Raw genomic sequence first — 57671 nt, forward strand, 5'->3', positions numbered from 1 at the left:
CCTCGTTATAATCTCCATTCCAAACGATGCCTTCACCTCTTGCATTCCAACGCCGTTGTCAGAAATATGAAGTGAAATTGAAGAAGCATCTTTTTCAAATTGGATATCGATTGTTCCCTCTTCACGACCAATAAAAGCATATTTCAGTGCATTTTGCAGTAGCTCACAAATGATTAATGCGAGCGAAACAGCTTTTTTAGAATGACAAAATAACTGTATATTATCGTGATGAAAGGTTAATTGAATAGATGATGTGTTGAATGTGCCAACCATTTTATGACCAATCTTTTTAGATAACGCGATAACATCTACTTTCTCTTCAGCGTTATCCTCATTTTCTAAAATAAGTTCATAAACAGATGAAATACTATATATACGATTTAATGCCTCTTGAAAAGCACTCGCACTGGAAGCTGACAAGTCATTTCGCATTTGCAAGCGCAATAGACTCGTAACTGTTTGTAAATTATTTTTCACTCTGTGGTGGATCTCTCTTATAGCGAATGTTTTCATCATTAATTCATTTTCTTTCAGCTTAAGCTCTGTAAGATCATGAATTATGAGAAGTGTCACTTTATTATGTTGATCACGAATAGGAATTTTCTTTACAATAAAGGATTTACGATCAATCGTAATTTCTAAGAAAAAGACATCATCGCCTTTATCATAGATTTCCTGTAAAAAAGGTAAAATTTCATCCAAAGCAACGTTGTCAAAACGCTCAAGTCCGGATAGCTCCAATATAAATCGGTAGCCTGCAGGATTGCTATAGATGACCTTGTTTTCATGATTTGTAAGAATAATCGATTCCACTAGCAAATCAGAAACAACTGGAATCGGTTGAGAGTTCGGCTCAACAATATGCTCAATTAATGCAAAAGGCATTTGCCTGAAATCATCTTTAGGTGTTGTTTTCATTTCCACCTTTTTTTCCTGGATTAACACAGCAATAACTTGTTGTTGGTCATTAAAGAGAGGGACAACGTTTTGTTCAACCGTTATGCCTTCCTGAGTGATTGCTCTAGTCATTGACGATTTTTCTTTATTTTTAAAAGCAGCAAATACTGCTGGCTCAAAGCTTTCAAAGACAAATTTGCCAATTACAGATTTTTCGTATAAGCCTCTTTCTGTTTTTGGGAATGCCTCTGCCACAACAATTGCATATGGCAAGTTTTCCAGCATACAATCTATGAACATATAACAATCTGTCAACTCAGCGTAATACGATAATGTAATTTCAAGTTCTATTAACTTCTCTACATCTGTTGCAGATAAGCTCGTATATTTTCGACACAATGATTGAATGTTCGACAGGTTCATGCCCCCTATCACAGAATAATTAAATATTAAATTTGATTATTCTAAAATTTCTTGTCATCATTATAAACCTTTTGCAAAATTATTTTCAATAAAAAAAATAATTTATTTTATTAAATTTCATTGCATTACAAAGAACTATATAGCTTAAAAGAGAAATATTCAACACTTTTTTCAAACCCAACATTATCCCACGATAAAAAAGTTATTTTAATATATAAAAAAAGCGAGAATGCAACAGGTGCAAACTCGCTTTTTTCTACTTTATTTCTGGGGTAACAGCTAATATATCTTCAAATGTTTCACGCTGCTTTGCCTCTTCTTCATTCATTAAAATATGGATATCTCCGCGGTCGTTTGAAGTACGAATTAAACGCCCCATTCCTTGCTGCAAACGAAGTTGCATAAATGGTAATTCCACTTCTTCATATGGATTTTCTGCAAATGTACGTTTCGCATCAAATAATGGATCGTGTGGAGGGAACGGTAAATCAAAAATAATAACCCGTGTTAATGCCTCCTCCGGCAAATCTAGACCTTCCCATAAATGATAGGAGCATAATGTTTTAATCGTGCCTTCTTGGAAATCACGAACAATTCCTGACAGTTCACGATCCCCTTCAAACGCTACATACATTCGTTCCATAAGAGGTAGTTCCGCTTTAAAATCTAACATTGCTTGTTTGGATTTAAATAAAATTAAAGTTTTTTCACCGTCACGTAATAGTTGTTGAACCCGCGACGTTTTCTCCTTTTGAGAAAGTTCATGTAAATAAATTCGCATAACTTCTTCATAATCAAATGGAGAAGGAACAGAAAACGATTGATAATCACGAATTCCTAAACTATAGGCAATATATGAAAAATCTTTTTTCACTGATAAAGTTGCTGAAGAAAATATGATTGGAAGTTTTTTAGAGAATAGTTTTTCTGCTAAAACTTCTGTGATAAGACGCGGCATAATGACAAGCGTTTCTTCCCCATCAGTTTCCTCTAACCAATCTACTGCATCTCCCTGTGCTATAAAAATACGTAAAGAAGCCTCGTATTGTTCTAAATACTCCTCTGCCATATTTAATTCATACTCCGGAATCATATACATTTCAGATTCAAAAACAAATTCCTCAAGTAATGTTTCGACATCTTGAATAAGCTGTTTCCCGTATTTCAATAGATTTGGCGATTTGTTAATACGTTTACGCTCTTCTTCAGAAGCGACTAGATCGTCTCGCAGTTGGTCAAAAAATAGCTCATGGTCATCTTGTAATTTTTCCATCGCATATAATGTACGTTCTCGCACACCATCTACCATTAAACGCTCTAACAATTGAACAATAGTTGTCGCCTGTACTTTATACGTCATTGCTTTTTGTGCAGCATATTCTAATAAATGACCTTCGTCTAGCACGATCATTGATACATCCGGCAATAAAGCTAATTGCCCTTCACGTTCACGTGACTCCTTTGTAGCTAAATGTTCCATCAAAAAGTCTTGTGAACAAATAATGAGATCCGCTGATTTACGATAATGTGCACGATGTAATGTTTGACCACATCGATTACGTAGGTCACATACTGAACACTGCATAATCGAGTTGTAATTTACTTTTTGCCAATCTTCATCACTGACTGTTGGATAATCGCTTCGTTCACCATAGGGTTGTATTGCAATCATCGAGCCCTGTGCATACACTCCATCAGGTATAGAAAACGAAATATCATCAATCCATTCATCAGTTTCGACTTTCTCAGCTTCCTCAAAACGCTTTAAGCATAAATATTGGTCACGTGACTTTGCTAGGCGGACATCGATTTCAAGACCTAACGTTTTTTGTAGCTTATAAATATCGCCGCCCTCTTTTACTAACTGGTCAATTAAAGTTTCATCAGCACATGCGATAAGGGCTGGTTTACCAGTATAGCGTGCATAAGATACAGCCGGTAGTAAATAGGCAATTGTTTTACCAGTCCCTACCCCTGCCTCTGCAAAAAGCACGTTTTTCTCTTTTAAAGCCTGCTCGATTTGATAAGCCATAAAGATTTGCTCATCACGGCATTCAAAGCCCTTTCCAGGTAATTCATCGTAAAGGACGTCCCCCATCCAGTCACCTAATGACTCAAAAAATGAGCGGTCCTTCGTTAATACAAATGGTAAAGATTTACGCAATTGACGCTCCCCCTCTAACTATCTGGTCCTATTATACGCGACGAAACGGAAGATAAGAAAAAATCTTATCTTCCGTTATCATTCGTTAATCTCTTTTAGACTTTTGTCCCCAGAACTGGTAATAATTCGTTTCAATAAAGCCATTGAATAATTTACGTTTCTTTGTCGATTGATGACCGTACAGTTCCTCAAAGTTTTTCATTGAGGATAACATGTACACAGACCAAGTCGGATAGTTTTTCATGACTTTTCCTAAATCACGAATTACCTGCTCCACGATCTCAATGTCCCCAATTCGCTCCCCATATGGTGGATTACCAATCATAACACCATCTGTTAGCTGTGTTGTAAAATCACGTGCTTGCATTTGCTTGAACGTAATCATATCACCAAAGCCCGCTTCTAGTGCATTTTCTTGTGCAATACTCACCATGCGATGATCGATATCTGACCCAAAAATTTCTAATGGTTGATCATAGTTCGCTAAGCTATCAGCTTCATCTCGCACTGCATCCCAAATTTTTGCCTTCATCCATGGCCATTCCTCTGAAATAAATTCACGATTATAGCCTGGTGCAATATTTTGTCCAAGCATTGCTGCTTCTAAAGCAATTGTGCCTGAACCACAAAATGGATCAACGAATGGTCGATTTGGATTCCACTTTGAAATTTGTACGAGTGCCGCTGCTAATGTTTCTTTTAATGGTGCTTCACCCTGTGCTTGACGATACCCACGCTTATGCAAGCCAACACCCGATGTATCAATAGTAAGTGTAGCCACATCTTTTAAGATTGAAACTTCAATTTTATAAGTTGCACCAGATTCATCTAAAAATCCTAAACGCTTATAATGCTGTTTCATGCGCTCTACTATTGCTTTTTTAGTAATAGCCTGACAATCTGGTACACTAAATAATTTTGATTTTACAGACTTCCCCGATACTGGGAAAGCTGCATCAACGGGTAAATATTTTTCCCAAGGTAACGCTTTTACACTTTCAAACAATTGTTCAAAAGATTTAGCAGGAAACTGACCTACAACAATTTTTACTCGGTCTGCTACACGTAGCCATAAGTTTGTTCGTGCAATGGCCGTCTCGTCACCTTCAAAATACACTTTACCGTTATCGACTGTTGTTTCATAGCCTAGAGCCTTTACCTCTTGTGCCACAATCGACTCTAATCCCATTGCAGCAGTTGCTACTAATTTATAGTTTGCCATACACTAATTCCTTCCTTGATGTTCAATTTCCCAATACTCCAGAAACTCCATAAGTTCATGAAGTGGTAAAGGTTTACTGTAATAATAGCCTTGGATTATATCACAGTTCATTTTACGTAGTATATCCACTTGTTGTGCTTGTTCTACACCTTCAGCAACAACTTTCATTTTTAAACGATGCGACATTTGAATAATCGCATCCACTACTGCTTGTTTTTCATCGAGTGAGCCAATATGCTGAATGAAACTTCGATCGATTTTTAAATAATCGAGGGGAAAACGAACTAAATAACTAAGAGACGAATAGCCTGTCCCAAAATCGTCAATAGAAATTTTAAAGCCCATTTTCTTGAGTCGCACAAGCTTGCTAACCGTTTCATTTGCGCTGTTCATCACTGTTCGTTCTGTAACTTCGATTTCAAAATTGTTAGCAGGTGTGTTGTAACGCTCTAATATCGCTTGAACAGAGTCTAAAAAGTTTTGTTGCTTAAAGTGAATGCTGGAAATATTGATGGCAACTGGAGTCTTATAGCCAGATTGACGCATCTCTATAACTGCTTCACAAGCTTTTTCTAAAATTACTTCGCTTAAAGGTATGATTAATCCTGTTTCCTCCGCATAAGGAATAAATTCTGCTGGAGAGACAAATCCTAGACTTTCACTTTTCCAGCGAATAAGTGCCTCTACCCCTTGTATCTTTTCATTTTCCATAGATATTTTAGGTTGGAAGTGCAGCTCAAATTCTCGGCTTTCAATGGCTCTCCGTAGTTCCGAATCTAATAATAAAACACGCTGAGAGTCCGTCTTCAATTCATCAAAATAAAATGCATAGTCGTTAAGACCATTCTTTTTGGAATACGTCATCGCCTTGTCAGCACAATGAATCAATTGCTCTGTTGTTTCACCATCAATTGGATACATACTGATGCCAATACTTGTAGAAATAAAAATATCTTGGCCATTAATATCTAAAGGCTGTTCAATAATACCTATAATTTGTTCAGCAAAATTTGCAGCTTCTTTAGCACTTTTTACGTTTGTCAACGTTATAATAAACTCATCACCGCCATATCTAGCGATGATATCTTTATTTTTCAACAATGTTTTTAAGCGTTTTGCTACTTCTACTAGCATCGTATCTCCAACAGCATGACCTAACGTATCATTAATTTGTTTAAATCGATCTAAGTCTAAAAAATAGACTGCATGCTGTACTGAATGAGAGATAGTAGAAGTTGATTCTAATAAATTATCCATTCTTTCAATATACGCAAATCGATTTGATACTTCCGTTAATGAGTCCGTTAACAAACGCTTTTCTAGTTCATTTTCTACGATCTTTCTTTCAGACAAATCCGAGAAAATGCCACAGTAATTTGTAATCTCACCCTCATCGTCAGCTACACCGACAATTGTTAACCATTCTGGATATACATCTCCGGTTTTACGACGATTCCATATTTCCCCCTGCCAAGTGCCTTCTTGTCGTATCATTTGCCACATATCTAAATAAAATTGTAATTCATGTACACCTGACTGAAGAACGGCTGGTGTTTTACCCATCACTTCATCACGTTTATAGCCAGTTACAAATTCAAATGCAGGATTAACCAATTCTATTCTTTTATGTTTATCCGTGATCATAATCCCTTCAGATACATTTTCGAAGATTTTTGTCAATAAGGCAGTAGGATATTTGGAAATCGAATTTAGCTTCTCCAGACTATCGTTCACTCCGCTCATGATTCCGCTCCATCCTATCTCTCTATACTACCCTCATTTTTTAGAAAAGCGCTTTTGCGCCAGTCTACTCGTATGTAGACAATATGTACATCGTTGCGATAACAGTTTAACTTCTTTCAGCAAATGTGTTCGTAGCGAAAGTGAAACGTCAGCTACAAATATTTTCTGTAGCGAAACGTCCGTTACAGAAGTCTCCCACCTCTATAGGTGATGAGATGTATGCCAATTTAAGCTACTTTTCAGCGTGTGTCCAAACAACCGCTGAAATAGAGGAACTCAGTCTAATAACGCCACGTCCTGTGGCAACGACTGAGTGACCAACTTCATGTTGGCCTAAAGCCTCCGGCGGATGTCACAGAATCGGTAAGGAGTTCTTAGGGGATGTTAGCCTAAAATCATCGCATCCATGCGATAACGGCTAACTGACCTGCATCGGTAAAAACGCCACATCCTGTGGCATTATCGAAATGACCGACATCGTGTCGGCCCTAGTACAGGCCTAAGCACAAAGCCGATTCCGGACACAATTATGCCAAGACATAATTGATCTAGATGTTTTTGTTTCGAATCGTAGCGACAGAGGCATGACCAACAGTGTACAGCCTTATTCTCAAACGTATATCGCGCATGTTTAGACATGCTTCACAAGTAATTATTTCTTACTATAGTCAAAAGAAAAGCTCTCCACCAAATTGGAGAGCGCTTGTCATTTCATAATAAGCATCAAAAAAATTCCATAAGCCATGTTTTGTTCCCGAGTACTCAAACAGCTATCGCCTCGTACGACCGGGTAGTAATCATCTATCTACAGAGCGAACTCTGTCCCTCTATCCGTTCAATTCCTTTTAGAGAGTGCCCCTACCATAATTTGGGTTTCTCACTCGTGGGGTTTACCTCGTTCCACCTTGCATGTTTCCAAACAAGCTACGTCACTGTGGCACTTTCAGGAAGTTTCAACCATATCATAAAGACTTAGGTTTTCCTTCCGCCGTCAGCTTTTACAGCTGCCTTACCTTATTTTTTCAGTAAGCACGAACACTACGGTCATCTCAGAACCGTGCGAGCATGGACTTTCCTCTACGACGTCTAGCGCCGCAGCGATTACCAGAATTTCATGATGATAAAAAGATTATACTAGAGTTTTATGATAAATACAACATTATTGATAAAAATTTATTCGTACAACTTACTACCAAAGACGTGTTTCTCTAAATTAGAAAGACGTTTTAAAATATCAAAGTTAGTCGTACCAGCTGTCGATGCGACAGGTTGTCTCTTAGGTGTATTATCAATTTCTTCTTTTAACTGTTTATTTTCTTCACGAAGTTGGGCCACCACTTTTTCGAACGTTTCATAGTCTTGTATTATCTCATCAAGAAATGAATCGACTTCTTCTACATTGTAGCCTTTAAAGTTTTTCTTAAATTCCTTTTCAAGGATCATTTTTGACGTTAATTTAATATCCATTCACATCGCCCTTCCTCACACTACGTCGTTTAATTATAGCATACTTCATCACATTATATCGTCTGAAAACATCAAATGTAAGGCAAAACTTGTCGTTTCTTGCGCTTACCCAGGAAATTATTTCTTATTTCCTAACCTGAGCAACCTCTTCTCCCAAGAAATTCCCCATTTTTGCTTTTGATCTACTCTCCATTGCTCATTCTTCTTTATTAAATTTATACCCTCTTGCGTATAATAAAGGGCTTGGTCATAATCTTTCATTTGATGCTCATATATCATAGCTAGCTGTTCTAATACGTGCAACTTTTTTCGTTGATCAACAAAATGTAGAGAAGCCACAAATGCATCGATTGCTTCACTAAACTTTTTATTTCTTTTATGCTGTATGGCCAAATAATATTGTGCATTTCCCGCTTCAAGTGCATCAAATTGGGTCGTAACTTTCTCTAAAACCTTTACACTCTGCGAACTCTCTTTTAAATCGGCATACCACTTACCGATATTTGTAAACGTTTTGGCCGATTCTTCGCTTGTCCCTTCAAATAGCAAATTTGTAGAATGGACATAAAGCGTAATCAGTGAAAGTAAATCCCATTCATTATGAAGAAGGACTTTCATCAGTGCATCTGGAACACCGCTTTTAATGGCATCTAAATATATTATAGGTGCAAGATATCCAGGTATATCTCCAATGCGGGAAAAACCAAGCTTCTCTTCTTCCACAGATTTTAATTTCATTCGTTCCATATCATTTTTCCATAAACGCTTCGAACTATGCAATAAATCGATTTGACGTTGTGTACGTAGCTTAGGTAATTCTTTTTGGTGGAGCGTCCAACGTGTTTCAAGTTGTGGCCAGTCAAAGCTTTTTCCATTGTAAGTAATAACCGTCGCAGTTTTTTGCCAAAGCTTTGATTCAAAAAGTAACGCTGCTTCATGAGCAGGATCCGCTAAAAGATATTGAGTTAAAATAAAACTTTCATCTTCCTCTGACACTTCTAAAAAACCTAGTAGAAAAATTTGTGTGCCTACACCCTTTAAGCCAGTCGTTTCCGTATCAAAAAACAATACTTTTTCATTTATTTCTAACGCATATGGATGTTCGAACTTTGCCTCTTTCCATTTTACTAACGCATCAAAAAATGACTGCAATTTATAATGACCGTGCTGATAACTAAATGGATAACGCACTTGCCGTTTAAATACAATACCGAATTCATTTTCTACAACTGTCAGTCCCGCTTTTTCCCACTGCTCTGTATAGCTTGGAGATACAGGTTTTTGAAAAGCAGGTTTAGCCTCTTTTTTTATAGTTGTTGTCGTTTTTTTACCGAGCATTTTTTTCATTTGTAAAATTTTATTTTCGTAAGACATTACATTCACTCATTTTCTGCATTTTATATTGCTTTAACTTATAGTATTTTTTCTTCACTTATTGCAATCATAACTCATCTTTTAGCTTCTGCACAAAAAGAAGGTAAAAGTAGTAAGGCTAGACGAGTGTTCTTATCACTTTTCTTTCGTTTCATAGCAGCTTTCCGCGTGTAGATTTAAATGGCTATACATATGAAACCAAGTGGATGATGTGATTATACGGTACAGTTAGGATGTTTTAGAATACAATGAATAATTGAAAATAGTGAAATTGTCACTAATACTCACGAAATTGACACTTAATTAGCACAACCGGATTAAGGAACATAAAAACAAGATATTCAAATTATCTGCACACATGCATAGGAAAAGAAAAAATAAATAAGAAATGGGGAAATTAAAGAGGTTTTCAGATTTATACCATACTGTGCCGTCATTTTTAAATGATACATATACGCCAAAATGTTCTGTAGAGAAATGATATTCACCCCATTCAACCAAATAGATAAATATTACATATTATTGTTGTCTATTTTCTTTTATCAAATACGAGAACGTTAACTTTGATTACATCATCGCTTAATAAATTTCTTCCATATGAAAACTAATATTTGTAGTAAAATATTGTAAATATAACCCATTTAACAGTATAATAATTACATATTTTATTAATAGGAGGATCTTTATGAAGAAATTAGTTTTATTTATTACAATGTTGTCTTTGTTTATGGCGACATCCTTAACGGCTGATGCACACCCAGGTCGTCTTGATAGTAATGGTGGTCATAACTGTTCTGAAAAGTCTAAAGCAAAAGGTCTTTGCTCAGGTTATCACTATCATAATAAAGGCAACGAGGTAAAGGCTTCTACCAATATAAATCAAACAACACCAACACCTCAAAGCAAACCAGAACCTGTGCTTACAACTGTAGATGTATATATCAATAACGTTAAGCAATATTACAACCCAAGTGCTTATATTAAAAACGGAACAACTTTAGTTCCTATGAAAGCAATTTTTGTATCACTTGGGGCAACTGTTACTTATGACAACGCAACAAAAAAAGTGACGGCACACAAAGATAATAAAAAAATTGTCATTGGCATCGGAAATAAAAAAGCATACGTTAATTCAAACGGCGTTACAACTGCAATTAATTTAAATCATGCAGCTGAAATTTATAAAGGTACAACTATGGTGCCTTTACGTTTTGTAAGCGAAACACTAGGTGCAGGTATTACGTTTGATGGCGCTGTATATATTACAACAAAATAATTAGTATGAATAGCATAGGGCAGGCAGCATATTATTTCGTGCTGATTTTTATACCTTTCTAGTAAGTCTTATTCAACATCGTAATCTCGTAACCGTAAGATGATCTTAAAACTGATAAATAAAGAGGGCTTGAGGAAATAACTAAGTTATTCCTTAAGCCCTCTTTTTAATTTTGATTAATTTGATTTAAGATCCGAAGAAGTTCTATTATCCTCTTCTTCCCTTCCTGCAAACTGTCTTGTGCTCCAATGCATGATGGACACCCAGAATCACAAGGACAATTCGAAACATGCTCTAAAGTTTTGACTAAAAGACTTTCCCATAAGTCATAAACCTTTTCACTTAAGCCGATTCCACCAGGATACTTATCATAAACAAAGAATGTTGGCATTTCATTGTGAGATGCCTTTACCTGAGGTACGACAGCTACATCGCTGCTGTCACATTGGATAAATATCGGAATAAAGGCGTTCATTGCATAAGCTGCTCCAGTCATCGCATCTGTTAATTCAGCTTCGGACCACTGGTCTACTCTGTTGAATGATAGCCACGATGAATTCGTATGCATTTCATCTGGTGGTAAGTGAATAGGACCAGAACCGATATTATCGTGTGTACCGAAGCGTATTTTTTTAAATATCGTTGCCTGTGCGACTAAGCCAACATCACCGAAGCTAATAATGCCACCTTTATATTCTCGGCTCCGATCTTCTTCTAGCACCTTCATCTCAACTGCTAGATTAGCGTCAGTATAATAATCGACATCTACTTCTCGTACAAAGGCTTTCTTTTCGTCCCAATCAAGCTTTTCTACTTGAAATTGAATGCCCTGATGCAAATAAATAGCCTCTTCATGTAGTAATGTCATCGCACTATGACGATCCATTTCACCAATAACCTTTGTTTGTGCAGGGACAGTCATATCAATGATCACAACATTTTCTTGTGAAGCAGATCGAAGACTAATATCATGTGCTGGAAAACGGTCACTCATCCAATGCCACTTCTCACTCGTTTTAAAAACAACGCCTTCCTCCGCTAAATAGTCAAGTAACTCCTGAATCTCATATTCACCATACGTATCATCCGTGGAAAATGGTAGCTCAAACGCTGCACATTTCAAATGATCCATTAAAATTAACATATTTTCAGGATAAATACGCGCTTCCTCAGGTGCACTACCAAGTAAAAAGAGTGGATGGTTCACAACATATTGATCAAGTGCGGCTGATTGTGCTACATAAATAATTAGCGCCTCGTCCTGACGACGGCCAGCACGACCCGCTTGCTGCCACGCACTTGCGATATTTCCCGGATACCCTGTCATAATACATGCTTGTAATTGGCCAATATCGACGCCTAATTCTAGCGCATTTGTACTCACTACGGTTTGAATAGTACCGTCGCGAAGCCCTCGTTCAATAACACGTCGCTCAGAGGGTAAATAACCACCACGATAACCTCGCACTGATTCATCTAAAAGCTTATTGCGTGTAAGCTCCTTTAAATACGTCACAATCATTTCTACTCGCACACGACTTTTCGCAAAAATAATGGTTTGAATACCTGCTGTATATAATCTTTTAGCGAGGTCACTCACCTCCAAAACAGCACTTCGACGTACGCCAAATGTTTTATGGACGATCGGTGGGTTATAAAAAAGAAAAGTCTTTTTCTCAACAGGCGCTCCAGAATCACTAATTAAGGCATGACTCTCATTTGTTAAAGCTTCCGCCAGCTCCTTTGGATTTTTAATGGTAGCTGATGTACAAATGAAAATCGGCTTACTACCATAAAACTCACAAATACGCTTCAGCCTTCGAATAACATGCGCAACATGTGAGCCAAACACACCTTTATATGTATGCAACTCATCAATGACGATATACTGTAAATTTTCAAATAGTGAAACCCATTTCGTATGATGTGGCAATATCCCCGAATGAAGCATATCCGGGTTTGTCATCACAATATGCCCTGCCTTACGTACTTTTTGACGAATGCCTGGCGCAGTATCCCCATCATACGTATAGCTTAATATTTCTTCACCGCTTTGTTCGATTAATTCATTTAAATCATTTTTTTGATCCTGCGCTAGAGCTTTCGTTGGAAATAAATAAATAGCACGTGAATTTTTATCTTCTAATATTTTTTGAAGTACCGGTAAATGATAGCAGTATGATTTTCCAGACGCAGTTGGTGTTACAGCAGTAAATGAAACATCTTCCATTGCGTAATCAAATGCCTGACGTTGATGAGTATACAGTTGTTCAATTCCTCTTGATTGAAGAGCCTTTACAAGTGAAGGATGTAAGTTTGCAGGGAAAGGTGCATACTTAGCCTCTCGCCCTTCAAGCGTTTGCCAGTGTACTATGCGTTCCTTCAATTCCTCATCATATCTCCACTCGCTTAACAGTTCACTAATGGTCCTTTTTTTCGATAACATCTGATTGTGTCTCCTTCACTACCCGTTCTAAAATTTCCAACGTATATGAGGTTGAATGAATCGCATCTAAAAAACGCTTTTTACTTGTTTCCTTATAAAAGGATTGCACAACAAATTGCTCCATCGATTCTGCCGCTGAAGTAATTTGTTGTGTATGGATATATTTTGGTCGATTTTTTTGAATCCACTCATTCGCCTCTTGTTGCCATTCTTTTAAAAGTTGGTGAATGATATCTGCGTGTGGCTTAACCTCCTCAAAAAAGTCGGGAGTACGATCCTCCTCACGCATTTGCCAGAAGCGTGAAACACATTTTTCACTTTCATCTATTAATTTGGAAGTTTGCTGTAATAATAACAAATTTCGCACCTCTTCTTATTCAATTAAGGCTCATCACCAAAATGGGTGGATTTCCGTTCCAACTGGGCACTTGCTAAGGACATTGATAAGCCGTTTGGGCATTAGTCACACTTTGTTCCTCTATAAGTGTTCCAAGCCTTATAACTCGGCATACATTAAAAAAATGTCTCCCAAAATTTTGGGCGATGAGCGTTAAAATATATTTTTATTATTAGGTTGGTACTACTTAAAATACAGATTGAACTACATTAATATAAACGCATAATCTCATTATAAGCTAGTTTCGAACCTGCTATTTTAAAATTCATCTACAAAATAATTTATGCTATATGAGTAATTTCTCCCAACAATAGATAGAAGTCTTTATTTCTGGCTCATCACCATAACGCGGGATTGATTTTCGTTCCACAATCCCGAAGCCTTTATCACAAAACGTATGCTTTTTAGCCCTCGTCCCACTCACATCTTTGACCAAGGAGTCCCCTGTTTCAGTAAATGTCTAATCAAACATATCACTCTAGGTGACAAATACTGTATGAAAAATGCTCATATTGAGTTACTTACACTGCATATGAGATAAGTGTACCAAAGTCTATCATTTTTCACTACTAATAGGCGAACAAGCATTCTTTACTTGCCAGTTCTTTTCTGCTAAGCTTACTTTCTGGCTAACAGATTTGAGCTGTTCAAAAAAATGCATACTCTGTGCATTGTTTTCCAAAGACACTCTTGTTAACAGTAATTGATTGACCAGATCCAACTGCGCAACTAATTGTTTTAACTTGTTCAAAATAACGCCTCCTTTGCTTTAATTATGTATTCCTCGTATGTATAAAATTACCTTCATGCGTGACAAAATAAGCGTAAGTTAGCTGAAAGAAGAAGTATTTCGATAAAAATTAGTTGACCTAGTCTAGTAAATTCTCTTGTCTTGAAACTTGGAATCAAGTAGAGAAGTTAGCGCGGCATACCGTATTTTCTATAAAATCCACTTGAAAATTTCATCAGTTATTTTGGCGATTCGCGTGAAAGAGCTAATTAAATTACTTGCTATTTTTCGACTTTAAGAGGCGAAAATTGCCCAAAGATTGATCATCTGCGGGTAAATTTAACTATAAAAAATCTAGCGTCAATCAGACTATTAATGGAAGTAGAGAACTGCTACTTAATCGTGGTAAACTATTGTATAATAGCAGTATTATAGAGGGTGAACTAAATGACAATTCGTTATCCGAATGGGAAATTGTATTCCCCCAATCCTACTGTTCAAAAAACGGTAAAAAAGGGGAAAGAAAAAGATTTTTCTTTTAGTAATCGAGGTAAAACACTAGAAGATGAAATTGATGAAGCAAACGATTATTATGTAAAAAGACGACTTGCTATCATTCATAAGAAACCTGTTCCCGTGCAAATCGTCAAAGTAGAGTACCCATCACGAAGTGCTGCAGTTATTCGTGAGGCTTATTTTCGAACACCGTCAACAACAGATTACAACGGTGTTTGGAACGGGCGTTATATTGATTTTGATGCAAAGGAAACAGCTTCAAAGACCAGTTTTCCCCTAAAGAATATTCACTTACATCAAATGACACATATGCAGCAAGTGACGGAACAAAATGGTGTGGCCTTTATTATCGTTCGTTTCTCGGCTTTTGAACGATATTTTATCGTGCCATACGATGTTTTACAAAAGGCCTGGCTAGCGATGGAAAACGGTGAACGTAAATCGATTCCCTTTTCAACTATAGAAAAGGAAGCTTTTGAAGTTCCTACAAGCTATTATCCACGTATCGATTATTTACCGATTATCCAACAGCTCATTGAAGTACAAAGTCATGGTTCTGAAAGTGAGGAGATAGTAGAATGACTGAACGTCGTCCAACACGCGGTGAGCATCAAAAAGCTCTCGCTCAAAAAAATAAAAAAAGCGATCCGAAACCATCGAAGAAAAAATGGTTTAAGCGCATTACGCTAACACTTGTAGCAATTATGGCTGCATGTTTGATTGGTGGTGCTGGGTTATTCGCCTATTACGCAAGTACCGCACCTGAATTAGATGAAAACTTACTGAAGGACCCCGTTTCTTCTGAGTTCTATGATAAAAACGGTGAATTATTTGCCACAATTGGTGCAGAAAACCGTAAATATGTAAAATATGAAGATATACCAAAGGATATGGTTAATGCAATCCTTGCAACGGAAGATGTACGCTTTTTCGAGCACGGTGGTATGGATTTTTATCGCCTTGGAGGAGCAATACTCGCTAACTTCCGTGATGGCTTCGGGGCACAAGGGGCCTCTACATTAACACAGCAAGTTGTTAAAAACTCATTTTTACAAAATGAGAAAAAATTAAAACGTAAAGCGCAGGAAGCTTGGTTAGCCTTCCAATTAGAACGTAAATATTCAAAAGAAGAAATTTTTGAAATGTACTTTAACAAAATGCTGATGTCAGGTCGTGTTTATGGCTTCGGAACAGCAGCCCAATATTTCTATGGGAAAGAACTAAAAGATTTAGATTTAGCTGAAGAAGCATTACTTGCAGGTTTAGTACAGCGCCCAAATGCTTACAATCCATTAAAAAATCCTGAACTTGCGGAAAAACGCCGTAATACCGTTCTAGGATTAATGTATCAACATAAAAAAATTACAAAAGCCGAGATGGAAGAAGCAAAGAAAGTAAACGTTCAGGCTGGTCTAGCTGACGATGCGACACGCCAAAAATTTGCTGGCTCTAAATTCGATGCCTTCCTTGATGTCGTTATTAATGAACTAGAGGATAACGGTGATGGTAGTGCAATGGCAGAAGGTATTAAAGTTTACACAACACTTGATCCTAATGCTCAGCAAATTGTTGAAAATACTATGAATGATGAAAGTAACTTCCCAACAGAAGAAATCCAATCGGGTGTAGCTGTCATTGATACGAAAACTGGTCAAATTCAAGCAATCGGTGGCGGACGCAATTACGGGGCTGAACGTGGTTGGAACTATGCATATGACTTACATCATCAACCAGGTTCAACTATGAAACCATTAATAGATTATGGTCCAGCAATCGAAAATTTAAAATGGTCAACAGGTCAAACACTTGTGGACGAACCAATGAACTACACTGGTACGCGTCAAACGATTACAAACTGGGATAATAAATATATGGGTGCTATAACAGCACGTAAAGCTTTATATGCTTCACGTAACGTTCCAGCTGTTAAAACATTACAAGAAGTTGGTATTGATAAAGCTAAAGAATTTATTGGTCGTTTAGGTATTAATGCTAAAAATATTTATGAATCTGATGCGATCGGTGGTGGGGATATTACAATGTCTCCTACTCAAATGGCTGCTTCCTTTGCAGCATTTGGAAATAATGGTGTTTACACTGATCCTTATTCAATTACAAAAATCGTTTACCGTGACGGTAAAACAACAAAAGACTACACACCAGAGTCTAATGTAGCAATGAGCGATTATACAGCTTATATGGTGACAGATATGTTACGTGATGTTGTCGGCAATAAGCCGGATGCATCAGGTACTTACGCAAATGTACCTGGATTAGATATCGCAGGTAAAACAGGTACAACAAACTACGCAGCTGCAGATTTTAGCAAGCATAATTTACCGGATACAAGTGTACCGGATTCATGGTTTGCTGGGTACACTACAAACTATTCAATCGCTATTTGGAGTGGTTATGAAGAACACTTTGATCCAATTACAACTTGGGATGAGCGTCGTTTACCGCAAACTTTATTTAAACAAATTATGCAAGATATTTCGGAGAACGTTGAAACACCACGTTTCAAAAAGCCAAATTCAGTTGTTGAAGCTACAATTGAAGTAGGATCAAAGCCACTTAAATTAGCAAGTAGTTTTACTCCGAATGAGTTACGTCGAACAGAGCTATTTGTACGTGGTTCAGAGCCTAATGAAGTTTCAAATGAATATGCTGCACCAGAGCTTTCTACACCTTACAATGTAAGTGCAAGCCTAGATTTAGAAGGTCAATCTATCAATATTTCTTGGGAGCATGATGCAATGCTTAATCCGGATTCAAATGAACCGCTACCAACAACCTTCGAAGTATCCGCTAAAAAAGAAGGTGGAGAGACTATTTCTCTTGGTACAGCGGATAGCAAAGGTTTAACAGTTAGCAACAAATTGGAAGATGGCAACTACACGATTTCTGTCGTAGCAGTTGTAGATGGTACACGCAGTAAACCAGGTACAACTACTTTCCAAGTAACAGGTACGGCTGAAGAAGATAAAGAGCCAGATACTCCTGAGGAACCTGATATTGAGGAACCAACGGAACCGGACGAAAATGGCAATACCGAGGACAACGGTAACCACAATGGTAACGGAAATGATAACAATGGTAACAACGGCAACGGTAATGGAAATGGGAATGGCAACGGCAATGCAGGTGAGAATGGTAACAACGGCAATGCAGGAAATGGCGGTACCCCGCCAGGTAACAATGGCAACAATAATGGTAGCCAGCCACCAACAACGCCAACTGACCCAACCGCTCCGGATGATGGTACCGGTAGTACTGAATAAAATAAAGCAGAGTAGCTTAACGCTACTCTGCTTTATTGTTGTTAGAGATTAAATAAAGTATGATTATTCGGCAAAACTTTTATTACTCATGCTGATGAGCTCATTTTTATAGGAATACTTTGAAGATTTATCGAAACATAATATGATTTTATCGGAACAATTTTAGTTTCTATCAATTTTGGTAGCCTGCAAACGTAGTCGCGCTGTTCGTTTTTTTGTTTCCTTATATAATTCATCAAGCTGACGATAACAAGCATATTGGCTAGGCTTTGCTTTTATAAAGTTTAGTCGTTCGACACCGTTAATGGGTAATACTTCATCCCCTGCTTCCTGCACTAAACGCTCAAACAATACAATGGCCTCTTCCATCAATCCTTTTGCTTCACCATTCCTTGCATCATGTGCTGCATGAATTTTGGCTTCAAGTTCCGTCCAATCTGCAAACCAAGCATCTATTTTTTCTTTTGCGATTGCCTCTATATTCACGATTCCTTCACCAGCCCTTTTTTCAAACGCTTTTGCCCTTCTCTACAATCATCAAATAAAGGGCATGTGTGACAGCCAGGATTTTGAGCCTTACAATGGTAACGACCGAAGAAAATTAGCTGATGATGTGTTTTCGACCACTTGTCCATCGGTGTTTTTTTCATAATTGTTTCTTCGACTTCTAATACTGAATCCTTCCAGCGACAAAGGCCTAATCGTTTAGACACGCGCTCCACATGTGTATCCACTGCAAGTGCAGGAATATCAAAAGCTACAGACAACACGACATTAGCCGTCTTTCGACCAACACCCGGCAACGTAACTAGTCCTTCACGATTTGCTGGTATTTCTCCCCCGTATTCCTCTAATAGTCGTTGACATAATGCTTGAATGTTCTTCGCCTTATTTCGATACAAGCCGATGGAGCGAATATCCTGTTGCAGCTCCTCTAAAGGTACAGCTAAATAATCTTCAGGCTTTTTATATTTTTGAAACAATGTTTTCGTTACTTTGTTTACAAGTACATCCGTACACTGTGCAGATAATAGCGTAGCAATAGTAAGTTCAAACGGATTGTCATGCACCAGCTCACAATGTGCATCAGGGAACATACGATCCATTTCTGCTAGACAATGTTCCCATTGTTTTTTTGTTAACATGTCGGAAGCCCCCCTATTCTCTTTCTTCTAACCAATTATAAAATGGTACCTTATTTGTCGACTGCGATTCTTGCTGCATTGTACGAACTGACGGTCTTTTAAATGTTTGCTTTTCACGGAACTGCTCGCTTTGTTTCTGCGCAGCCTGTGGTGTCGTAATATTTTTCTTTTTCCACTCCAGTAGTATTCGATCAATATAACGAATACTTAACTTGCCAGCAAATACAGCCTCCTTCAACGCCTCTTTAATAAGCGCAGGACTATGCTTATCGTCATCTAACCAAGACCCTATTTTTTCTAGTTCTAAAGGAGATAAAAGACGTCCCATTTCCTCTTCAAATAATCGAAAAATCTCACCCTCTTCTTGTCGGAGTGATGCTGCTGATTTTTGCTGTTCCTTCATTTCAATAATCTGCATAATACGCTCCCAAAGTGGGTATACCGAGTATTTTTCATATAGTTTGCCATTTGCGTCGACGTCACTTGTTATTTCAAGGAAACCCTTTTGCATTAATCGCTGTAGATGTGAAGTAATATCACTGCTAGGCATTGTTAGACGATTCATTAGATCATTAGGCGTTGGAAAATCATTACCCTCCGTGTAGAATGCAAGTAAATGCATAACAATCAATGCCTCATCATCCTCAATTTTTAACTCCTTATAAAACTGAAAAAAAAGCTGAGGAATTTGAATCATTCTCTGCTCAGTCCATGTACGGAGTCTATTATTATTTGCGCTCATATGATACTTGACTCCTTTTCCATCTTAAGTAGAAAAGCCGCGTAGACATATCACTACGCGACTTTTTTTAATTTTACACTTTCAAAACCTAAAACAAACTAGTTATAGCTTATGGATATAAGCGGTTTAGTAAACGTGGGAATGGGATTGTTTCACGAATGTGCTCCGTGCCAGAAATCCATGCTACTGTACGTTCTAACCCTAGACCGAAGCCTGAATGTGGTACAGAACCTTGTTTACGTAACTCTAAATACCATGCATAAGCGTCTAAAGATAAATGATGTTCTTCAAGACGAGATTGTAATAAATCAAAGTCATGGATACGCTCAGAACCACCAATGATTTCACCATAACCTTCAGGTGCAATTAAATCTGCACATAATACTACATCATCTCTGTCAGGATGTGGTTGCATGTAGAATGGTTTAATGCCTACTGGGTAGCAAGTGATGAATACAGGTTTGTCAAATGAATTAGCAATTGCCGTTTCATGTGGTGCACCGAAATCATCGCCCCATTTAATATCATCAAATCCTTGTTCGTGCAATAATTTTACAGCATCGTCATAAGAAATACGCGGGAATGGCGCTTTAATATTTTCAAGTTTAGACGTATCACGACCAAGTCGCTCTAAATCTAATTTGCAATTTGCCAGAACAGATTGCACAATATGCTCCACGTATTGTTCTTGTACTTCTAAGTTTTCTTCAAATTCAGCAAATGCCATTTCCAACTCAATCATCCAAAACTCGATTAAGTGACGACGTGTTTTAGATTTTTCAGCACGGAATGTTGGACCGAATGAGAATACTTTACCTAAAGCCATCGCAGCCGCTTCCAGGTAAAGCTGACCAGATTGAGAAAGGAATGCATCTTCATCAAAATATTTTGTATGGAATAGCTCAGATGTACCTTCAGGTGCTGAACCCGTTAAAATTGGTGGATCCATTTTTGTAAAGCCTTTGTTGTTAAGGAACTCATAAGTTGCGCGAATAATTTCATTACGAATTTTCATGATCGCATGTTGCTTACGAGAACGTAACCATAAGTGACGGTTATCCATTAAAAACTCAGGACCGTGCTCTTTTGGCGTAATCGGAAAATCAGTTGCAGCATGTAGTACTTCAATACCCGTTACAACAAGCTCACAACCAAAGCTTGAACGCTCATCTGCTTTAACCTCACCTGTAATGTACATGGAAGTTTCTTGAGACATACCTTTTGCAATTGCAAAAATTTCTTCGCCTACTTCTTCTTTTACAACAACGCCCTGTACAAAGCCAGAACCATCACGAAGTTGTAAAAAGGCAATTTTACCACTTGAACGTTTGTTAGATAACCAAGCACCTAGCTTGATTGTTTCGCCGATATGCTTTGGCATATCTTGAATCATAATTTTTTTCATAGAAATCCTCCAAAATTGGTTAAAAGGATTAGTCTTGCCATTTTGATTTTACAAATGTATCAATTCGACGGACTGCCTCTTCTAATAAGTCTAAAGATGTAGCATAAGATAATCGCATTGTAGTTGGTGCACCAAAGCCAGAACCTGGGATCACTGCTACGTTTGCTTCTGTTAAAATATCCGCAGCGAATGCATCTACAGAATCATAGCCAGTATGAGCCATAGCTTCTGCTACATCTGGTAATAAGTAGAATGCACCTTGTGGTTTTAATACGTTGAAGCCAGGAATTGCACTTAACTGTGGATAAATTTTTTCAAGACGTGCTTCGAATGCTTGACGCATTTCTTCTACAGCGTCTTGTGATCCATTATAGGCTTCCACTGTTGCATATTGTGCAGTTGTTGTTGCGTTCGAAGTAGAGTGTGATGCAAGGTCAGTCATTGGTTTAATAATGTCCGCATCCCCTGCAGCATACCCGATACGCCAGCCTGTCATAGAGTGAGATTTGGCAACACCGTTTACAACGATTGTACGTGCTTTCACTGCATCAGATAGCTGTGCAATTGAAAAATGCTCAATACCATTGTATACAAGCTTTTCATAAATTTCATCTGACACGATTAAAATATCTTTTTCTTCTGCAACTGCAGCAATTTCAGCTAGCTCTTCGCGGGAATAAATCATACCTGTTGGATTGCTAGGAGAGTTTATAATTACTGCTTTTGTTTTATCTGTCACAGCAGCTCTTAATTGATCAGCAGTAATTTTATAGCCTTGCTCACGTGTGCCTTCCACATAAACTGGTACACCGCCTGCTAATTTAACTTGCTCTGGATAAGATACCCAATAAGGAATCGGAATAATAACTTCATCGCCCTCGTTTAAAATAACTTGGAATAAAGTGTAAAGAATATGTTTTGCCCCAACACCTACAATTACTTCATTCGGCTTGTATGTAAGATTGTTGTCGCGTTGAAGTTTATCGATAATAGCTTTCTTGAGTACCGGAAGACCGCCAGCAGGTGTATATTTTGTTAAGCCTTTTTCCATTGAGTCAATGGCAGCATTTAAAATATTTTGTGGCGTGTTGAAGTCTGGTTCACCAGCGCCTAGGCCAATAACATCAATACCTTGCTCTTTTAACTCCTTCGCTTTTGCAGTAATGGCTAAAGTTGAAGATGGTGTTAAAGTTTTTACACGGTTTGCTAATAAATTTTTCATTCGGGATCTACTCCTCTTATAAATTCGTAATGCGCTTCCACCAGTCGCCGTCCTTAAACATAATATAGACATAGTTGAGCTTATCGTGATCGTTTAGATATGAAATTTCCCAAACAGCACCTGGCTCCTCATAGCCTAATTTCACATTGAGGACTTTTTGTACATTTCCTTCCTTTTTTAAAACCGATAATGCTTCCTTTTCCGTAATACCATCTTTTAAAGATACATCCTTAATCGAATCAGCTTTTAGATTCGTCGGAACAAAGACAGCTTTTTTATCACCATATTCATCTACCCCGAACACAGTGACATACGAATGTTTGCCATTATATGTGTAGGACTCCGAGACAATTGCGAGGGCTTTGGCATCAAGTGCCAACTGTTCAGCCTGTTCTTCAATTGAATCGAATGGAGCCTCGGCTTTCCAGAGTACTAAAATACTAATGACAAGTGACAACGAAACCATAAAGACAGCAATGAAAATCAACCAGTTTTTCATATATTCTCCTTATGTTTCACATCTAGCTTATTCTTTAACACGAATGCCTGATGCTTTTGCATGTTTATAACTGCGTATACATTCATTTTGCTTTCCATTTTTGTCAACCTGCTTTCTTTCCTCATACCACAACATTATACAACAATTTTGTGCTGTCGTGTTTCTTAATTTCATATATTGTACGTTGATAACATACCGTTTTCAAATGATTCGGGTAGCAATTTTTCTCTTTTTCGTTCAGCCTTAATAAAAGGTAATCTTTTTAATGTAAAAATTCCTATTCACCATTGCAAATAGAAAGTAAAATTATAGCTTTGAACCATCGCTAATTCATATATAATACAGTTCGCACTGCGTCCTGATTTAGCGCATACCACTTACAATCTACTTGCTCAACTGGATTTTGAAATTTTTTTTTAGTTGCTCAAACACCCTTTCTTTGCTTGGAATATCGAACTCCTGCTGATGCTTAAGTATCAGTATTTTTTTATTCGCAAAATTATCTCCATTATTGTCCTTGTCGCCCATTATTTTTACCCATATTATGAGGTAATTAGCAATTTTAAGAATTAATAAAGGGACGTGATGTTTTGACTAAAGAAGTTAATCCTACCGATCCAACAACAATACCAAAATTTGTGAATGAACTACCAAAACCGGTGACCGCTAAACCAAAATACTATAAAGGGCAACAAAGAAAAGATTATTATGAACTTAAAATGATGCAAGCAGAGCATTGTTTCCACAACGATTTCCCAAAATCAATTATTTGGGGCTATAACGGGCTTTATCCCGGACCAACTATTGAAGCTAAAAAAGACAAGAGCATTTATGTTAGATATAAAAATCAATTGCCCTTAAAGCACTTTTTACCAATCGATTTTACACTTCATGCGGCAAACGATTCCCAGGAAGTAAGAACTGTTACTCATTTACATGGCGCAAATGTCGATTGGGAAAGTGACGGACATCCCGAGGCATGGTATACAAGAGATTATGCGCAAACAGGCCCAAAGTTCAATAAAGAAATACACGAATACACTAATCATCAACCTGGCACAACACTGTGGTATCATGATCATGCAATGGCGCTTACTCGTTTAAATGTGTATGCGGGATTAGCGGGCTTTTATTTACTTCGGGATTCACTAGAAGAACGTTCTAACTTACCTTGTGGTGACTATGAGTATCCCATCTTAATTCAAGATAAATCGTTTAATGAGGATGGCTCTCTATTCTATCCTGATGAACCACCATTCCCAGTCCCAGTACATCCATCTATTACACCTGGATTTGTTGGTAATACCATCGTCGTAAATGGGAAGGTTTGGCCTTATTTAAATGTCGAACCTCGTAAATATAGATTTCGTTTTCTCAATGGCTCCAATAGAAGAGGTTATCTCATTAGCCTTTCAAATGGAGATCATATGATACAAATCGGAACAGATGGAGGTTTTTTATCAGCCCCTCATGAAATTCAATCTGTTGAGTTATTGCCGGCAGAACGAACAGATGTCATTGTTGATTTTTCAAAATGCGAAGGTCAAGAAATAACGTTAGTTAACTCTGATGAGGATTTTATTGATGAACATACAAGCGTCATCATGCAGTTTAAAGTGTGTCTTCCTCTACTGTGTGAGGATACTAGTGAAATTCCAGAAAGACTTGCTACATCAATGGATTTACATGCACACGATGCACATATCGAAAGACATTTACCCTTAACAGCTACAACAGATAATTTTGGTCGACCAATGTTATTATTAAATAATCGTATGTATCATGACCCTGCTACTGAAAAGCCTGCACTTGATAGTATAGAAATATGGAATTTTATTAACGCTACACCGTTTGATCACCCTATTCATCTACATTTAATTCAATTTAAAATACTAGAACGACGCCCTTTCGATAGGGAGCTATATCAAAATGAAGGCAAACTTACATTTATAGGTCCACCTGAAGAACCCCATGACTATGAGCAAGGTTGGAAGGATACTGTAAAAGCGGAAGCTGGGAAGATGACAAAAATTATTATGCATTGGAAAGATCATGTGGGCCACTATATGTGGCATTGCCATTTCCTAGAGCATGAAGATCATGATATGATGAGACCAATACTCGTTATGAAGGACGTTCACCCTGTGCAACAGCCACATGCTGAAATCCCACATGAAATAGAGCATTCATCAGTACAAAGTCAAAACGACTCTCCTATTGTTACAGGTAATAATGAACACACCGTACCGCTCCTTAATACCATTCAAAACAATACTCCGACAGAAGAAATAGTAGAAAACTCTTCCTCTTCTTTACAAACAACATATTTAGAAGACGATATCGAATTTAATCCGCAAACTATTCCTTTCTTAACTAGTACTCAAAATATTACTCACTCTACTGAATCAGCTTATATAGAAGACAATGTGGAATATAATCAGCTATCTACACCATTTTTGAACAATACTAAAAATATCATTTTTTCAAAAGAAGAACACTCAGAACATCATAAAGTTTCTAATATTGAACGTATCCCTCAGCCACCCCACTCGTCTGCTGAGTTCCAAACACGACAAAGAATATCACCTAGGCATCGGAGAAGATGGTTTTAATGCTGCAAATCTAAAGCCGAGGCATAAGTCGAAAACTATTTTTTAGTAAGAATTGTACAAAATAAAACCGCAGTAAATCAAGATTTATAAATTTGATTTTACTGCGATTTTTTTATTCATGAATGCCCTTTATTTGCTCCCCTATATCATTCATCGCTTGTTCAAGTGAAGCTCCTTAATAAGGAATACATATTAAAAATCTCAAAGAAAAGGTGGATAGCGAGAATCAATTTGCTGCCTCGCTCTTTTCAAATCGCAAAATCCTTTTTGTGGCAATTGCCATCACTACCATGGCAATACATATCATTAAAATAGGAACATAGACTTTAACACTAAATGCTTCGAATAATAAGCCATACACTATTTGTCCAATTGGTGCCATACATTGTGAAATGGCAATGATAATAGCCATGACCTTCCCTAAGTTTTCATTTGGGGTTTCTTTTTGTACAAGCGTAATAACATAAATGGAGATGATTGTCATAATCATAGCGATTAAAAGTGCGCTCAAAACAAATAAAATATAAGATGGATAATAGCCCATATTCAGCAGCAGAGGCGTAACGGCTACAGCCATCGGGACAATCAATAAAGCAGTAATGAAAATCCAACTATACAAATTAGTGATACCCATTTTTTTTGCAAAATACCCCATAGATAAAGCTCCTAAGATCGTAGCAAAATCGATTAACCCCATCCCTACTCCGTACAATGTATCACTACTTTGCATTGTAACACGGAGAATAATCGGTACACCTACGACAAACAGCGGTGTTAATAATAAATTTAATAATGCCGCTAAAATCATACATTTGAAGATAAAAGATTGCTTCACAACATAACTAAAGCCCTCTTTTAAATCATTTACCAGCGTCGGAATAATATGACCGTTCTGCTCTCGTTGCAGAAATGGAATATGAATAAACATCTCTAATATGGCCGAAAGGAAAAAGAACACACCACTCACCACAACTAGCACTTCTAAGCCAATCAAACCGTATAGTATTCCACCTAATACAGGAGCAGCTACATTAGACAATGCTTGAATACCATTAACAATTCCATTAGCTTGCTCAAGCTTTTCCTCTTCTACAAGAACCGGAATACTGGCCATCACTGCAGGTGCATACATAGCACTAACAAGGGAAAGCAGTACCATCACAACACCAATAAGCAAAACAGAACTATTACCAATCGCTAGCATTGCAAAGAAAACAAACACAATTATGCTACTCGCAAAATCGAAAATCACCATTAAATTGCGTCGATTGAACCTGTCAGCAATGGCTCCTCCAAGCGGTGCTAATAATATTGGAACGCTTGATATCGCAAACAGTACTGCAAAAAGATCTGCACGTCCTGTAATATCCAATACATAAAGTGATAAGGCAAACCTTAAAAGTGCAGAACCTAAAATAGAAATAATTTGCCCAATCACCATCAGGTTAAAATCTTTTGAAAAGCTTTTTCTTTTTATCTGTGATTCCATTCATTAGACCCCTTTCTTTAACATTCATGACCTTTTTGAAAGTGTAGAATAGTTTTATATTGTAAGAAGAAAGACATTACTAACAATACTTATCGAACTTAACCAAATGAGCCACTCAATTTGCGAACTCCAAGACATTATTAGTAATAAGATCTCCGTAATAATGGAGACATAATTTCCAGTACGACTAATTTTTGAATTCCGACGAAGTTTTTCCTTAATGTCATACGCAGATTTCTTTATTTTCCGTTTCATAAGTGGGATTTTTTCTTTTAACTTTTGCTCAGCATCTTTTGTTTTTTGAGTATAAAAAAATGATGTGTCTCCTTTAATCATGGCGTTCTTCATCTCCATATCGTCGTTTGAATAACTCCGCTAATACTCTCTCTTGGAAGTCCGAAATCTGTTCTGGTTCCTCTACCTCCATATTTACTGTTTTTTCATATCCATCAAGTTCCTCACCATCAAAACGATATAGCTTTTGCAATAGCTTCCACAATGTTTCAATTTCCTCAGTTGTAAAGTCTTTAAAGATATCTGCTAAAAAGTAAGTAGATTTTTCCGAACAAGCAATTAATGCTATTTTTCCCTCTGAAGTAATCTCGACATTGATGGCTCTTTTATCTAATTTACTTGGTATCGTTTGGACATATCCTTTTTTCGCAAGACTCGTTATTAACTTATTCGCAGTCTGCTTAGTTGTACCAAGCTTTTTAGCGATATTTACAAGTGTTGTATTTTCTACTGGTAAATGGGCAATGGCAATAAGAGCCATATGCTGTCTCGAAGTTAATATATCTAAATATTCATCTCCTTTTATTTGAACTTTATTGACTACTGAAAACAATGTCGCATAACTTTGCTGCATGAAATGTAATTCTTTTAATAATTGATTTAAATCCATATGGAACACCTCTCTATTTAGTCACCATGTTTACTAAATAATACGTAACGACTTTTAAAATGTCAACATGGTGACTATTTTATGAAAAGCAAGAGATGTTTATATTAATAGACCGACTGTCGGTTTATATTATAATATGGTACCTATCCAAAAAAAGGAACACATTTTTTATTTATTTTTCATTTTCCTAGAGCATTCACTATTCAAAACAATAGAAAAAGCTAGCCCACTTTCGGACTAGCCTTGGAAATAAACTTCAATTTGTTCAATTAAAGCTTTTGTTGCTTGACTTACATAACGATCTACTCGATAAATAATCGATAAACTACGGCTTGGTGCGTCGTCCTGAATGTGTATGATATGCAAGGTAGGATCATTCATCTCTATTATTAACGGATAGGGCTGTACAGTTGCACCTATATTCGCTTTAACAAGATTAATAATCGACGTAACTGAAGATGTCTCTAGCACAGAATTTAATTGAAAACCATGTTTTTTTACAGTGTCCTCCACAATTTCACGCCCAAAAAAACCTTCTGGATACATTATCACTGGTAGATTTTTCAACTCTGCTATATCTATGCTTTCTCGATTTGCTATTGGATGCTCTTTCGATACAGTTAGCACGTACTGCTCCCTACATAAAGGAATCGTAACGAGTCGGTCATTTGGTAGGACGTTAATACCAATGCCAATATCAACTTCATTTTCAAGAACTTGTCGCACAATTTCGATGGACGACATAATCTTTAATTTAACTTTAGGAAACTTTTGGTGAAAATCGATGACAAGCTGTGTAATTCGATAGTCTAGATCAGATGGCATAATTCCTATTCGTATATGACCACTTTTCATATCCTGTAAATCTTTAATGGCGTCTTTGACATTTTGCAACGTATCTAATATTTCTGTTCCATAAATTAATAGCATTGAGCCTGCCTCAGTGAGTACAATTTTTTTGCCAATCCGATCAAACAGCGGCATACCAACCTCGTCTTCAAGTACGCGAATTTGTTGACTTAGAGTCGGCTGGGAAATACCAAGTTTTTCAGCTGCTTTTGTAAAATGTAACTCCTCACAAACAGCCATAAAATAATGAAGATGACGAATTTCCACTATATCACTACCTATCATAGTTTGTAGCTATCATCATAATAGTAATAATAGTATTGTTCAATCATTTGTATTGTTATAGACTTCAATTTGTAATTATTATTAGCTATAGATGGAGTTGAAAGAGAATGAATGTAAAACGAACGATTATACCAATTATCGCTATTATTTTAGCTTCCTTTAATCTAAGACCCGTGATAACTTCCGTTTCGCCTTTGTTAGGAACCATACGAGAGTCATTACAAATGAGCGCCGCTACTGCAAGTTTATTAACATCACTAGCAGTACTATGTATGGGCTTATTTGCACCATTTGCAATAAAACTTGCCAATCGCTTTAGCATCGAACGAGCCATTGCTTACTCACTTATTCTTATTGGGCTGGCAACAGCTGCAAGATTTTTTGCCTACTCTGCATGGGTGATGCTACTAACAGCCTTTCTTGCTGGTATTGGTATCGCTATTGCAGGACCTTTACTATCAGGCTTTATTAAACAAAATTTCACGAATCCTTCTCGTATTGTTGGTATTTATTCGTTAGCATTAGTTGTAGGAGCTTCACTTGGCTCAGGGCTTTCCTTACCTTTAAGCGCCCTTTTTCATACATGGCAAGCATCTGCTGCATCATGGGCTATTCTTGCTATCATCGCTGTTTTCTTTTGGTGGAAACCAATTGAGAAAGAGCCATTCACTAACACTGGCTCAGACGCTTCAGGTTCTGATAATAATTTAAAGAAACTTTTTACAGATCAAAAAGCTTGGTTATTAACTGCTTTTTTTGGCTTAATGGCTTTCATGTTTTATACAATCATGGCCTGGTTGCCACCTATAGTAGAAGATATGGGTTATAGTAAACAACAGGCTGGCATGATGTTGACACTATTAACGGTTGCCCAAATGCCTGCAACTTTTTTTGTACCGATTTTAAATAATCGTTTTCAACATAGAGCTGTATGGTTAGTTGGTTGTTCATTGTTAGAATTAATCGGTCTATCCATGCTTCTATTTTCCGTAAACCCTTGGCTCAGTAGTCTTTTCATTGGCATAGGTGCAGGTGGCTTATTCTCATTAGGATTAACATTACCAATTGATGAAGCTAAAAACATTAAGGAAGCAAGTATTTTAGCAGCTATGACTCAATCGGTCGGCTTCATTTTTGCCGCACTTGGCCCATTTTTTGTTGGTCTTGTCCGAGATTATACAGGCAGTTTTACAGCCGCAATTATTGGTATGTTGGTCATCGTCATTGCCATGATCCTCATTCAAATTAAAATTGGTAATCAGAAGCACCAGCAAATAAAGTGAAACTTAATCAGTGGGGTTTCTTTCCCCCCACTGATTATTAGTCATCACCAATCGGGCTTTTACGGGCAGTTTATCTTATACCTTACTTCTTATCGTTGCGCTGAACTTTAATAGGGGAGTCCTACTGCCCGTTAATGCGGGATAAAGTGAAACTTAATCAGTGGGGTTTCTTTCCCCCCACTGATTATTAGTCTTCACCAATCGGGCTTTTACGGGCAGTTTATCTTATACCTTACTTCTTATCGTTGCGCTGAACTTTAATAGGGGAGTCCTACTGCCCGTTAATGCGGGGTAAAGTGACACTTAATCAGTGGGGTTTCTTTCACCCACTGATTATTAGTCTTCACCAATCGGGCTTTTACGGGCAGTTTATCTTATATCTTACTTCTTATCTTGCGCTGAACTTTAATAGGGGAGTCCTACTGCCCGTTAATGCGGGATAAAGTGACACTTAATCATTTAAGGGGAGTTAGTGCGGGGTGAATACTGCTATTATTTCTTAGTAACTATAAGGAGGATTTTACTGGTTAATAGTTTAATAAAATGAGTGTTTTAAAATGCTCTTATAAGTACATCATGAACACACAAAAGGTTACTCAGAATTTCGAGTAACCTTTTTCCTTATTATCCCACCTCATTTCATATTCAGTTCATAAAGTCATGTTATAGTAAGAAACATAAAGGATTCATATTTTAGTTGAAGAAATTGAAGGGAGATTTTAACGTTGCAAGAGACATTAAAAGATACTACTAAAACGAAGGATTGGCGACGCTTTGTTCGCTTAGTCAGACAGGCTGAGCCACCGATGTGGCTTTTAATTATTTCATTAATTATGAGCTTAGCGACTACAGGCGTTGGCTTTATCGTTCCGTTATTCACAAAAAAATTAGTCGATGGCTTTTCATTAGAATCACTTGATTATTGGCAAATTATTATATTAGGCATTGCTTTTATCGCGCAAGCTATCGCGAGTGGACTTTCAATCTATTATTTAAATCGTGTCGGACATCATGTTGTCGCGAAATTACGCGATCAACTTTGGAGAAAGCTTCTTCATTTACCTATCCCTTATTATGATGAGAACGATACAGGTGAAACATTAAGTCGTGTTACGAATGACACAGCTGTCGTTAAGGAGCTTATTACAGAACACCTTGCAAACTGTTTATCTGGTGTTATTTCCATTATTGGCTCCATCATCATTCTATTAATCTTAGATTGGAAAATGACATTAGTGATGCTAATTGCTGTTCCGCTTGCTATGGTTATTTTAATGCTTCTAGGAAGACGTATGTTTGTCATTTCAAAAGGAATGCAAGATGAGACAGCAAAATTTACGTCCGTGCTCAATCAAGTTTTACCTGAAACACGATTAGTAAAAGCTTCAAATGCCGAAAATATTGAATATGAGCGTGGCAAAAAGGGCATTACAAACCTCTTTACGTTTGGCTTAAAAGAAGCAAAAATCCATGCACTTATTTCACCATTAATTTCGTTTGTATTAATGTCAGTCCTTGTAGCCATTATTGGTTATGGTGGTGTACGAGTTTCTTCAGGAGAACTTACAGCTGGCGACATGGTAGCATTTATTTTATATTTAATCCAAATTATTATGCCGATGACTCAATTAACGATGTTCTTTACACAGCTTCAAAAAGCAATGGGTGCTACAGAGCGAATCAGTGCTTTACTTGAGCATGAAGAAGAGAATATTTTCGAAGGAAAAACATTAGAAAAAGTAAATCAGCCGATTTATGTAAAAAACGTTGACTTTGCTTATGGAGAAGAACTGATTTTATCGAATATTAATTTTACAATTGAACCTGGTAAAGTTACGGCTATCGTCGGGCCTAGTGGTGGAGGAAAAACAACAACATTTTCTCTGTTAGAAAGATATTATCAACCTACTAACGGAAGTATTACACTCGGAGAAACCCCTATCAACACGTACTCCCTACATTCTTGGAGAAGCCAAATCGGTTATGTTGCTCAGGAGAGTGCACTGCTGTCAGGTACGATTCGCGAAAATATTTGCTACGGTATTGACAGAGAGGTGCAGGATGAAGAGCTTGAAAAAGTTGCCAAAATGGCCTATGCTGATCAATTTATTAATGAACTACCAGAACAATTCGATACAGAAGTTGGAGAACGCGGCATTAAGCTTTCTGGCGGTCAACGACAACGAATTTCGATCGCCAGAGCACTTTTACGCGACCCTCAAATATTAATGCTAGATGAAGCAACATCTAGTCTAGATAGTAATTCGGAAATCTATGTTCAAAAAGCATTGGATAATTTAATGCAAGGTAGAACAACGCTTGTCATTGCACACCGCCTTTCAACAGTAGTAGATGCAGACCAAATCCTTTTTGTAGAGAAAGGACATATTACAGGCAGTGGCACACATGAGACTTTATTTGAGACGCATGATATGTACCGAGAGTTTGCCAAACAACAATTACGTATTAAAGAGGATTAATGAAGGGATTTGTTAGCATGACAAAATTATTAGTTGTAGATGATGACGCCCATATTCGAGAATTGATAAAGATATTTTTACAAAATGAAGGTTTAGAAGTAATTGAAGCTACGGACGGTGTGGATGCACTGTCCAAATTGGATTCTGATAAGGTGGATATGATTATTATGGATATTATGATGCCAAATATGGATGGCTGGGAATTATGCGAAGAAATACGTTCATTTAATGATAATCTACCGATTTTGATGTTAACTGCAAAGGGAGAAACTTCACAAAAGGTAAAAGGTTTTAATCTTGGAACAGATGATTATCTTGTTAAACCATTTGAGCCAGCAGAGCTGATTGTTCGTGTGAAATCAATACTTAAAAGATACCAAATCTCCCTTTCTCAACTTGTGGAGGCCGGCAATATTAAGTTAAATCGTAATACACATGAAGTCTTGTATAACGGTAAATCTTTAACACTTCGTTTAAAGGAATTTGAACTATTATTTACATTAGCAAGCTATGCTGGAAAAACTTTTTCCCGTGAACAGTTAATCGAAGAAATTTGGGGTTATGACTATGAAGGTGATGAACGTACTGTTGATGTTCACATTAAAAGACTTCGTCAACGTTTCCCACAAGATACAAGTGGATTTGTTATTCGTACAATTAGAGGCCTAGGCTATCGATTGGAACTTGTTTCATGAAAAGATTAAAAAATAGTTTAAAGCTTTTTTTAATTTTAATGCTTCTTCTTACCATTAGCATCGTATTTGCTTTTATTTCCTACCACATAACGTCCTGGATTTATGATTGGTTAGGCAAGCATCCACAAGGTTTCTTGCTCCAATTATGGACCGTAATCGGTGTTTTTGTTCTTTTTGCTTGCACTGTTATCATCACCTTTTTAATTGGGCTAAAAAAACAACGGAACTATTGGAATACGATTGTAGATGCATTAAGTCGGATTGCTAAAGGCGATTTTACTGTCAAATTAGATCTTAAAGCAGATGACGAAGATCAATTTGGTCAATTAATACATGGCATCAACCATATGGCGGTTGAGTTAGGTGAAATGGAAAGAATGCGCCAAGAATTTATCTCGAATGTATCGCATGAAATTCAGTCACCTCTAACTTCAATTAATGGCTTTGCTAAAGCATTGAAAAACATTGACCTACCAGAGGATAAGCGACAGCATTATTTAGCAATCATTGAGATGGAAAGTAATCGACTATCAAAAATAAGTGACAATTTACTAAAGCTTACTTCATTAGAATCACAACATCACCCCTTCGAGCCAAGTCATTACCGGCTCGATAAGCAACTGCGCAACGTCGTATTAACGCTAGAGCCAAATTGGCTAGCTAAAAATATCGACATGGATCTTCAACTTGAAAACATTTCGATAATGGCGGATGAGGACTTAATGAATCAAGTATGGATGAATTTATTAAGCAACAGCATTAAATTCACGCCAGCTGCTGGCATTATTACAATATCTATGACGAAGCAAATAGATACGATTACTATTGCCATTCATGATAATGGAATTGGTTTAACAGAAGAACAACAAAATCATATATTCGAACGATTTTATAAGGCGGATCAATCGAGGACAGCTGAGAATGGTGGAAGTGGCTTAGGACTATCTATTGTCAAGAAAATCGTCGATATGCATAACGGTACAATTACTGTTGAAAGCAAGCTTGCTGAATTTACAACATTTTTTGTAACACTGCCACTAGAAATTAATATGACTCGTGCAAACGAATAGGAGATTCCTACTTCGTTTGCACGAGTCTATTAGGCAGATGCACTAGTAAGCTACTTTTCTAAAATATTGATAAACTTTTTCGAGTTTTTTTCTTTGTCTCCCCTTCTTACTTTCCATATTGCCAAACTCAAAAAACTTCACTTGTTTAATGCCAACAAAATTAAATAACGCTCTTTTCATTAATATTTTATGCGCATTATTCAGCCATAAGAGTGGATATTTTGTTGGCCCCTTCATTGTTGAAATACACACTACTGATTTTCCCTTTAAAAGCCCCTCAGGAAATAGCCCTTTTTTATCTTTATAAGCAAAATTGGCCGCAAACAATTGATCAATATAACCTAACAGCATTGCAGGTGGTCTTCCCCACCATATCGGATAAACAAAAATGATTTTATCAGCCCACTTAATTTGTTCACGATATTTCTCAAGCTTTGGATCACGAAACATATCACGACGACGTTTATGTTCATGAAATTCTAAAATCGGGTTAAATTGTTCCTCGTATAAATCTAAAACTTGAGTCTCCTTTATGGAAGGATTGTCATGACAACCCTTAATAACCTCCTGCAAAAAAGCATAATTCAAACTTTTATGATTGGGATATGTATAAATAATTAATGTATTCATTAAGCGCCCCCCCATTAGTTATCATTTGATAACAAAATAGTAAACTATCTAATTTTAGTTGTCAAATGATAATTGTTTTAAGATAAGTTTTTTGTTATCTTGTCAGTAAGAGGTGAACCCATTTGGACAAAAAACAATTATTTCATCAGTTCGTGGCATTTACAGCAGCGGTACACCAAGTAACGCACGAACTAACTCAAAACGTTAAAATCGATAATATTACACCTGTACAATATAAAATTTTAGAATATATAAAAGTAAGCCAGCCAGTTACACCTACTGAAATTAGTGATTGTCTGCATATGTCCTTACCTAATACAAGTCGTGAATTACGAAAACTACAGGAAAGAAAGTTTATTGAAAAAATTAGCGATACTGAGGATCGAAGAAAGCACTATGTTTGCCTTTCAGAGGATGGAGAAACAATAATGGAGGAAGCATTTGCCTGTATAGAAGATCGCTTTCAACAGCTTATCAAACATGTATCTACAAATGATTTAGAGGACATTCATCAAGCATTAAACATTCTTGACGAAAAGGTCTTTAATCCAAAATTATAAAAAGAACCTGCATTGCTTTTCATTATAAGACAAGCATTGCAGGTTTTTTCATTATTTATTATATTGACATAGAAAGCGTTCCACACCAGGGTATTTCTCCCCAAGGCTAGTTATGAAAAAACCATAGCGACGATAAAAATCTACAGCCTCATAATCCGTTTCAGCAACAATTGATGAGTACTTACTTGCCATAAAATTTATCATTTTACTGCCAATACCTTTTCCTCTTTGACCAACTAAAACGGCGATATGTTTAATCTCACACTCTGATAAACTAATATGTTCTATCCCAATACAACCGACTATTTCACCCTCAACTACGAAGCTATATAAAGTCCTATTCGATAAAAGTATATATTTTTCATACTCTTGTTGAACTTTTTTATCCGAAGTTGCAAATGAAAGTAGTTTTCTAATAGCTGGAGAAATAGTGCTTGCTTGAACTATATTCATCTCTTATCTCCTTAAAAATTGGTAGCAGGAATGACAACAGCATGACAAGCGTTTTCATAAAACTCGATTGGCCCCGCTCCTCCGATAATTGCATATTCATATCCCATCTCATTCATATCTTTTAAACAATAATGGAGGAGGGAATATCCTATCCCCTTCACTCGATTAGTTTTTGCTACACCCATTGGGCCAAAATAACATTTTTTATTTTGATAAATGTCAAATCCAGCAAATCCGACAAGATCTCCCTTATTATCAAAAGCTACATATATGGAAGGTGTAGTATTTAAAAATGCATGCTTAATCGTTTCTGACCACTCTTGAGAAAAATGACTTTCTACAAAATGAATGAGCTTGTTCTTATCATCTCGATTGACTCTACGAATATTAGTAGAAATCGCATCAGGGAAATTGTAATGGCGAAGATGAGTAACCATATCCCGCGAAGTCGTAGCAAGCTTTAAAATCAGTTTCGTATCCTCTTCTGAAACGAATTCCTCAAGCATTTTCGTCTTTATAAGTGCTTTAAGAAAGTGACCTTCATTTAAATAAACTTGGTTATAGTTTTGCATATAGCAAATTGCTTGTTCCAATACTGTTAAAACATCATTTGATATTGGAACAGAAAATAAGCTATGGCTTGTAGCTTTCATTTCTGGTTTTTGATCAAATTCATTCACCAATTTTCTTAAAGACGCTTCATCCACAGTGCATTTTAATACTAATTCACCAAGTGCACCCTCTTTTTCTTTGAAACAAGCAAGCAGGAAATAAATAGGTCGTAACAATTTTTGTTGTGAGGAGGAAGCTTCTTCTTCTGCATTTTTTATAATCCTTAACATACGATTTGTTAATTTTATATTAGTTGAAATCAAATGCCTGACCACCCTTTCTTGGATTCTTTTCAACTTCTTAATTTATAACACTTAGTAAATAATCTTCACGTTAAACAATTGAAATATTAGGACTATATCATATCATTAATCATGTTTTCTATGATAAATAAAACTGAGACCGTTTATTTACTTTTTACCAAAAATCAGGAATGACCTTTGTTAAAAAACGAAGGTTGATTGGAGTGGCAGGGCGCTCATCGGACGCCCTCAGGAAGCTTTGCTCTGTGCGAAAGCGAAGCGGCAGCGGAAAAGCGCACAGTCGGAACAGAAATCAACCACACATTATGGTAATGAGCCTATTTAGTATGCAAATACATCGTCACTCATCTGCACTTTATTTAATAATATAAAAATGTATAGAAGGAGGAGACTCAAGTGGAAGTAGCAGTGTTAGACAAGAAGTGGATAGAAGAACATTTTGAAACACTTCCATTATGGCAACAGACAGCATATACCGACTTCGCTGCCATGGTTGCAGATGAAGCAAATTCGTTTCCCTGTATTCCAGCTAGAAAAGGTTTCTTATCGAACCATCTTCGCTACAGTTTTATCGGAGATCCACGAGAGGAACAATCGATAAGGACATTAGCACTTTGCTTAAAGGAATACAATAAGTACTGTCAAACATTCGGCAACTATACAACACATACCATTTTTTTCAAAACGTCCAATGATATGCATAAATACGACGTTGCGGATTATAATAATTTATTTTGGTCAGTTTTAAACAATTTAACTAAATTCGATGAAATCGATTGGCCAAAGGAAATCCCAACCGATCCATCACATAATGAATGGGAATTTTGTTTTAACGGCGATCCTTATTTTGTGTCTTGTGCAACACCCGCACACAAACTAAGAAAGAGTCGTCATTTCTCTACTTTATTAATGGCATTCCAGCCACGCTGGATATTTGAAGAAATAAATGACTCTACTGCATTTGGTCGAAAATTAAAGAAACTTATTCGGAAACGCATTAACGAGTACGATGATATTCCTGCTCATTCTGATTTAAAATGGTATGGGCAAGAAGGAAGTAATGAATGGAAGCAGTATTTTTTAAGTGATGATAATAATAGTCCATCGAAATGTCCTTTTTTACGTATGCAAAATTCTCTGATTTTTCCACAAAACAAAGAACATTAAGCTTTCTTACTTTGTTTTTGCCTTTTCATTACAATCCAAGTCGCAATCCCTATTAAAATGATAAAAAGCAGGCTCACGAAAAAACCGAGTCTGCTTGTTTTTTCCCCTAACGTTCCAGACACTGTCACCGCAATGAGTAACATCCCTATTCCATTCTTCACATGCTCCCACTTTGACAGCTTCATTAGCTTCATATAGGTCACTAATATAAAGAGCCAGTTATAAATTAGCATTAAGCCTGCAGCTGTCACCAAATATTCAAAAATCTTTTCTGGCATGAGGAAGCCGATAACAATCGTTACGATTAAACCACTAGTTAAAAAAAGAAATGCAGGAAATGGAATTTTCATTTTCCCCTTCTTCGCCAGAGAAGCTGGAGCATCGTGATCCTCTGCGAGTGTAATGAGAATCGTTATGACCGCGTATAAAGAGGCTACCATTGTAGAAAAACCTGCAATAATTAACACACCATTAAAAATATCTGCAAAAAAAGGTATGCGATAATTTGTAAGTGCTGTAATAAATGGGCTTTCCTCGATAGTAAAGTCCTTCCAAAAAACAAGTGCCAATGCAAGCATTATAGCTATTATAAAAATGACAGTAATAGCAATAATCATCACTTTCCCAGCTTTCGGCGCTTCCTTAGGGTTTTTTAAGTCAATGACCATTAAACCCATAACCTCAATACCTCCAAATGCATAAAAGGCGTATAGCAGTCCGAGCCAAATTCCTTTCACACCTTGAGAGAAAAATTCTTCGTAATTTGCATACAGCGCATCGAGTGTTGTAGTTTCCGTATTAACTCCTTTTATTATTACTACAACCGCTACTATTATAAACATGACAACCGCTGCAGCCTTTAACGCCCCAAAAATATTTTGAAATTTTTCAAAGCCCTTCATGCCCATAAGAATAACGACTAATCCAAGTGCTGCATAAATGGATGCAGCAATCCATAATGGAAGCATTGGAAACCAAAGCTTTGTGAAAATACCAAGCGCCATCAATTGACTGCCCATAATAAGCATCTCAGAAATCAAGTAAATCCAGCCATTACTAAATCCTGCCCAATTTCCAAAAGCTTGTTTTGCATAAGTACGAAATGATCCCTTATCTGGATTATCAACTGACATCTTAACAAGAGCATCATAGACAATGTACGTAGCAATCGCCGCTAACAAAAAAGGAATTAAAACAGCAGGACCACTTTTATGAATGGCCATACTTGTCCCAAGAAAAAATCCTGTTCCAAGTGTACAACCTATACCGAGAAGCGAAAGCTGCCACCAAGACAACCTCCCTTTAGATGTCATTTTGATCAACCCTCCTTTACTTTCTTAACAATGGCAATGTCATACAACGAATGCCACCACCGCCTTTTTCAAGCTCTGTGACTTCAATTTCTATTAAGTTCTTTTTTTGCAACAATGGATGCTTCGTCCATTGCTGCTTCGTTGCTTGTTTACTAATCAACAGTGTTTCAGGATTAAGATTGATAAAATTGATATCTGGGATTGTATTATATTTTTCAAGCCAGTAAATATCAAAGCCATGATGATTTAAAAATTGCTCGGTCATTTCGAAACGACTTGTTTGAGGCGTGAACACTTGTACAGGAAAATAACGCATAAAGTTTTTAGCTATTAGCAGATTAGCGTTTGTTACATTACAATTCATATCTAAATGAAGTGTATCGGCGCGTCTTGGCAAATCAATGATTGCAATTTCCGAAAATCCTTCTTGGAAGATACGATTCTTGATACTTTCAACAGCCTCTAACGTTGTTCTCATTCCAATATTAATAAGTACAGCATCCTTATTTAAAATGAGCACGTCTCCACATTCTAATGCAGTAGAAGGTTGTTTAACTTTTAAATTTTTTTCTGGAAACCACTTTTCTAATAATGAGTGCGCATGTGGATACTCTGGACGTCTTAGTGAACTACCTGCCTCACCAAGGAAAATACTATTTCCTATAACACAAGCAAGATCGCGTACAAAGTACCTATTAATAAGCTGCTCACTAACTGTTTTCATATCATTTGGTAGCTCTTTCGAATAATCTATAACCTCGACACTCGCATTTTCTAGCGTTGTCTTAAATTCCATGAAATTCTCCATTGCTTTCACATGATTGACAGTAGCGTCCCATCCTACATTTTCAGCTATTGTTAAATCTGTTACATCTAATTTTGAAGGTGCACAAAGCATAACAACCTTAAGTTCATCATGCTCCGACCAACAATTCGGTTGAAATGAGTACAAATAGATTCTCCCCTTTTTGAATGACTATCTCGGCTTAGCGTTACCATCAAAACTGGGATTATACAGACAATGTGTAAATGAAGATCAGCATGATTACTATTTAAAGGAGGAAATCCCTTGTATTTGTGTAATTAAAACAAGGACAGATAAATTTATTCAATTAGAAATGAGTGAAACGATGGAATACTATAAATTTTTACGTCAATATGTTGGTCACCAACCTATTATCTTGCCAGGTGCTGTTGTATTAATCTTAAATAATGAGAATGAGCTATTGTTACAAAAGAGATATGATGGCGGTTGGGGGCTTCCAGGTGGTTTGATGGAATTAGGAGAAAGCTTAGAAGATACCGCAAAAAGAGAGGTGTTAGAGGAAACAGGTTTGATAATAGAGGACATGAAGTTATTAGATATCTTTTCTGGTCCAGAATATTACCTTAAAGTTTCTAATGGAGATGAATTCTACTCCGTTACAGCCGTCTATTATACGAGAAATGTTAAAGGTGATTTAGTAATTGATTATAAAGAATCAGAGACAATGCAATATTTCTCACTATTAAATTTACCAAATGGAATCGATAGTAGATATATTGAACCTTATGTATCACAGCTAGTGATAAAATAGGCTTTAGAGAGAAAACTTATTTAACAAGTATAATTTGTTTTCTCTCATTAGCGTGTTGAAAACATTTGAATATAAGCTTTATCAATGAAAATACTGATGATAAGCTTGCTCAGCGGCCATTTCGCTTGTAAATATTAACATATCATTTGTTAGCGGATAATATGACTCAAATAGAAATAGCGCCAGTTCATTTGGATGATTCGGATTATTCACAACTGCCGCTTCCTGTATGTTCGCAACTTCTTGAAAATATGGATGACGATAAAAAATATAAACAATATCCCCTATATTATATTGCTGCATCATTCCATCACCTTCCTCTGATTTTCCATTAGTTTGGTGATAGAAGCAGTAAATTATAATTAATTTTTGATTATCGTATAGATGTTCATTAAAAATCTTCCCTACCTACCAACGCCCCTATCATAAAACGTCTTCATTAGAATATATATTAATTTACATGTTAATGACCTTAGTCTCTGAAGGAGTACTTAGTACCGAATTATCTGGCCTTCACTCTGGTACGAATACGGTTTCTGGAGATTTTTCAGTCGCAGCAAAAGGTTTCCATATTCAAGATGGCAAAATTGCATCACCCGTGAAGCAATTGACAATAGCCGGAAACCTCTTTGATTTCTTAAATGCTATCGAAGAAATTAGCTCAGAGCTTTTCTTCCTACCGAATGGGTATGGCTCCCCTACCCTCCTTGTGAAGGAGCTATCAGTGACAGTGGAATAAAACAGAGAAATTTAACAAAGGTACTCCTCGGCAATGCTTGTCGCTAATCTTTGCGACAAGCTTTTTGTTTGCAGTCGAATTGCTATTGTTCTGGTCTACCTGCTTTACCGGGATAATAGCCAGCGCTTCACTATGTCGGTAGTCTGTCCTCGTATACCTGTGCCCCGTTTAATGAAGAAAGTCATCATACCTACATAACGATTCGTTTTATTATCACAAAAATGACTTCCTCTCCATTCGTACTATGAATAATACGTCGAAAAAGACACAACGAAGGTACATTTATTATTTCTTATAGGAAAATGCCCAATAAGACTGATGTGATATCACTATCATGGTTAAATTTTCTTGTTTAGGTAAAAATACGAAACTTTTTCATCTGTTGTGCGTACTAATTATACAATGATATTTATCATTGCCAGATTAATATAAGGGCATCGGAAGGGGTGGAATTTATGAAGAAAATATGGACTTTATTTCTTGCAGCGATACTTATTGTACCGTTATTGCTGCAACCAGCAACCGCTCAAGCGGCAAAGGCCATCACGATTTTTGTAGACGGGGTTCAATTAAAGACCGATCAACCGCCAGTGATGGTTCAAGGGCGCGTTATGCTACCGCTTAGAGCAATTTTTGAGGCATTGGATGCAAGAGTGTATTGGGATCAAAAAAATCAAACCGTTACAGGAATTAAAGGAGATTCAACGGTAGTTCTCAAGATTAAATCGAAGGTAGCTACTATTAATGCCAAGAGCGTTACGCTTGATGTACCTGCACAGATCATAAATGGCAGAACAATGGTACCAATACGCTTTGTGAGTGAAGCGCTTGATCAGGAAGTTGACTGGAACTCGTATAATCAGATCGTATCTATTAAATCTGATACTCCGAGCAATATCAGTATTTCTCCAGTCAGCCATGTGTCGCTTAGAGATATTGGTAATCAAGGAGATGGGCGTGACCTCGAGGTTACCTACTCCCATTCGTCTACTGAATCACTTGTGGATCATTACCGGGTTCTCGTTGTGAAGGCTTCAAAAGGCTTGAATCAGGCGTCGGCCCTGAAGGTCTCCGCTTCAAATTATACGAAAGTATCACCTGCCGGCTCGGATCGTTCTATCGTATTAAATCAAAGTTCGCGGGATGTGGACGGTGACTATATTAGAAATGACCAGCCTTATGTAGCGTATGTACTTGCAGTTGGAAAAGGTTCTTATTCCAGCGCATTATCGAAATCTTCTCAGAAGATTACCCTATCGAGCATGTCACCGATTGTAGAAATAACAAATCTGAAAATTAGCGATATTAGCGATTTCGGCGACGGACGCGATCTCTCGATTAGCTTCACTCGTCCGCAGAATGACAACAATGTTTCGAGTTACCGTGTAATTATCGTAAAAAGTAAAGACGCTGACAATTTCGGTCTTACTACTGCGAATAATTTATCCAGTAGCTACTATACGACAATGAATAAATCGGGAAGCAACGGCGGTACGGTGACAGGAACTCTGTCTTCCTCAGCACGTGATTCTGCCGGTGATTTCATTAAGAACGGCGTACCTTATACAGCATTCGTCTTGTTAGTTAGCAGCACTGATTCAGCTGTTAATATGCTGTCATTCCCTTCTTTATCCGTAACACTTCGTCCAAATACAGCGGCTACTCCTGTTATTACTCAAGTTGATGATGTCAACGACTATGGAGATGGACGCGATCTGAGAGTGAGCTTCAACAAAATATCCGATGAGTCTAACATTAGCGCATACCGGATCTTTGTTGTAAGAGCAAACAACTATTCGAACTTTACATTGACCAAGGCGAACAGTCTGTCCAGCTCTAATTACACACAAGTGAACAAGACGGGCTACAATATTTCTCAAGTACTCTCTTCGGGGACTCGAGATACAGACGGTTATACCATTCAGAATGGGGTCAGCTATCGTGTATTCGTTATGGCCGTAGCTAAAAACTCAGGGAAAAACGTATTATCAACGGCTTCCAATGCGATTACGCTATATAGTAGCAATGTAGGTGCAGTATCGAATCTCAACGCCAGCGATGATTATGATTATGGCGACGGTCGTGATCTCAATGTATCTTTCACTAAAGCGGCAGATGAGTCTAATATTAGTCACTATCGCATCATGGTTGTGCCAACGACTTATTACAGTAGCTTTAGTCTGTCGGATGCTAATAATGTATCCAGCAGTAATTATACAACTGTGAACAAGTCAGGAAATAACAAGTACGGGATGACGCTCTCAGGAAATGCTCGGGATGTGCGCGGCAATTATATTACGGATAGAACTAGCTACCGTGTCTATGTTCTCTCGGTAGGCTATGGCAATTATTCCAGCAGCAATGCGCTGTCCTCGCCAACGTCTACGATTACGCTCGGTAAGAACATCAATGTGCAGGCTGTAACCAATCTAAATGTTGCTGATGTAAATGATTATGGGGATGGTAGTGATTTGCAGGTAACGTTCACGAAGCCTTCCGATGATACAAATATCAATCATTATCGGATTTTTGTCGTACCGACAGCTTATTACAGCAGCTTCAACTTATCACAAGCCAATAGCAGCTCTTATTACATCACAGAGAGCAAAGGCGGAAACAAGTCGTTAACTAGAACATTAGATAGGGCTCGAGATGTTCGCGGTAATTACATTACGGAGGGCACAAGCTACCGTGTTTATGTACTGACTGTAGCGAATGGAAATTCTTCAAGCGTCAATGCTTTATCTTCTAATTCGTCGGTGATTACGCTTACTAAGAACAAAGCCGTTCAAGCGGTCAGCAATGTTAATGCCAGCGATGTAAGTGATTTTGGAGATGGCCGTGATTTACGGGTATCGTTCAATCATGCATCTGATGCATCGAATATAAGTGAATATCGAATTATGGTTGTACCTAAAAATAAACCATTCAATGCTTCAATAGCAAGCAACATTCAGACTCCAAATTATACAGCCGTAAGAACTTCTGGCAGCAGTACTAACCGGGTTCTTGACATTAAGGCAACGGATATAGATGGGAATTCTATCACTAATGGTACGTGGTATAACGTCTACGTATTGTCAGTTGGAAACAGTGCAACCGGCACATTTGCATTGTCTGGTGTTTCGAATGAAATTACGTTAACCAATTCTGCCTCAGTAGAAGCAGTAACTAAAGTAAGACTCTCAAACGTAGGGAATACTGGCACATATAAAGATATCCGGATTAGCTTTAATAAAGGAAGCAATGAAAATAACGTAACAGGATATCGAGTATTCTTGGTTCCTACAGATAAAGTAGAAGACTTCAAGGTTTCTTTTGCGAATAAAGTCTCTTTAGAGAATTACACTTCAATCTCGTTGGGCATAAATGCAATCAGTGAATATTCATTGGATTTAATGAATGATGTATACGGTAAAGAAATCAATACGTCTACTTATTATCATGCGGTAGTAATGACCTTATCCAAAATGGGAGATAGTTATAATATATTATCTGAACCGTCTCCTCAGTTCAAACTTCAGGCTAAAAAAGATAATACTCCGCCAGAAGAGGTAAAGCCTGTCCCATCTGACACTCCATCATAAGAGATAAGCAATACTTTTTCACAAAAAGGGACTCCTCAGGTGGTGCTTAATGGGCCATCAGAGGAGTCCCTTCTTGTTGTGCACAGCTCAGACTGTTTGTAGGAATGTCTGGTCTATACTGACTTAGATAATCAGTTGATGGACAATAATAAGACAAACAATAGTACTAAAATCTAGGGAAATGTGGACATAGATTTATGAAAAAGGTAGTTTAGTGATGAGTAAAATACAATTTGTGGAGGCGTGGGGTCCAAAAGTGTTTACCGAACCGCTGTGGAAAATTGCTAAAGAACTGGGAGTCGTGATCCTCTTCGAAAAGAATCATCGCCCGGATCTTGTGTTGGGATATACCAGTAAGAATCCGGGCGATGAGGTTTATATTGTCTGATTCAGGCTGAAGTATTTGAGCTGATGAACTTGCCCAAGGTGTACTAGGTAAGATTGTGGTCAAACCTGAGCACCCTTACTTCATAAAAGTGACTCGCTTTTTTATGCATAAAACTATTTCGATAAATCAATTTTTTTATTTAATAAATAAATAGTCATACCACCAACAGTCATTGACAATAGCTCTCCGATTCCAACCGTAAACCATGTTGCCCAAAACGGAAGATCATAGAGAATTGTTAATTGACCTGCAACGGTGAACATTGATATAGCAAAAATCAATGCAGTTATAACCATTTTCACAAGATCATTTGTTATATTTTTCGTTACTCTTCGGCAAAGAACTAAAACGAGGAATGTCGCAATTCCACCAATGGGTACATCTAATATCCACGTTGGTGACATGAAATTAGCGAGTACTACTCCTAGAGTCACGGCTACTACATAGCGTTTGTTGTAGAGGGCCAGGTAGTTAAACATCTCCGATAGACGTAATTGAACTGCCCCAAAACTGATGACTGACAATAAAACAGTTACAGCCACATATAAAGCTGCAACAAGTGCCATCTTTGTAAGCTCGCTTACAGAAGTACGGCTTGAATCTTTTACAATAGATGTATTCAATTTTATTCTCCTTTGTAAAATAGCACATCCGCTATTTTAGTAATAACTACGGCCAAAGGAAGAGAGCTTTTCGCCCTATCTGAAGTGCCGTAGTGCAAGCAGATTTTGCTTACTTGCGTATTATATCAGAAGAATTTACGATTGAACAATCTTATTTCGTTAGCCAGCCACCATCGATTGGCATAATAGCTCCATGAATATAATCAGCAGCCGCACTTGCTAAGTAAAGTGTTAAATTCGCTACTTCATGTGGTTGTGCCCAGCGTCCTGCAGGCGTTTCATTAGCGACCCATTTGGCCATTTCCCCATCACCTTCAAAATCTGCCTTATTCATCGGTGTTTGAATGGCCCCAGGTGCAATGGCATTGGCGCGAATTCCTTCACGACAATAATCTAAGTCTAACTGTTTCGTATAGCCGACAATCGCATGTTTAGATGCTGTATACGCTGCACCACCACCGCCAGCAACAAGTCCTGCAATAGATGCCATATTAACAATGACGCCTGATTTTCGTTTGACCATATGAGGTAATACCGTATTCGTTACAAAAAAAGTACCCTTAACATTGGTATTCATAATTTTATCCCAAAGCGCCTCATCTGTATCCAGTGTTTTTGCAAAACCATCTAAAACGCCCGCGGTATTTAATAAAATATCTACCTGCTTAAATTTTGAAATTACAGCTACAAATGCTTGCTCTACATCGTCCTTATTACATACACTACCTACTTTATAGGCAAATTGTTCAGGGTATTGGTGATATAGTTTTCCTAACCCTTGCTCATGTAAATCAAGCCCGAATACGTTTGCCCCATTTTCTAAAAATGCAATAGCTTGAGCTTGACCAATACCTGAACCAGCCCCCGTCACAAATACCGCCTTGCCCTTATATTCTTCAAACGTCATCGATCTCTCTCCTCTAAAAACAAAGAAACCACCTCATTTGAGATGGCTTTTCCTATTAATTGACAATTATCCAATCTTCCGCTAATAAATCACAGACAGTCGGCGTAAACATTGTATAGCCCTCACCGCGTACATTAATTAAAAAATAAGGATTCAAAGTCTCGCCATCATGTTCGCTTTGTCCAACAAGCTTCACATATAATTCGGCACCGCCCCAACCTTTACGAATTACTTTTTCGCCCGCCTTTAAGCGAGGTAAAATTTCTTCAAACGTCATTTAAATTCATCCTTTATTTACATTCTTTATCGGATTAGTATACTGTAATTCTCAATTGTTTACAACCTAGCCCTCAAGCAAAACCGTATAAAGTATATATTGCCCATTTATATCCGCTATGATAGTATCCGTATTTTTACCATTTGTAGAGAAAATCTTTGTTCCACTTTCCAATTTAGTAGCATAAAAATCATTGAAATTTTTAGAGGAATTTGTAGTTTTAATAATTTCCCCTATAATCTCATATTTCGTATACTCTAATTGTTTCATCGATTCCAAGCTTGTAGTATTAATGTAAATCAAATTATTATATTGAAGAATATCCGCTTGAGAATGTTCTGTAAGAATAGATTTTGCAGTGGGAGTGGTATTTATAGCCGATGTACAACCTACCAACACCAATATTAGTAAATTACATATGAGTATTTTCCTCATAACTATTAACACCTTCTTTTTATAACTACCTGTAAAAATCAAGTTCAATTCTTCACATCTTTAACTCCCCAAATTTAAGCAACATCATTTTACATCGAAATTGACTCTTCTCATCTCGCAAACTACGAATCCATTTTCTTCTTCATTTGCACTTGCTCCGTCTTCACTTCTAGCCCGTTTGCCATTAAATAGCTCGTAGCTGGATTACTTGCTAAAAAGTTAACTGTTGCCAGTTTTACCTTGTGTTTTGTAATGCTTGCGATAAAGTGTGGAATATGCTCAACATTACCATTCCCTAGTAGCTCTAATTGATAAAGCACTATGCTGTCAATGGCTCCCTCCTGATTCCATACCGTTTTATATAACATATAGCCAATTGCTTTACTATTCTCATTATAAAAAACTTTAACTTCTCCTTGTTTATTGCTTTGCCAGCTACATTGCCAAGGAACATCTTCCTTATAAAAAGATAAATACGGTAGCTGCTCTGGCCGAATAGTTTCCACATGAATTTCGACTGGTTTCTCTACTTTTGCTTCATATTCGCCACTTAAAAAGAGCAATTGATTTGTAACGGTATAGCCATACTTCCCATATAGCGCAATTGCTACCTTATTCTCTTTTATAGCTTCCAACGTTGCAACTTCCACATTCTCTCTTTCATAGATGGCGATGGTTTCTTCCATTAAAACACGAGAAACACCTTTACCACGAAAGTCTGGAGAGATACCTGTTCCTCCATTCCAAGAGGTTTTCTTACCATCAATTAATCTAAAGCCATTTAATACAATGCCAACAGGATTATTTTGATCAAATGCGACGATTGAAAGCTCTGGCGATAGCCCTTCCCCAACGAGTCGGTTTAAAAACACCTCTTCGTTCATTTCTATTTGTACAAAATACCCTTCAAAGCCTTTATTCCAAGCTTTTAAAGTTTCATTTAACGTGCACTGTGAGACTGTTTTTATTTTCATATTTTTCTCCCATCCCTACGTTAATTTAAAAGTGATAAATCTTCTAAAGTTAATTTTTTTATTATTTCATAACCATTTCCAGGACCATTTGGCTTAACAATAACCATTCCCATATTCGAAATCTCCCCTAGTCCAACATCTTCAGGAAAACTATGGGCAACGATCACTTGATTCATTCCTTGCGATGGCTTTCTTTCTAACACTGATTGCGCATTTGGTAAAATATTACTTTTTTCAACAAAAGGAATAGCCCCACCCAATTTATATATTTCATAACCAATTGGGTCAATTTGAATATAAGAATAAGGAAATGCGAGCTGTGCCGTTTCAACTGTACGACAAAAAGGACTTACAACTACTGGTGAACTAATCGGAATTTGTAAATGACGTAACAGTTGTCCAAAGTAAACGGCCTGCCTCCGCCCAAATTCAGACAAATTTCTTTGCGTAACACAATCTTGGAAATTTAAATATGGCTGATCTACTCCGACAGTTGCTTGACCATGCCTTGCATACAAAACAAATCCACCCCTTCTCAATAGATCAAGGATTGATTTATCCAAATATTTCAACTCCCCCCTAATAGAATACCATCGATTATTAGTACTATATGAAATGAATTACTCAAAAAATGTAAAAATAAAAGTTGAAACTGCTTTTCGAATAGAGAAGGAGCCATTCCACTGGCATATATTTCACTTTGCCTATATCGAACTTAGTTTAAAGAAACAAAAAAACTTCCTACAATTTTCTGTAGGAAGTTTCGAAATTTACTTTATTGGAATAGTTACTATAGCGGTTGTCTCTAGATGTTTTGATGAATCGATAGAAATTTGACCGTCGTACTTATTGACTATTTCATTCACAATAAACAAGCCTTGCCCTCTTGTTTTACCATTTTCCGGTTTCTTTGTAGAAAATCCTCGCTTGAATATTTGCCCTGCTTCTACAATATTTGGTCCAGTATTTGTAACCTGTAATTTATATTGCGTGTCATCAGCTTCACAACTAATTGTTATTTTACGTTGTTCTTCCGATAATTCATTTGCAGCATCAATCGCATTATCTATTAAATTCGATAAGATTTTAATTAGATCCGTTGTTCTAATTTTATTAAACGCATCCTGAGAGACTGTGAAATCCATATCAATATTATGATTTTGTGCCGTTAGTTTTTTTGTTTGCAATAAAATCGCCAATCCAGGATGATCAATATTTAATTTAAGAGACTTAATATCATGAACTTCTTTATACAATGAAGATAAATATTGTTTTGCCTGATCAGGTTCATCTAATTGTAGGAATCCATGCAATACTTGTATATGATTTGTGAAATCATGTCTTAAAGAAGACACGGAAGTGATTAAAGTTTTAATTTCCGCTTGATATGTATCTTCTGTCGCTTCAACTTCTTCTGCTACTTCTTTTTGATACCATCTCTGTAAGAAGAAAACTGAGCCGGTAACCATTAAAATGAGTACACCATTAAAAATAAAGACTAAAAGATTGTCTTCAATCACTTTTCCCTTAATGTCATTTAATGTGTCTGCACTAATATCAATGCCTATGTATGCAATAACCTCCCCTGTTTCATCCTTAATCGGTGCACCAACAGTTAAGTAGGAACCATATATAGAATCTTGTATTACATCTGTTATAAATGTTTCTCCATTATAAGCTTTTTGCACTTGTGTCTCGGGTACAGTACAGTCCATTCCGATATAAAAGCCTTTAACTTCACTTGGTAAACCCATGATCATTGCTTTGGATACCTTCGGATTTTCAATATCTAATGTATAAACAAATAAAGCACCTATTTTTACTCTTGCATCGTTTAAGTAGCTTCTTATTTGCCAATAATACTCATTTTCCTCGGGGTTTTCTAAAAATTGTTTGTACGCCTCTACATCAATAGTAGATGCGATAGAAATAGCTGCTTTCAGACTTTGGTTCGCTATTGACTCTTCTACTGTCTTTTTCATTTTTACATAGGATGTAAAGATGTTTAAACTTGTAAACAATACTAATAAGAGAGTTGATAGTATTAAAATTAGTTTTATTTTTCGTGTTTTCATACAAACTGGTACTTCCTCATCTATTGACATGAATAATATCTTAATTTAATTGAGCTTGGCTTTCGCATTCCATAATAATTGTTAGTCGTAGTTGACATCATCTCATACTTTCATCCTAGAAAACAATTTCATATCCAACAACCCTATTATACTACAATATACTTCTTTTTTTATGGTTGTTTAAAAATCATTTATTTGCGTAGTGAAATGCTCTTCCTGTCGATAATCAGATGAAGAGAAGTAAGATACTTAGAAGTTTGAACGACAATGGCTATCTCCCCCCTGTACATCCTTCCTAAACAGACTGTTCAGAAATACGATTCAGGATTCTTAAATAAGAATATTGGTTCTTAGTTTATCATCTCAAGCCCGTTTTGACTATCTCAACCTTCGTCTCCTACTTTTGGGCTATGTCCTTCTCATCGTTGAAATGGGGGTCTGTTGGGAATTGAAAAAAGATCAGGCCTATAAAAACCTGATCTTTTCATTTTAAGTATTTATTTTTTCCTACTCGATGTCTTTGTCTCATCCTGTACATTTAAAAATTTCGGTCGCTTACTGTAACCTGAAGGAGAAAGGCGAACTAAAGATTTTTTAATGTCCGGCCAATCTAAATTCGCTCCCATATTTAAGTATGGAACACCTAATACTCGTAAATTTGCAATATATAGAAGTATGAAAAACACCGAAATGAAGAATCCAAATAATCCAAAAAAGGCAGATGCTAAAATAATGATTATCCTGAGAATACTCATTGCTGATGCAAGGGATTGATTGACGAGTGTAAAAGCTGCAATACTTGAAGTAGCTATAACGATAATCATGGAAGGACTCGTAACCCCCGATTTAATCGCTGCATCTCCAATAATTAATCCCCCAACAACGCTTATGGAACCACTGATAACATTAGGTAGATGTATATTAGCTTCCCGAAATAATTCAAACATAAATAGCATCATTAATATTTCAAGAATAGATGGAAATGGGAGCCCCGTTCTTGATTCAACAACTGTTGCCAATAGGATGAATGGCAATTGCTCTTGATGAAAGGTTGTAAGTGCAAACCATAAGCCTGGTAAAAGTACACTTATTAAAATGGCAACTATTCTTAGTAAACGCTCCATAGAACTTACAATAATCGGATACTCATTATCCTCACCAGATTTAAAAAGTAACATTACATTAACAGGTGTAATAATCGCATAAGGGACTCCATCAACTACGATGATAATACGCCCTCTACTTAAAGCTTGTACAGCAAAATCCGGACGTCCAGTATAATCATGCTTAGGCAGAATTTTATCGCTCTGCTCAATCCTTTCCATCAATATATCCCCGCTAAATATAACGTCCGCATCAACTCGCTGGAGCTGTATTTTTATTTTCTCAAGCATCTTTTTATTTACGACATCTTCTAGATAAAGTACAGCTACGGTTGTTTTGGATCGTGTGCCAAGTTCATATGTTTCAACACTTAATGAATTAGTCGGTAATCGTTTTCGTATTAAAGCAATATTAATTAAAACATCCTCAATAAAATCATCTCTCGGACCTTTGATAACCAATTCAAGAGTTGTTTCTTTAGGCTCTCGATTTGGTTTTTTTGCGATATAACTTGAATACAGCAAATTCATATCTTCGAAATATAGTAAAACATGCCCTTTATAGACTCTCGTGATGGCCTCATCTTTACTTGTTATTCTCTGAAGATGGGGAATGTGTAAATGATTTTGTATATGTTCCGCTAACAATTCATCCGATGTTGCAGTAAATAAAGATTGTATTCGTTGCACAATAACGGTCTGCAGTAACCGTTCATTAATCATCTCTTCGCATTTTATCAAATGTACTTTATGTTGCTGAAAGAAATACTCCTGAAATACCACATCAGCAGAGCGTTGAAATAGTGACTTCAAAGATTTCAAATTTAATTCTTGTTCTATCGAAGAAATATCCCTCATCTCCTACTGAGCCAGCTCCAAATTAGTACATTTATAAAAAATAACATAAATACACTTACGGATATTTTCTCCATGCTTTTAAAAAATATTCAAGAATATATACTGTTTAAAATGCTTTGTCAGAATAATTTAGCGTTGCAATTTCCAACCTATTATTAGAAAGATTTATCCAATCATCTTCTTTAAATTTGCCATTTCAATAGCTGACATTGCTGCGTCATAGCCTTTATTTCCTGATTTAGTCCCTGCGCGCTCAATTGCTTGTTCAATATTTTCAGTAGTAACAATGCCAAAAATAACAGGTACATTTGTAGTTAGTGACACATTTGCAATTCCTTTTGCTGATTCATTACATACATAATCATAATGTGTTGTTGAGCCACGAATAACCGTACCTAATCCAATAATTGCATCATATTTCTTTGTTTCAGCTAACTGTTTAGCGATGAATGGAACTTCAAATGCTCCAGGAACCCATGCAATATCGATAGAATTCTCATCAACACCATGACGCTTTAAACCATCTAATGCACCGTCTAATAATTTACTTGTAATAAATTCGTTGAAACGACCTACTACTACTGCTATTTTTAAATCCGTACCAATTAATTGTGCTTCAAATGTTTTAACCATTTTTCTTTTCTCCTTTTTTATGGCTCATCACCATTTCGTGTGGTTGATTTTCGTGCAGCGGCACCGAGGTTCGTCTCGAAGGTCTTATCACAGGACGTGATTCTTTTAGCCTTCGTTGATTCCCAAGGAGTTAACAAGCCAGAACGAAGATTAACTTTATACGTTTTTAACAAAAATCATCCACAACTTTTGGTGATAACCTTTTTTATATAGTCATTGTGTTTTCTTCCATTATTTGTTGACGATATGTTGCCAACGCTTCAATTGAAATCATTTTTAGATGATGTTGTGCTGCATATTTAACGAGATCATTAAAGCGTAGCATTTTGCCATTGTCGCCCATAATCTCACATATAACTCCTGCCGGAACGCTATTACAAAGCTTTGCCAAATCTATTGTAGCTTCCGTATGTCCCCTACGCTCTAATACACCATTTTCCTTTGCTATTAGTGGGAATACATGGCCTGGTTTACGAAAATCCGCAACTTTAGCTTGTGGTTCGAGCATTTTCTGTATAGTCATTGCCCGTTCAAAGGCGCTAATTCCAGTAGTTGTGTCAACATGATCAATACTAACGGTAAATGCTGTTTGATGATTATCTGTATTCACACTAACCATAGGGTTTAATGCTAATTTTTGTGCAAGCTGCTGGGAAATTGGCGTACATATAAGGCCTCTTCCATAGGTAGCCATAAAGTTAATCGTTTCAGGTGTCATAAATTCCGCAAGTGCTAGTAAGTCCCCTTCATTTTCCCGATCCTCGTCATCTACTACAATAATTATCTTTCCTTGCTTTAAATCCTCAATTGCTTCTTCAATCGAATGTAGCAATTTCGCCACCTCCTTGTTGGTTAAAATCCGTATTGTGCTAAGAAGTCTTTTGTGATGGCCGGCCGTTCCTGACCATACTTAAGTTGATGTAAAATGTATTTTCCTACTAAATCGGTTTCGACATTGACGAGATCACCAATTTTCTTCATACCTAAAATTGTTTCCTTGTACGTATGGGGTATCAATGATACTGTGACACCGTTTTTCTCAACTTGAAAGATTGTTAAGCTCGTTCCGTCAATTGTGATGGAGCCCTTTGGAATACAGAAGCTCGTTAACTCCTTTGATAGCTCTATATCAATATAAACTGCATTTGCTAACGGCCGCTTTCGTACTACTTTCCCTACTCCGTCTACATGCCCAGATACAAAATGACCACCGAATCGCCCATTCGCTGACATAGCGCGCTCTAAATTTACTGGATCTCCTATTGCTAGCTGCTGTAAATTTGTTGCCTTTACCGTTTCAGGCATTACATCCATCGTAAGCTCCTGATCATTAAAAGATATGACTGTTAAACAAACACCATTGACCGCAATACTATCCCCGAGCTTTACACCCTCAACCATTTTCTTTGAAATAACAGTGATTTTCATACTTTTTCTATCGCTTTGCAAGGTTTTTACGGTTCCAATATCCTCAATAATTCCTGTAAACATTTTTTCACCCACTTCCATTCATTGGTCTAAGTTTATCTATCCATTTTTGGAGCCCTATGTACCTCCTCCCTCAATCAAAAATCTCTGTTCAAATAAAAAACCCCTTTGATTAAAGGGGTTTGGGAGTTCATATAAATAAGACGTCAACAAATAAACCTTGAGGATACAAAATTTTTCCTTAGGCTACCATCTCATCGTTCTTCTCCCATCCAGACTATAACTGTCGGTTTTGGATTTGCACCAAATCAGCTTGCGCTCACGGACTTTGAATTACTTCATCACCGCCGATTGGGAATTTCACCCTACCCCGAAGAACTACTGCTATTCAATTTGTTAGCTAAATAATAAATCAATTTCGCCTTGGCGTAATTGCGTCCGGATTTTGAATTGTACCTGCACAATTCATTCCTTTCAAAATCCGTGATATCCACCGGAGGCTTTATCTTTATTTAGTGGGTGTCCAAACACCTACTGAAAGAAGATAAAAAAACTTCCCAACTTAAACGATGGGAAGTAGTTTACATAAAAGCATAATCAAATAAACCTTATAAACTCAAGCGAATTTAAAAAGGTCTTACTTTTACCCTTCTCCCATCCAGACTGTAACTGTCGGTTTTGGATTTGCACCAAATCAGCTTGCGCTCACGGACTTTGAATTGCTTCATCACCGCCGATTGGGAATTTCACCCTACCCTGAAGGATATTTTTATTTAGCTATTTCTTACGATACCACTACTTAATTAATTTATCCAGATAAATCTCAAAATTAATTGTAAGTTTCTGTCATGATGCCCCATTCACATGTAGGACTAGACTACATCACGTCCTGATCTTTGTGGCCATCCTGTTTTTGCTGTCGTTACGTTAGCACTTCACTTTCGCACAATAAACATCTGTTGCTGTCGTTACGTTAGCACTTCACTTTCGCACAATAAACATCTGTTGCTGACGTTACGTTAGCACTTCACTTTCGCACAATAAACATCTGTTGCCTTAAGCAGCTCATCGGATGCCTCCAGGAAGCTTTGCTCTGTGCGAAAGCGTAGCGACAGCGACAACAACAACAACAAAGCGCCCGATTCAACCACAAATTATGGTGATGATCCAAAAATAATTATTAGTAAAAAAATTGCTCATCTAGAGTTATTTGTACTCCGTTGTTTCATATCCTGTATAATCATGTCATTTTTTTAAGTATAGGCAGTAACATTTTCAAAAAATAAACGTCTTTACAACTAGATTATAAAGGAGTTAGTTTACATGAAATATATTATCTTTGATTTTGATGGAACATTGGCAGATTCTACGGCAGTGTTAGCATCAGCTTGGAATACAATTGCGCAAAAATATAAATTTAAAGGAATAGAGTTAAAGGAAATTGAATCGTTGAAAAAATTATCTATAGCGGAACGAAGTAAATTATTCGACTTTCCTATGTATAAATTGCCGATGATTTTACCACAATTTTATCGCTTATATCGTCAGTCATTAAATGATGTTCATCTTTATAACGGTATGAAGGAAGTCCTAATGGAAATTGATAAAAGAGGCTATAAAATACTTATCATTTCCTCCAATTCACAGGAGAATATTTTAGAATTTCTAAAAATGAACAGCATTCATTGTGTGTCGGATGTTCTTTGTTCAAACCGAATTTTTGGAAAGGATAAAGTGATCAAGAAATTTTTAAAGGACACAAGCATTACACCATCAGAAGTTTTATACATTGGTGATGAACAAAGAGATATCGCAGCCTGCAAAAAAGCGGGAGTGCCTATTATTTGGGTTGGTTGGGGATATGACTCTTTTGAAGTTGTGCAACAAGAAGAACCCGATTACAAAGTTGCTACACCACAAGAAATTTTGAATATTATTTAGACGAAGAGGATAATAGCGATTTTTTTATCCTCTCGGTGTTATTGAACATGTCAATGATAAATAAAGCATCGCTCTTCTGCTAAACGTGGGGTCTATTTCCATTCCGCTGGGTACTTTCCTAGGGGCGTCCGATAAGCCGTTTGGGGCAACAGATGTTTTTTTGGGCGAAAGCGTAATGTAACGGAGCGGCAGCAGGATGTTAATCACGAAGGCGTTATCATAGAACGTGATGCTCTTAGCCTTCGTTCCTCTATTTGCTCGCTCCAGAGTCTCATCTTTGACGCTATGCCCCGACTCTAAAACATGAACTTAATGGTAGATATTGTTTGCTAATGCTTTTGTAAATTCTTCATAGTTTTTAAACGTGGTCGTATTCAGAAATTCTGACTTCATGGTACCAAAAAAGCTTTCTATCAGGCATTATCTAAACAATTTCCTTTCCGTGACATACTTCGCTTGATATCATAAGTTGCCAACGACTCTTGAAAACGCGGTATTTGATATATCCTCCT

At 37.0% G+C, this 57671-nt stretch carries 52 protein-coding genes, 1 other RNA gene and 2 riboswitches (1 of these 55 only partly in view); of the genes, 15 read left to right on the top strand and 38 right to left on the bottom strand.

Annotated elements, in window-relative coordinates; translation table 11 throughout:
• The 7 genes from ACVYAD_RS04480 to ACVYAD_RS04510 all read right to left on the bottom strand — a co-directional run.
• Positions 1 to 1320 carry the 5' portion of a sensor histidine kinase gene (locus tag ACVYAD_RS04480; RefSeq protein WP_476424866.1) on the bottom strand. 111 nt of this gene lie to the left of the window's left edge, so 1320 of the gene's 1431 nt are visible here — the first part of the coding sequence; its start codon is at positions 1318 to 1320; the stop codon falls past the left edge of the window.
• A 256-nt stretch (positions 1321 to 1576) separates the two neighbouring features.
• Positions 1577 to 3484, bottom strand: coding sequence for an ATP-dependent DNA helicase (locus tag ACVYAD_RS04485; protein WP_476424868.1), 1908 nt, complete (start codon positions 3482 to 3484; stop codon positions 1577 to 1579).
• 85 nt (positions 3485 to 3569) lie between these two features.
• Positions 3570 to 4706 carry a THUMP domain-containing class I SAM-dependent RNA methyltransferase gene (locus tag ACVYAD_RS04490; protein WP_386827949.1) on the bottom strand — a complete coding sequence of 379 codons (1137 nt, stop codon included), beginning with the start codon at positions 4704 to 4706 and terminating at the stop codon, positions 3570 to 3572.
• 3 nt (positions 4707 to 4709) lie between these two features.
• Positions 4710 to 6449 carry a putative bifunctional diguanylate cyclase/phosphodiesterase gene (locus tag ACVYAD_RS04495; RefSeq protein WP_349660736.1) on the bottom strand — a complete coding sequence of 580 codons (1740 nt, stop codon included), beginning with the start codon at positions 6447 to 6449 and terminating at the stop codon, positions 4710 to 4712.
• Between the two features lie 732 nt (positions 6450 to 7181).
• Positions 7182 to 7562, bottom strand: an RNA gene (gene rnpB, locus ACVYAD_RS04500) — RNase P RNA component class B.
• 60 nt (positions 7563 to 7622) lie between these two features.
• Positions 7623 to 7916: a cell division regulator GpsB gene (gene gpsB, locus ACVYAD_RS04505; RefSeq protein WP_323646594.1), complete on the bottom strand. Its 294-nt coding sequence runs from the start codon at positions 7914 to 7916 to the stop codon at positions 7623 to 7625.
• A gap of 117 nt (positions 7917 to 8033) precedes the next feature.
• Entirely contained in the window at positions 8034 to 9290 is a 1257-nt protein-coding gene (locus ACVYAD_RS04510) for a ribonuclease H-like domain-containing protein (RefSeq protein ID WP_476424870.1), read from the bottom strand.
• Positions 9291 to 9975: 685 nt separating this feature from the next.
• Between ACVYAD_RS04510 and ACVYAD_RS04515 the strand changes: the two genes are divergently transcribed.
• On the top strand, positions 9976 to 10566 hold the full coding sequence (locus tag ACVYAD_RS04515; RefSeq protein ID WP_476424871.1) for a stalk domain-containing protein: 591 nt from the start codon (positions 9976 to 9978) through the stop codon (positions 10564 to 10566).
• Between the two features lie 166 nt (positions 10567 to 10732).
• Here the strand turns inward: ACVYAD_RS04515 and ACVYAD_RS04520 are convergent, their stop codons facing one another.
• The 3 genes from ACVYAD_RS04520 to ACVYAD_RS04530 all read right to left on the bottom strand — a co-directional run bounded on the left by ACVYAD_RS04520 (position 10733) and on the right by ACVYAD_RS04530 (position 14160).
• Positions 10733 to 13012, bottom strand: a complete 2280-nt coding sequence (locus ACVYAD_RS04520) for a DEAD/DEAH box helicase (RefSeq protein ID WP_476424873.1) — start codon at positions 13010 to 13012, stop codon at positions 10733 to 10735.
• Positions 12987 to 13370, bottom strand: a complete 384-nt coding sequence (locus ACVYAD_RS04525) for a YppE family protein (protein WP_476424874.1) — start codon at positions 13368 to 13370, stop codon at positions 12987 to 12989. The genes ACVYAD_RS04520 and ACVYAD_RS04525 overlap by 26 nt, the downstream gene beginning before the upstream one ends.
• Positions 13371 to 13965: 595 nt before the next feature.
• Entirely contained in the window at positions 13966 to 14160 is a 195-nt protein-coding gene (locus ACVYAD_RS04530; RefSeq protein WP_079560000.1) for an endonuclease, read from the bottom strand.
• Positions 14161 to 14586: 426 nt separating this feature from the next.
• On the opposite strand from ACVYAD_RS04530, the gene recU reads away from it, so the two are divergent.
• Positions 14587 to 15237, top strand: coding sequence for a Holliday junction resolvase RecU (gene recU / locus ACVYAD_RS04535; protein WP_349660755.1), 651 nt, complete (start codon positions 14587 to 14589; stop codon positions 15235 to 15237).
• Entirely contained in the window at positions 15234 to 17936 is a 2703-nt protein-coding gene (locus ACVYAD_RS04540) for a PBP1A family penicillin-binding protein (protein ID WP_476424875.1), read from the top strand. Before recU ends, ACVYAD_RS04540 begins: the two co-directional genes overlap by 4 nt.
• Before the next feature lie 162 nt (positions 17937 to 18098).
• Here ACVYAD_RS04540 and ACVYAD_RS04545 read toward each other — a convergent pair whose 3' ends face one another.
• The 6 genes from ACVYAD_RS04545 to ACVYAD_RS04570 form a co-directional block, all read right to left on the bottom strand.
• A complete protein-coding gene (locus tag ACVYAD_RS04545) occupies positions 18099 to 18422 on the bottom strand; it encodes a YpoC family protein (RefSeq protein ID WP_476424877.1) in 324 nt (107 codons plus the stop codon).
• Positions 18419 to 19081: an endonuclease III gene (nth, locus tag ACVYAD_RS04550; RefSeq protein WP_349660758.1), complete on the bottom strand. Its 663-nt coding sequence runs from the start codon at positions 19079 to 19081 to the stop codon at positions 18419 to 18421. The genes ACVYAD_RS04545 and nth overlap by 4 nt, the downstream gene beginning before the upstream one ends.
• A gap of 13 nt (positions 19082 to 19094) precedes the next feature.
• Positions 19095 to 19823: a DnaD domain-containing protein gene (locus ACVYAD_RS04555; protein ID WP_349660759.1), complete on the bottom strand. Its 729-nt coding sequence runs from the start codon at positions 19821 to 19823 to the stop codon at positions 19095 to 19097.
• Between the two features lie 109 nt (positions 19824 to 19932).
• Positions 19933 to 21228, bottom strand: coding sequence for an asparagine--tRNA ligase (gene asnS, locus ACVYAD_RS04560; protein ID WP_349660760.1), 1296 nt, complete (start codon positions 21226 to 21228; stop codon positions 19933 to 19935).
• A gap of 28 nt (positions 21229 to 21256) precedes the next feature.
• Positions 21257 to 22450: a pyridoxal phosphate-dependent aminotransferase gene (locus ACVYAD_RS04565; protein WP_349660761.1), complete on the bottom strand. Its 1194-nt coding sequence runs from the start codon at positions 22448 to 22450 to the stop codon at positions 21257 to 21259.
• A gap of 16 nt (positions 22451 to 22466) precedes the next feature.
• Positions 22467 to 22949 carry a cell wall elongation regulator TseB-like domain-containing protein gene (locus ACVYAD_RS04570; protein ID WP_476424879.1) on the bottom strand — a complete coding sequence of 161 codons (483 nt, stop codon included), beginning with the start codon at positions 22947 to 22949 and terminating at the stop codon, positions 22467 to 22469.
• Positions 22950 to 23539: 590 nt separating this feature from the next.
• Here ACVYAD_RS04570 and ACVYAD_RS04575 point away from each other — a divergent pair.
• On the top strand, positions 23540 to 25561 hold the full coding sequence (locus ACVYAD_RS04575) for a multicopper oxidase family protein (RefSeq protein ID WP_476424881.1): 2022 nt from the start codon (positions 23540 to 23542) through the stop codon (positions 25559 to 25561).
• Positions 25562 to 25787: 226 nt separating this feature from the next.
• On the opposite strand, the gene ACVYAD_RS04580 is transcribed toward ACVYAD_RS04575, so the two are convergent.
• The 4 genes from ACVYAD_RS04580 to ACVYAD_RS04595 form a co-directional block, all read right to left on the bottom strand.
• Positions 25788 to 27050 (bottom strand): MFS transporter, encoded by a 1263-nt coding sequence (locus ACVYAD_RS04580; RefSeq protein ID WP_476424883.1) that lies wholly within the window; start codon positions 27048 to 27050, stop codon positions 25788 to 25790.
• A gap of 54 nt (positions 27051 to 27104) precedes the next feature.
• Positions 27105 to 27386, bottom strand: a complete 282-nt coding sequence (locus ACVYAD_RS04585; RefSeq protein ID WP_476424885.1) for a hypothetical protein — start codon at positions 27384 to 27386, stop codon at positions 27105 to 27107.
• The gene (locus ACVYAD_RS04590; protein WP_476424887.1) at positions 27379 to 27954 is read right to left on the bottom strand and encodes a MarR family winged helix-turn-helix transcriptional regulator; all 576 of its coding nucleotides are present in this window, start codon (positions 27952 to 27954) and stop codon (positions 27379 to 27381) included. The genes ACVYAD_RS04585 and ACVYAD_RS04590 overlap by 8 nt, the downstream gene beginning before the upstream one ends.
• A gap of 237 nt (positions 27955 to 28191) precedes the next feature.
• The gene (locus ACVYAD_RS04595; protein ID WP_476424889.1) at positions 28192 to 29070 is read right to left on the bottom strand and encodes a LysR family transcriptional regulator; all 879 of its coding nucleotides are present in this window, start codon (positions 29068 to 29070) and stop codon (positions 28192 to 28194) included.
• A 125-nt stretch (positions 29071 to 29195) separates the two neighbouring features.
• Here ACVYAD_RS04595 and ACVYAD_RS04600 point away from each other — a divergent pair, with 125 nt between their 5' ends.
• The 4 genes from ACVYAD_RS04600 to ACVYAD_RS04615 all read left to right on the top strand — a co-directional run bounded on the left by ACVYAD_RS04600 (position 29196) and on the right by ACVYAD_RS04615 (position 34616).
• Positions 29196 to 30371 (top strand): MFS transporter, encoded by a 1176-nt coding sequence (locus ACVYAD_RS04600; protein ID WP_476424890.1) that lies wholly within the window; start codon positions 29196 to 29198, stop codon positions 30369 to 30371.
• A 725-nt stretch (positions 30372 to 31096) separates the two neighbouring features.
• The gene (locus ACVYAD_RS04605; RefSeq protein ID WP_476424891.1) at positions 31097 to 32851 is read left to right on the top strand and encodes an ABC transporter ATP-binding protein; all 1755 of its coding nucleotides are present in this window, start codon (positions 31097 to 31099) and stop codon (positions 32849 to 32851) included.
• 17 nt (positions 32852 to 32868) lie between these two features.
• Positions 32869 to 33546, top strand: coding sequence for a response regulator transcription factor (locus ACVYAD_RS04610; RefSeq protein WP_349660769.1), 678 nt, complete (start codon positions 32869 to 32871; stop codon positions 33544 to 33546).
• A complete protein-coding gene (locus ACVYAD_RS04615) occupies positions 33543 to 34616 on the top strand; it encodes a HAMP domain-containing sensor histidine kinase (protein WP_476424892.1) in 1074 nt (357 codons plus the stop codon). The genes ACVYAD_RS04610 and ACVYAD_RS04615 overlap by 4 nt, the downstream gene beginning before the upstream one ends.
• A gap of 42 nt (positions 34617 to 34658) precedes the next feature.
• Here ACVYAD_RS04615 and ACVYAD_RS04620 read toward each other — a convergent pair whose 3' ends face one another.
• Positions 34659 to 35246 carry an NAD(P)H-dependent oxidoreductase gene (locus ACVYAD_RS04620; RefSeq protein WP_386827931.1) on the bottom strand — a complete coding sequence of 196 codons (588 nt, stop codon included), beginning with the start codon at positions 35244 to 35246 and terminating at the stop codon, positions 34659 to 34661.
• A 122-nt stretch (positions 35247 to 35368) separates the two neighbouring features.
• Between ACVYAD_RS04620 and ACVYAD_RS04625 the strand changes: the two genes are divergently transcribed.
• Entirely contained in the window at positions 35369 to 35806 is a 438-nt protein-coding gene (locus ACVYAD_RS04625; protein ID WP_476424893.1) for a MarR family winged helix-turn-helix transcriptional regulator, read from the top strand.
• 51 nt (positions 35807 to 35857) lie between these two features.
• Here the strand turns inward: ACVYAD_RS04625 and ACVYAD_RS04630 are convergent, their stop codons facing one another.
• Positions 35858 to 36259 (bottom strand): GNAT family N-acetyltransferase, encoded by a 402-nt coding sequence (locus tag ACVYAD_RS04630; RefSeq protein ID WP_476424894.1) that lies wholly within the window; start codon positions 36257 to 36259, stop codon positions 35858 to 35860.
• Between the two features lie 11 nt (positions 36260 to 36270).
• Positions 36271 to 37134 carry a GNAT family N-acetyltransferase gene (locus ACVYAD_RS04635; protein WP_476424895.1) on the bottom strand — a complete coding sequence of 288 codons (864 nt, stop codon included), beginning with the start codon at positions 37132 to 37134 and terminating at the stop codon, positions 36271 to 36273.
• A gap of 396 nt (positions 37135 to 37530) precedes the next feature.
• On the opposite strand from ACVYAD_RS04635, the gene ACVYAD_RS04640 reads away from it, so the two are divergent.
• Complete coding sequence (locus ACVYAD_RS04640; RefSeq protein WP_476424896.1) at positions 37531 to 38301, top strand: YqcI/YcgG family protein; 771 nt, start codon at positions 37531 to 37533, stop codon at positions 38299 to 38301.
• Here the strand turns inward: ACVYAD_RS04640 and ACVYAD_RS04645 are convergent.
• Both ACVYAD_RS04645 and ACVYAD_RS04650 read right to left on the bottom strand, forming a co-directional pair.
• Positions 38298 to 39614, bottom strand: coding sequence for an amino acid permease (locus ACVYAD_RS04645; protein ID WP_476424898.1), 1317 nt, complete (start codon positions 39612 to 39614; stop codon positions 38298 to 38300). The genes ACVYAD_RS04640 and ACVYAD_RS04645 overlap by 4 nt on opposite strands.
• A 16-nt stretch (positions 39615 to 39630) precedes the next feature.
• On the bottom strand, positions 39631 to 40566 hold the full coding sequence (locus ACVYAD_RS04650) for an arginine deiminase family protein (protein ID WP_476424899.1): 936 nt from the start codon (positions 40564 to 40566) through the stop codon (positions 39631 to 39633).
• A gap of 16 nt (positions 40567 to 40582) precedes the next feature.
• Here ACVYAD_RS04650 and ACVYAD_RS04655 point away from each other — a divergent pair, with 16 nt between their 5' ends.
• On the top strand, positions 40583 to 41191 hold the full coding sequence (locus tag ACVYAD_RS04655) for an NUDIX hydrolase (protein ID WP_476424901.1): 609 nt from the start codon (positions 40583 to 40585) through the stop codon (positions 41189 to 41191).
• 81 nt (positions 41192 to 41272) lie between these two features.
• Here ACVYAD_RS04655 and ACVYAD_RS04660 read toward each other — a convergent pair whose 3' ends face one another.
• A complete protein-coding gene (locus ACVYAD_RS04660; RefSeq protein ID WP_476424902.1) occupies positions 41273 to 41497 on the bottom strand; it encodes a transcriptional regulator SplA domain-containing protein in 225 nt (74 codons plus the stop codon).
• 154 nt (positions 41498 to 41651) lie between these two features.
• On the opposite strand from ACVYAD_RS04660, the gene ACVYAD_RS04665 reads away from it, so the two are divergent.
• The 3 genes from ACVYAD_RS04665 to ACVYAD_RS04675 all read left to right on the top strand — a co-directional run bounded on the left by ACVYAD_RS04665 (position 41652) and on the right by ACVYAD_RS04675 (position 45905).
• Positions 41652 to 41930 (top strand): metallopeptidase TldD-related protein, encoded by a 279-nt coding sequence (locus tag ACVYAD_RS04665; protein WP_476424904.1) that lies wholly within the window; start codon positions 41652 to 41654, stop codon positions 41928 to 41930.
• 455 nt (positions 41931 to 42385) lie between these two features.
• On the top strand, positions 42386 to 45517 hold the full coding sequence (locus ACVYAD_RS04670) for a stalk domain-containing protein (RefSeq protein ID WP_476424906.1): 3132 nt from the start codon (positions 42386 to 42388) through the stop codon (positions 45515 to 45517).
• Between the two features lie 217 nt (positions 45518 to 45734).
• Positions 45735 to 45905 (top strand): hypothetical protein, encoded by a 171-nt coding sequence (locus tag ACVYAD_RS04675; protein ID WP_476424908.1) that lies wholly within the window; start codon positions 45735 to 45737, stop codon positions 45903 to 45905.
• A gap of 113 nt (positions 45906 to 46018) precedes the next feature.
• Here ACVYAD_RS04675 and ACVYAD_RS04680 read toward each other — a convergent pair whose 3' ends face one another.
• From ACVYAD_RS04680 to ribE, 11 genes are all read right to left on the bottom strand, one after another.
• Positions 46019 to 46528 carry a QueT transporter family protein gene (locus ACVYAD_RS04680; protein ID WP_349660782.1) on the bottom strand — a complete coding sequence of 170 codons (510 nt, stop codon included), beginning with the start codon at positions 46526 to 46528 and terminating at the stop codon, positions 46019 to 46021.
• A gap of 151 nt (positions 46529 to 46679) precedes the next feature.
• Entirely contained in the window at positions 46680 to 47435 is a 756-nt protein-coding gene (locus tag ACVYAD_RS04685; RefSeq protein ID WP_476424910.1) for a 3-oxoacyl-ACP reductase, read from the bottom strand.
• A 55-nt stretch (positions 47436 to 47490) separates the two neighbouring features.
• Positions 47491 to 47712, bottom strand: a complete 222-nt coding sequence (locus tag ACVYAD_RS04690; RefSeq protein WP_323646632.1) for a DUF2829 domain-containing protein — start codon at positions 47710 to 47712, stop codon at positions 47491 to 47493.
• Positions 47713 to 47778: 66 nt separating this feature from the next.
• Positions 47779 to 48147 (bottom strand): hypothetical protein, encoded by a 369-nt coding sequence (locus ACVYAD_RS04695; protein ID WP_476424911.1) that lies wholly within the window; start codon positions 48145 to 48147, stop codon positions 47779 to 47781.
• 122 nt (positions 48148 to 48269) lie between these two features.
• Positions 48270 to 49121 carry a GNAT family N-acetyltransferase gene (locus ACVYAD_RS04700; protein ID WP_476424913.1) on the bottom strand — a complete coding sequence of 284 codons (852 nt, stop codon included), beginning with the start codon at positions 49119 to 49121 and terminating at the stop codon, positions 48270 to 48272.
• 20 nt (positions 49122 to 49141) lie between these two features.
• Positions 49142 to 49684, bottom strand: coding sequence for a histidine phosphatase family protein (locus ACVYAD_RS04705; RefSeq protein ID WP_476424915.1), 543 nt, complete (start codon positions 49682 to 49684; stop codon positions 49142 to 49144).
• A 207-nt stretch (positions 49685 to 49891) separates the two neighbouring features.
• Positions 49892 to 51196 carry a GHKL domain-containing protein gene (locus tag ACVYAD_RS04710; RefSeq protein ID WP_349660787.1) on the bottom strand — a complete coding sequence of 435 codons (1305 nt, stop codon included), beginning with the start codon at positions 51194 to 51196 and terminating at the stop codon, positions 49892 to 49894.
• A 497-nt stretch (positions 51197 to 51693) separates the two neighbouring features.
• The gene (locus ACVYAD_RS04715; RefSeq protein WP_476424917.1) at positions 51694 to 53157 is read right to left on the bottom strand and encodes a spore germination protein; all 1464 of its coding nucleotides are present in this window, start codon (positions 53155 to 53157) and stop codon (positions 51694 to 51696) included.
• Between the two features lie 165 nt (positions 53158 to 53322).
• A complete protein-coding gene (gene ribH / locus ACVYAD_RS04720; RefSeq protein WP_349660789.1) occupies positions 53323 to 53790 on the bottom strand; it encodes a 6,7-dimethyl-8-ribityllumazine synthase in 468 nt (155 codons plus the stop codon).
• A 205-nt stretch (positions 53791 to 53995) separates the two neighbouring features.
• Positions 53996 to 54622, bottom strand: coding sequence for a 3,4-dihydroxy-2-butanone-4-phosphate synthase (gene ribB, locus ACVYAD_RS04725; protein ID WP_432760156.1), 627 nt, complete (start codon positions 54620 to 54622; stop codon positions 53996 to 53998).
• 20 nt (positions 54623 to 54642) lie between these two features.
• Positions 54643 to 55281 (bottom strand): riboflavin synthase, encoded by a 639-nt coding sequence (gene ribE, locus ACVYAD_RS04730; RefSeq protein ID WP_476424919.1) that lies wholly within the window; start codon positions 55279 to 55281, stop codon positions 54643 to 54645.
• A gap of 193 nt (positions 55282 to 55474) precedes the next feature.
• Positions 55475 to 55600: riboswitch (FMN riboswitch) on the bottom strand.
• Between the two features lie 260 nt (positions 55601 to 55860).
• Positions 55861 to 55986: riboswitch (FMN riboswitch) on the bottom strand.
• A gap of 555 nt (positions 55987 to 56541) precedes the next feature.
• On the opposite strand from ribE, the gene ACVYAD_RS04735 reads away from it, so the two are divergent.
• Positions 56542 to 57159, top strand: a complete 618-nt coding sequence (locus ACVYAD_RS04735) for an HAD-IA family hydrolase (protein ID WP_349660791.1) — start codon at positions 56542 to 56544, stop codon at positions 57157 to 57159.
• A 309-nt stretch (positions 57160 to 57468) separates the two neighbouring features.
• On the opposite strand, the gene ACVYAD_RS04740 is transcribed toward ACVYAD_RS04735, so the two are convergent.
• A complete protein-coding gene (locus ACVYAD_RS04740) occupies positions 57469 to 57552 on the bottom strand; it encodes a hypothetical protein (RefSeq protein WP_476424938.1) in 84 nt (27 codons plus the stop codon).
• Positions 57553 to 57671 lie beyond the last annotated feature (119 nt).

The sequence above is a fragment of the Lysinibacillus sp. G1-3 genome (assembly GCF_056322905.1).

Bases quoted from the DNA above. Each gene is read 5' to 3' on its own strand.
- ACVYAD_RS04490 (WP_386827949.1), bottom strand. From the start codon at position 4,706: ATGGCAAACTATAAATTAGTAGCAACTGCTGCAATGGGATTAGAGTCG.
- ACVYAD_RS04495 (WP_349660736.1), bottom strand. From the start codon at position 6,449: ATGAGCGGAGTGAACGATAGTCTGGAGAAGCTAAATTCGATTTCCAAA.
- gpsB (WP_323646594.1), bottom strand. From the start codon at position 7,916: ATGGATATTAAATTAACGTCAAAAATGATCCTTGAAAAGGAATTTAAG.
- ACVYAD_RS04510 (WP_476424870.1), bottom strand. From the start codon at position 9,290: ATGTCTTACGAAAATAAAATTTTACAAATGAAAAAAATGCTCGGTAAA.
- ACVYAD_RS04515 (WP_476424871.1), top strand. From the start codon at position 9,976: ATGAAGAAATTAGTTTTATTTATTACAATGTTGTCTTTGTTTATGGCG.
- ACVYAD_RS04520 (WP_476424873.1), bottom strand. From the start codon at position 13,012: ATGTTATCGAAAAAAAGGACCATTAGTGAACTGTTAAGCGAGTGGAGA.
- recU (WP_349660755.1), top strand. From the start codon at position 14,587: ATGACAATTCGTTATCCGAATGGGAAATTGTATTCCCCCAATCCTACT.
- ACVYAD_RS04540 (WP_476424875.1), top strand. From the start codon at position 15,234: ATGACTGAACGTCGTCCAACACGCGGTGAGCATCAAAAAGCTCTCGCT.
- nth (WP_349660758.1), bottom strand. From the start codon at position 19,081: ATGTTAACAAAAAAACAATGGGAACATTGTCTAGCAGAAATGGATCGT.
- ACVYAD_RS04555 (WP_349660759.1), bottom strand. From the start codon at position 19,823: ATGAGCGCAAATAATAATAGACTCCGTACATGGACTGAGCAGAGAATG.
- asnS (WP_349660760.1), bottom strand. From the start codon at position 21,228: ATGAAAAAAATTATGATTCAAGATATGCCAAAGCATATCGGCGAAACA.
- ACVYAD_RS04565 (WP_349660761.1), bottom strand. From the start codon at position 22,450: ATGAAAAATTTATTAGCAAACCGTGTAAAAACTTTAACACCATCTTCA.
- ACVYAD_RS04570 (WP_476424879.1), bottom strand. From the start codon at position 22,949: ATGAAAAACTGGTTGATTTTCATTGCTGTCTTTATGGTTTCGTTGTCA.
- ACVYAD_RS04580 (WP_476424883.1), bottom strand. From the start codon at position 27,050: ATGGAATCACAGATAAAAAGAAAAAGCTTTTCAAAAGATTTTAACCTG.
- ACVYAD_RS04585 (WP_476424885.1), bottom strand. From the start codon at position 27,386: ATGATTAAAGGAGACACATCATTTTTTTATACTCAAAAAACAAAAGAT.
- ACVYAD_RS04590 (WP_476424887.1), bottom strand. From the start codon at position 27,954: ATGGATTTAAATCAATTATTAAAAGAATTACATTTCATGCAGCAAAGT.
- ACVYAD_RS04600 (WP_476424890.1), top strand. From the start codon at position 29,196: ATGAATGTAAAACGAACGATTATACCAATTATCGCTATTATTTTAGCT.
- ACVYAD_RS04610 (WP_349660769.1), top strand. From the start codon at position 32,869: ATGACAAAATTATTAGTTGTAGATGATGACGCCCATATTCGAGAATTG.
- ACVYAD_RS04615 (WP_476424892.1), top strand. From the start codon at position 33,543: ATGAAAAGATTAAAAAATAGTTTAAAGCTTTTTTTAATTTTAATGCTT.
- ACVYAD_RS04620 (WP_386827931.1), bottom strand. From the start codon at position 35,246: ATGAATACATTAATTATTTATACATATCCCAATCATAAAAGTTTGAAT.
- ACVYAD_RS04630 (WP_476424894.1), bottom strand. From the start codon at position 36,259: ATGAATATAGTTCAAGCAAGCACTATTTCTCCAGCTATTAGAAAACTA.
- ACVYAD_RS04645 (WP_476424898.1), bottom strand. From the start codon at position 39,614: ATGACATCTAAAGGGAGGTTGTCTTGGTGGCAGCTTTCGCTTCTCGGT.
- ACVYAD_RS04660 (WP_476424902.1), bottom strand. From the start codon at position 41,497: ATGATGCAGCAATATAATATAGGGGATATTGTTTATATTTTTTATCGT.
- ACVYAD_RS04665 (WP_476424904.1), top strand. From the start codon at position 41,652: ATGTTAATGACCTTAGTCTCTGAAGGAGTACTTAGTACCGAATTATCT.
- ACVYAD_RS04670 (WP_476424906.1), top strand. From the start codon at position 42,386: ATGAAGAAAATATGGACTTTATTTCTTGCAGCGATACTTATTGTACCG.
- ACVYAD_RS04675 (WP_476424908.1), top strand. From the start codon at position 45,735: ATGAGTAAAATACAATTTGTGGAGGCGTGGGGTCCAAAAGTGTTTACC.
- ACVYAD_RS04685 (WP_476424910.1), bottom strand. From the start codon at position 47,435: ATGACGTTTGAAGAATATAAGGGCAAGGCGGTATTTGTGACGGGGGCT.
- ACVYAD_RS04690 (WP_323646632.1), bottom strand. From the start codon at position 47,712: ATGACGTTTGAAGAAATTTTACCTCGCTTAAAGGCGGGCGAAAAAGTA.
- ACVYAD_RS04695 (WP_476424911.1), bottom strand. From the start codon at position 48,147: ATGAGGAAAATACTCATATGTAATTTACTAATATTGGTGTTGGTAGGT.
- ACVYAD_RS04700 (WP_476424913.1), bottom strand. From the start codon at position 49,121: ATGAAAATAAAAACAGTCTCACAGTGCACGTTAAATGAAACTTTAAAA.
- ACVYAD_RS04710 (WP_349660787.1), bottom strand. From the start codon at position 51,196: ATGAAAACACGAAAAATAAAACTAATTTTAATACTATCAACTCTCTTA.
- ACVYAD_RS04715 (WP_476424917.1), bottom strand. From the start codon at position 53,157: ATGAGGGATATTTCTTCGATAGAACAAGAATTAAATTTGAAATCTTTG.
- ribH (WP_349660789.1), bottom strand. From the start codon at position 53,790: ATGGTTAAAACATTTGAAGCACAATTAATTGGTACGGATTTAAAAATA.
- ribE (WP_476424919.1), bottom strand. From the start codon at position 55,281: ATGTTTACAGGAATTATTGAGGATATTGGAACCGTAAAAACCTTGCAA.
- ACVYAD_RS04735 (WP_349660791.1), top strand. From the start codon at position 56,542: ATGAAATATATTATCTTTGATTTTGATGGAACATTGGCAGATTCTACG.
- ACVYAD_RS04740 (WP_476424938.1), bottom strand. From the start codon at position 57,552: ATGAAGTCAGAATTTCTGAATACGACCACGTTTAAAAACTATGAAGAA.